Here is a 56,981-nt window from a genome sequence, read left to right on the forward strand (position 1 = left end):
CAAAGCGCACTGGACTACCGCAGAGACCTCATAGACCTGATGGACACACCGGCCTTCCTAGCCGCCATGGATGACTACCATACCCTGGAGAACGCCCACTGGTTTCTACTGCCCGAACTCATGGGGCAACTGATCGCTCGCTTCAATCAACCAGTGGCCAACGCCTACAAAGATCTCTTTTTCAACTTGGACGACTACGCTCTCTATCTGGATCGGGATCAGGGAGCGGACTTCCTGTTACGCCTTACCGGTGGTCACCAATACAAAGCCCAACACTCTCTGGCTGACATCCTGTTCCCAAAAAGCGGGCCAGACCCGGAAAACCCGCTCAGCATCAGCGAGACCGAGCCTAGCCTTGAGGCCCGACTTCTAAACCCGGTAAAAATAAGGCGCATCATTGAAGGATTGAACAGCAACGACAACGCCCACTGGCCACCTATTATAATAGATGGAACCTCTGTGGATATACATGAGTTCGTCGCTCAAGCCATCCACACCTTCACACTGGCTTTGACCATGTTGCCTGCCCCAATAGAGACAGAAGACAACGGGGATGCCTCTGCACTGATTCAATCCTGGCGATTCTCCGGGCATACTGCCCATGCCTTTGGCGCCAAGGTTACAGAAAATGCACATGAAGGGGTGCGCTCCACACAGCAAATGGAACAAAGTCAAGGCGAACATAGAAGTGAGTTGGCTACAGAAAGAGCAGAGTATGATGAACTCAGAGGCCGACGGGATGAACTGAGCACCCAACAGGCAGAGCAGACATCAACGCTGCAGCAAAAAGAACAATTCCTGGAAGAAGCCCGAGCCAGAAAACAGGAATTGACGCTCGAAAAACAGAACATACTGCAAAACCAAAGTGAACTCGGAAAACAGATGGAGAGCTTCGGTCTGGTATCTCGAATCGACCAGATTGATGTGGAACTGTCCGACCTTGAACAGTACATGGAGGAGGCTGTAGAAGAAAGAGCCCAATTGCAGCTACAACGCACCCAAGTAACAGACGCGTTGGCCAACATTGAAACCAACCTTAACGGAATGCGAGCCTCGGGCACAGTACTAAGCGGCGGCACGCTCAAACACAACACCAAAGTCGTGAACCTGTATTCGTTGTTGGCCGGGGAGCACTTACAAGCACTGAAAGTCACCCACGATGACCTGCTGAACGACCGCCTTCCCGAAGGCCATGTCGCTATGACAGCCGCAGGTCGAATGCAACGCATGAAAACCACTCTGGCGACAGCGAAACACATAAAAAACCATCAGGGGCCCTGGGTAAACTTCGAACTGGGGCCAGATAAAAAAGTACGAGTACCTGCCGACCTAGCGCTGGAGAATACTCAGCAGTTGCACCAGTACCTTTCAACCTACATGCACAGCGCGCTCGATACCGCTGAGGTTCGCAACGCGAACAAAATCGTCCAGATCGTATTTACTCAGGAAGCAACCAGCCTGGCCCGCTCAGCAGCTGAGGTGAAAGTTATTGACAACGCTAACCGCCTGCTGTTGGCAGACGTGATTCAACAAGCCGCTAACGATGCCGAACAATACATTCAGCGCACGAGTCAAGATGTCTACGAGTATGAACAAAAAACCTTCAAAACCAGTGCAGAAGCAGTAGAACTGGCTAAGATAATGAAGGACGCTGAAACCAAGATAACAAGCCTGGAGACCACAATCGAAGGCTACGAAAAATCTCTAACCAGCGGCCAACCTCAACTGCATTTTGCCCAGCGAATGGACCGATTGTTCTTGTTGAACGGGGCCATGGTAGCGTTTGAGGCGTTTAATTTGGCGAGTGTAGCGAATAGGTTGATGAGCGATTTTGGAAATACCAGAGCCAGGATTGACATGGCAAGCGCTCTAACTGACTTCGCTGCAACAATCGCAACATCGTACCAATATGTATTTGAGAGCAAGTATGGGACGACCAAACAGATTAGTAGCCGACTGAAAGATATAGCCAAAGAAGAGTTTGTGCGCTCCTGGCCAGTTAATGAAAATGTAAAGTATAAGAGCATTAGACTAAGCAGAATGGTCACAGTGCTCAATGTAGTATCGGGCGCCCTAAGCTCATTACTCTCATCTATCGACGCTTACAACCGATGGGTATTGGGAGACAAAGATGCTGCCTTGGCATATGGAATGACAGCCGTTGGTTTTGCATTTACCGCAGTGGCCGCAATATCGAGCTTATCTACAGCTGCACTGTTTACAATGAACATTGCCGGATTCGCACTAATCGCAATTGGTTTTGTCCTGGTTTATTTCTGGACAGATACTCCAACGGAAACACTCCTCAAAAATAGCCCTTTTGGTAGAGAGGTTAAATCACGTTTTGGAGGTGGTGGATTCTTGCAAGATGAAAGCTACCAACATTGGAATAGCCGTCGCGACCTTGCCTACCATGAGTGCGCCAGTTTCTTTCTGCAACCCAGAGTCCAGTTTTCGGAAACCTGGGTAGAACATGATGAATTTTGCGAGTTAATAACACAAACTCCAGGCTTGATGGCTAACGGAACCTATCATATTGAAGTTCAAGCATGGCATTCAGAGAATAAACACTGGGTAACCATCACACTTTTAAGTAACGACCCAAAAGCGAAGGCTAATGCACATCCCGGAAATATACAGATAATGGCAGATGGTTTCACTCACAAAATCCGAATTCATCGCGACCTAATTAAAAGCTTTGGAGTAAACCCTAGCTTTGGCATTGGTTATACCTCCACTGAGACAAAGATTCGGGTGAGAGTAAAAACTTACCCTAAAGGCGAAGCAAGTCGATTATTCCCGGGTGCAATTACTCCTTTCGTACTACCCGCACCAGTGCGGAATAATCTTGGGCAACCTGTTGTTAAAGAGAACATAGTGGATGAAAAAACAGCCGAAGAAAATTCTTGGCTGGTGGCCGAAGGATCAGTTGTCCACAGTTTTCGCGTAGTCATTACCCCAACATAAGGTTAGAAAACAATGATATTTAGGGTTGAAGAACTATTAATGGGAAAAATAAAGTACCGCTACCCTGACTGGAGTTGTACTAAAGAATTGACAAAGAACACCCGCCCGGTTCGTCGGGCCAAGTGGCTGAGGCCAGATCTGGTGAAACCTCAATCAGTCTATAGTTTTCATACGCCTTTCTATACGAAAACAGATGGAAAGCAATGGGTTATACAATCGGACTCTTCTGTTGGCTGGATAAGAACAATAGGGTTTATATCTACTTTTTTCTTACTGATATTCCTGTTTTTCGGATTAGTTCCGCTCCCAAACGACGGAACTACATTTTTTTTAAGCATGGCGGGGCTAACCTTTTTACTTGTCTCGTTTTCAATGTATAAATCTAGAACTAGTGGGGAAGATATCTGGGTGGTTTTTGATAGAACCACCGGAAATGTTTGCTTTTGGAAAAAAAACAAAAAGCACTCCCTTACTGTGCCTTTCGAAAAAGTAAAGTGTTACTGGAACTCAAAATACATGCGCGGCGGCCCTGTCAGTTCATTCTTCCTGATGCCTGAAGTCAATCTACTCAACGAACGAAATCGACTCTGGAAGGTACACTTTGGGTTCGCACCTCAATACGAACAAGCCCAGTTCTTTTGGCGCGTACTGACAGACTTTATGGACCAAAGTCGACCTATACCCGAAGTACCAGGGCTGATCCATCAGGTTCGTTTTGTCGAGAAAAACGGCTATACCATAGAAGATCTGACAGAAGATGGAATCGAAATGACCGAGGCAGATTTCAACGAAGTAGCCGAGGAAATCCAGAATGATATGGCGGCATTGGATACAAGGCTAAGACGAATGATAAAACCCGATCAGTTCAGTGCCGATAGACTGATTGAGTTCTATGAAGCCTGCCCTATCTATGCCAGAGAAGACGTTTTACGGACTATCATAGTAAAGTTACGGCGATGGGTTAAGTTTCTAAAAGGCGAAGATCGTATGATGGACCCGGCCTATAGAGAGTTCTTCACCATGAAAGAGTACGAGGCGGAAATGGACAAGCTTGCAGATTTCTTTTTCAAAATTGACAAAGAACGTCGGGAGGCAATCCGGTGATCTGCTTACTTGAGTCAACTACCAATCAAACGTTTAGGCATATTTCATTGAAAAAATAGACAGGATATCACCGACTTAGCTTAAGCCATCGAAATGTACCACTAGAAATAAGCTGACGCTTAGTAGCCACAAGCAACGACACAACTCCGCTCACTGCGTCAGCTGAAAGCTAACCTAACTGATAAATTCACTGCACTTTGATATTGAAACTTTAAGGTAAAGATAGACTCCCATGATCGATAAAAGAATTTTGTATCCATTAATGACCGCAGTATACACATCACTTCTATTCCTATTCCTATTTGCTTTAATACAAACTATAAACAGGTATAGCCTGAGTGATGTAGATGCCTCAGTCGGCTGGAGCCTGGTGTCTTTAGGGGCTGTATTCATCGGCGCCAGCGCATTGAAACGAATGTCAATGAACTATAAGTCCGTGACTTCATGGCTCTCCCTTACTTCTGCACTTTATGCTATTGCTTGTTTTTATAGAGTCACGTACCTGATAGCATTCTGCGGCATTGGCATCGTCTTGCTTGCCTATTTCTTGGAAAAGCGGAATAAATGCCTCCAAAGACCATCACTATCAAGAATTGTATGGCCTGCAATCGCTCCTGTTGTTGCGGGGCTTGTCGTTGCGACACTCTATTACCTGGTAGTTCAAATACCAAATAGGCCGGACCAGCTTTCTATCGAGGAGTGGTTAGAAAGCGGTACTAAAGAGGCACCTGCCTATCTTAGTTACGTTGAATTGCGTGATTTTGCCAGAAAACAGGATGTGCTCTATGAAAGCACGGGGGATGCCGAATCCAGAGCACGAGCGTTTAAAGCCTATGAAGCAGCTTATGAAGCAAGGGTTGGCGCTCTCGAGCCAGGGGAAGATGAGTACTCAGATGACATTGCCACGGAACTGATGGTCATCGTTTCTAACCGTTATTTCAGTGGTGACGGCGTGGAGCAAAATTACCCGGATGCTCACTATTTCTATTCCAAACTGGCTTGGAACAACGACACTGATATCGCTGGCGAGTACTCGAAAAAGCTGGCAGATATGTGGGCGAATGGTATTGGAGTAGAGAAAGACATAGAAATGGCACTTCAATACTATCGTTGTTGCGATGAACCGCACTACTTTGAAATAGCTGAAATGTACCGAAAGAGCGAAGATTACAGAAATGCGTCTATTCACTACTCCCGCATCCCTGATGATCCGCGAGCCAGTTACTGGCGTGCTGAAATCTCATTTCGCGGGCTGGGGCGAAGGGATGTCGATGGACGACTTGATTTCGACTATAACAATGCCTTTAGATTTATGGATTTCGCAGCAAGAAATGGCCACAAGCTTGCCCAGGCAAAGTTGGCCGAGTACTACCTGCTGGGAATCGGCGTTGAAAAAGACACAGCTCAGGCTTCCTATTGGATAAACCAAGCCTCCTCCAGTAGCGATGCAACTGAATACGTTAATTATGTCCGTGGGTTAGCTTATCTGGCAGGCTCTCAGAATAGCGATGGGTACGATAGAAGCAAAGCAATCCCATTGCTCGAGTCCGCTTCAGATGACGGGGTAATAGAAGCTACCGTAAAGCTTGGGGAAGTCTATGCATTTGAACCAGACAGTGATGAACAGTTGGCAGCTGGCCGCACTACCCTTTTGGAGCAGGCAAATGCAGGTAACCCAAGGGCAAGCTATCTGGTTGGTTTATTGTATAAAAGCGGGCAAGGCTTCGAGCAGAGCTATCAGGAGGCATTCGAACGTATTCAATACGCCGCCAGCAATGGAATTCCCGAAGCGGCTAGGGAGATGAGCGACTTTTACAAACATGGCTATTATGTCGAACAGTCCCAATTAAGGTCTGATCGCTGGAGTGCCTATTGGCGAGCCAATCGATAGTCTATGGCACCGTAAACCAGGCACGAAGAAGCCAGTGCAGGCAGTATACAGCCTCGCTAACCTTGCCTCACTGGCTCTACTTCGCCGCAATCCCGCCCATACACACTCATAACCAGCACCAGACTGATGGCCGCTGCGCCAAAAAAGGCCAGCGCCAAAGGGTACACCGTCTGGTTATAGAGCGGGCCAACGGCAAAGGATACCCCCACGGCTACCAGACTGGAGAATGAGGCGATAATCGAGGAGCCAAGACCGGCGACCTGCCCCAGTGACTGCATGGCGAGTGCGTTGATGTTGCCAAACAAAAGGCCCACGCCAAAAAACAACCAGAACCCCAGCAATAAAAACACCGGCAATGAGGGTTTGCCCTCTCCCAGCCATGCCAGGATAGCCAGCGATGCGCTGATCCCCATCATGCCGATCAGCGCCGTCAGGGTTTGACGATACATCCCCAGGCGCATGACCAGTGCGCCGTTGGTCAGCGATGCCAGGCCAATGCCGGCGGCCAGTATTGCAAAGTAGAGCGGAAAGCGGGCACCTGCCTGGTACAGGTCTTCAAACAGCGAATGGGCGATGCTGTAATAGACCACCTGGCACCCAAACACCAGGCCAGCGACAATGGTATAGGCCATTACTTGTGGGTGTTTCAGAATGCGCAGGGTGGTTTTTGCAAGAGGAAGCGGCCGAATCGGAAGGCGCCGCTCGGTGGTCAGTGTTTCGGGTTGTCGCACAACCAGCCAGGCGCCGGCAATCAGGGCCAGCGCCAGCAACATTAGAAAAATTGCACGCCAGCCAGCTATCCACAGCACCAGTTGCCCCAGTGCCGGGGCCAGCATAGGCACCAGTATCAGAATCATCATCACGAAGGACATAATGCGCGCCATCGCTTCACCCTGGAACCGGTCGCGAATGAGCGCCCGAGTGCCAATTTTGGAGCCGGCTACACCCAAGCCCTGAACCAGTCTGCCCAGTAACAGCATCGTCATTGACTGGGCAAAGAGGGCGATCAGTGTCCCTGTGCCAAATACCAGCAAGCCTGTCACTATGGCCCATTTGCGGCCGTAGGCGTCGGCCAGCGGGCCAAACGCCAGCTCGCCAAACACCATGCCCAGCACCATCAGGCTAATGGTCATTTGAAGGTCGGTTGCATCGGCTACCGAGAAGCTGGCAGCCATGGCCGGAAAGGCCGGGAGTATGGCGTCGATGGTGAGCGCCGTAAGCGAGGTCAGCAGCGCAAACAGGGTGATGAATTCGATAAGCCGAAACGATGGTGGCGATGGGTCTGGCGCGGTAACCGGAGGCGTGGCAGAAGCGGCCGGGTTCGACATTTGGTTAGGGTTCCCTGTCGTTTGTGTACCCGGCCATTAAACCATAAAAACGCGCCAGAAACTGATGATCAGGGGGTTTCCAGGCCTGCCTGATCCAGCACCCGCATGGTGAACTGGTTTGGATACAGCAGCACTTCGATTCGCCGGTTTGCTCGGCGACTCTGCGCATCGGTTTCTTCAACCAGTGGCCGTGTGTCAGCGTACCCCACGGCCTGCATACGGTCAGACTCAATACCCGACTGGCTCAGCACCTGCACAGCCGAAGCGGCGCGCGCCGTAGAAAGCTCCCAGTTGGAGGGGTACTTTTCCTGCAACGATGGCGAAATCGGCCGGCCATCACTGTGGCCCTGAATGCTGATCAGATGATCAGGAAAGCTCACCAGGGCGTCTGCCAGCAGTTGCAGGGTTTCCCGCCCCGCTTCGCCGATGCTGGCAGAACCCGAGGCGAAGACGATGTTTTCCGGCAGCTTAATCACCGTAGTGCCGTCTTCCAGTCGCGACACCAGGGTTTGGCGTTCATTACTCAACGACTGCAGCTGGCTCTGCAGCTCATCCATGGCTTGTGTTTCACGGTTTAGGCGGGCTTCGAGCTCGGCAATGGTTTCGCTGTAGTTTTCACTGCGCGCCTGCTGCAAGGCCAACTCTTCCCGTGCCTGCCGATACTCATCGACCACGGTTTCCCGCTCAGCCACGGCTTGATCGAGATTGGCTTCGCGCCGCATCAGCTCGACTTCGGCAATGTTTAATTCGGCCAGGGTTTCATCCAGCTGTTGTTGCAAGCGGTCGCTGGCAGCCTGTTGCTGTCGGTCTTCCTGCTCCATGCGCTGGGTACTGGCCAGCAATGCCGTGCGCTCGTTCAGCAACCGCTGTACATGCGCCTGGCTGGCGTCTAACTGACGGTTGAGATCAGCTGCACTTGCTCTTTCTGCTTCAAGTTCTGCTGTGGTTGCGGCCAGTTCGTCTGTGGTGTCGGCCAGTTGTGCCTCAGCCGCAACCAGCTCTGCTTCAACGGCAGCCAGTGTTTCAATGGTTTGCTTAAGTTCAGCCTCCAGGTTCGCTTGCTGCTCGGCCTGCCTGGCAATCAGGCCATCGGCTTCGGCCAGGGTTTGCTGGAGTGCGTCGCGGTCCTGGCGTGCCTGCTCCAGTTCGGACTGCAGGTCACCCACGCTCGATTGCGAATCCTGCCGCAGGTTATCGTACTGGGCCTGCAACGCCGCCAGACGCTCGCTGGTCGTTTCAGCGTCACTCAGCAGCCGGCTGCGCTCGGCTTCCAGTTCCCGAACCCGGCTGTTGGCGTCGCTCAGTCGGCTCTGTACGGTACTCAATTCCGATTGTGCGCGCTCCTGGGCTTGTTCGAGTGCACTCATACTTTCCTGAGCCTGGGCCAATTGCGACCGGTATTGCTGATAAAAGTAGGCCACAACGGCAAGAACGATGACAAGAATCACAGCCAGCGTCACAGCGACCCAGCCTTGTTGATTGCTCTTAGTGGTACTCACCCGGACTTCTCCCCTAATGCGTTTTTATTGTATGAGTTGTAAAGCGGTGTAAAAAACAGTCAATCGTCTGAGTCTAGTGCAAGCGTGTGGAGATTTCATGTCAGCCTGCAAGCAGCGCTGCGTCGACTATACTGAAAGGTATCCGCTGCATGGTTGTTTAAAGGCATTGTTTCGCAGCGTGAGGAGTACACCGTGCGACAATACATTCGCCACCCGGCCGCTGTGCCGTTGAAGTATCAGTGCCAGCAACCCACCGACCCCAACCCGACAGAATTGCTGGACATCAGCCAGGGTGGGCTCAGTTTCATAACAGAAGAGGCGCTCGAACCCGGGCAGATTGTGCAAGTCAGTATCGGGGTTGGTGATCCGCCGTTTGAAACCAAAGGCCAGGTGGTCTGGTGCCACCCGCAGGACGACCACTTCGTGATCGGGCTGCGTTTCGACAACCTGGAAAATGCCTTTGCTGTGCGCATGGTTGAGCAAATCTGCCACATCGAACAGTACCGGCAACAATGGGAGCGCCAGGGTCGGGATCTGACCCCGGAAGAAGCCGCCCGGGAGTGGATTGACCTGCACGCCCGGGATTTTCCGGCCTGGCTTGGAGAATCCAACCCCAAATAAGCCCGGTTCAGGGCACCAGGGACACGGCAACCAGCACCATGACGCTGCCAACGGTCGCGTCGAACCAACGCCAGGCCGTTGGAGACCTTAGCTTTGGCCCGAGGTAACGCCCAAACCCGGTTAAGCCGAAAAACCAGGTAGTCGATGCGGCAGCCGCCCCGACTACAAAATAACCCGGGTAGCTCTGCTGAGCGCCCACACTGCCCACCAGCACAACGGTATCGAGGTACACATGCGGGTTCAGCAGTGAGATCGCCATGGCCTGGCCGGCCACTTGCCATTTGGTCACAGCCGCCCCTGCCACGGCCACTCTCAACCCTCCAGACCCCTGCCACACCCGCCAGAACGCCTGGGCGGCCAACCAACACAACAAGCTGATGCCAAGCCAGGTCAGCACCGGAACCAGCGCCGGGATGCGTTGCTGTACCCAATCGACACTGTAAACCCCCAGCGTGATCAGCAGAGCATCGATGCTGCAGCACACCAGCGCCACAACAGCTGGGTGTTCGCCGCGCATGCTCTTGTTCAGTACCCAGGCATTCTGCGCTCCGATGGCCACGATCAAACCGATGGAAATGCCAAAACCCGTAATAAAAGACCCGACCATATCTGCTCCCGTTGTTGGTGATTGTCGTGAAGGCTAAGGAGCAAGCCGCTATTAATCCAACGAATGTTTTTTATCCTTCATAAGTATTTCTAATTAACGTAGATTAACGTTTTCCACGTTCACCGGGGGTTAACATGCTCGACTACCGACTGCTCGATGCACTGGCGGCCGTCATCGAAACCGGCGGGTTTGAGCGGGCAGCGCAGAAACTGCATCTGACGCAATCGGCCATCAGCCAGCGCATTCGACAGCTGGAGCAGCGGCTCGGGCAGCCCGTGTTACTGCGAACCACCCCGCCCCGGGCGACGGCAATGGGCTGGCGGCTGAACAATCACTTACAGCAGGTAAGACAACTGGAAATGGATCTGGTCGACACTCGCGATGCCTTGCCACTTAAACTCAGGCTCACCGTTAATGCCGATTCCATGGCCACCTGGCTTGCCCCCGCGCTGGCGCGGTGCGAACTGAGCCCGGAAATGGATTTTGACTTGGTGGTCGAAGACCAGGAAGTGGGGCTGAAGCGCATGCGTCAGGGTGAAGTGATGGCGTGCATCTGTGCTGAGTCGCGCCCGGTCAATGGCGGGGCGGTGATGGCGTTGGGGAGGTTGCGCTATCGGGCTCTGGCGAGCCCCGCCTTTGTCGAGCGATACCAGACACTTAAATACCCGGAGAACCTCAACCAGATTCCCTGCCTTGTTTTCAACCACGACGACCAGCTGCAACATCAATTCCTGGAAAGCCTCAGGTTGCCTCCGCCGCAGCGCATCCATCGCTGCCCCTCCTCAGAGGGGTTTGTGCAAATGGCTTTGTCCGGGCTGGGCTTTGGAATGCTGCCGGAACTGCAGGTACAGCCGTATCTGAACCGTGGCGAACTGATCGATGTCAGCCCGCCCTACTATCTGGACGTGCCCCTGTACTGGCACTACTGGCAAACAGAAAGCAGCGCGATGACACAGCTTCGGGAAGCCGTTGGCGCCCATGCAAAAGCGGTATTACTGCCCAGCGCAGGCACTGAGTAGCTCCGAAAAAGCCCGGTTAAACCGGGCTCTCTGCTGAGGCGTTTCACCTGGAACTGCCTTCGGCTCTAGCGCTTAAAGACACTCTTCAGCCACTGCGCCCTGGCGTTGCGGGCATCCAGATCAACCCGATCACTGCGAATACGATCTCCGGCATCGCGATACCGCTCGGGAATGCTTGAAGGCTCCGAAAGGCGGGCTGAGGCCGTCCCGAGTAAAAAAGCGCTGCGATAGGCCTGAAAAAGCGTGCCTTTGTCAAAATTAAGCTGGCTCATGAGGGGAACCTCCTATTGCCGGTGAATTAACGGCCCAACTGAATGAACAGAGTGGCCTTCTCTGACGATGTGAATATGGTACGCTGAGACTATTCGCAAAGTAATTCCCAAAAAAGCCAAATGGAGTTTGCAAAATCGCACATCATAAAACGCAAATAAAACGCCAGGGCGGGCCCTACCAGATTCACTGGGACGACTTTGAAACGGTTCTGGCCATTGCCGAAAGCGGCTCGCTGTCGGGAGCGGCGCGCCGGATGCAGGTGAACCACGCGACCGTCTTCCGACGCTTGGGAGAGATCGAAAAGCGGCTGGGTGTCATGTTGTTTGAACGGTCGCGCTCTGGTTACTTCCCAACTCCGTCGGGCGAGGAGCTGGCTGAAACGGCCCGGCAAATGGAAAGTTTTGTGTTGCAGGCGGAACGCCGCATCGTCGGTCGGGACTTGCAACCGACCGGCGCCGTTTGGGTAACCACCACCGACTCCATGATGGCAGGGCTTCTCGCCCCGCTGTTTGGTGAGTTCCGGCAACACTACCCGGGTGTCACGCTGGACATCGCCGTGTCCAACCAGCTATTCAATCTCACCAAACGCGAAGCCGATGTTGCCATTCGCCCCTCCAACGCACCGCCGGAGCACCTGATCGGCCGCAAACTGGCCGATATTGGTATGGCGGTCTATGGCCAGAACCGCCAAATCGACACCGACGCCTTCGATTTACACCAACTGCCCTGGGTCGGCCCCGGGTCGCGCCTGTTTGACGAGCCCATGCGACTATGGATGGCCGAACAGGGCTACGATAAACAATGCGCCTTCCGGGTCGATACGTTAATCGGGATGCTCAGCAGCGTAAAAGCGGGAGTTGGGGTGTCGGTGTTGCCCTGTTATCTGGCCGATGGTGAGCCCGAACTGGTTCAGTTATCAGACCCGATCCCACAGCTGAGCTACGGGCTCTGGTTTCTGATGCACCCGGACTTACGGGGCGTCTCGCGCATTCAATCGCTGATGGATTTCATGACCGGGGCGGTACGCGAGCAGACCGCCCGATTGGCGGGGTACCCGGCAATTAAGAAACAACGCTGACCAGACGACGAAGTTGCCGCCCGGTCAGCCCCGTTTTATTTCACAAACAGCTGGCGCGGGAAATCGCACAGCATCTCCACACCGGTTTCGGTGATCAGAATGCTTTCGGTGATCTCGATGCCCCAGTCGTCCTGCCAGATACCGGGCATGAAGTGAAAGGTCATGCCGGGCTGCAATACGGTTTCATCCGAAGCGCGCAAGCTGGAGGTGCGCTCACCCCAGTCCGGTGGGTAGCTGACGCCGACGGGGTAGCCACAGCGGGACCCCTGACGATCAATCCCGTACTTCAACATGGTGGCATTCACCGCATTAGCGATGTCGCACGTCCGATTACCGGGTTTGGCCTGCTCAAGCCCCGCATCAATAGCTTCCAGCAGGGCTTTTTCGGCGTTCAGAAAACGGGCGCTGGGCTTGCCCATATAGAGCGTGCGCGACATGGGCGCATGGTAGCGTTTGTAGCAGCCTGAGATTTCGAAGAAGGTCCCTTCATTGGCACGAAACGGCCGTTCATCCCAGGTGATATGAGACGCCGAAGCCTCTTTGCCAGAGGGCAGCAACGGCACAATAGAGGGGTAATCGCCGCTGTAACCGTCAACACCGGCAATCGCCGTCTCGTAAATTTGTGAGACAACGTGACTCTTCGGCACCCCTACCCGCGCCACATCCAGAATACGCTGATGAATTTTCGACGTGATCTTGCCAGCGATCTTCATGAACTCAATTTCTTTGGCCGACTTGATGGCCCGGCACCAGTTCACCAGATTATGGCTGTCGACAAAGCGGGCTTCCGGCAACGCAAGACGCAGAGAGCGATGGGCATCGGCGGTGTAGTAGTAATTATCCATCTCGGTGGCGATGGTGGCCCCACTCCAGCCGTTTTCGATAAACAGGTGCTCGGCCAGCCAGGTCATCGGGTGTTTTTCGAGGTTCTGAACGTACTCTTCCGGGTAACTGGTCAGGTTTTCTTTCTTCATGAAACAGCGCAACAGAGCCGCGCTCTCGTCCATGCGGCGCCCGAACCAGATGGGCTCTTCCTGGTCGACATGAATAACCACGCCCTGGTGCACGTAAAACGACCAGCCGTCATACCCGGTTAGCCAATTCATATTGCCGGGGTCAGTCGCAATCAGAATATCGACCTTACGTGTTCGCATTTCCCGCCGCACTTTCTTGACGCGTTGCAGGTATTCCTTTTTCGTAAATGCCAGCTTCACTCAGCCACCTCCGATTCAAACCATAAGTGCTATGCACACCTCGTTGTCACAACCATTCACTTGTGTACCCCTTGCAAGCAGTTACCAGCCTTTAGCAAGCGCAGAACAGGGTCTTTTGGATTGTGCCAGTCAATGCCTGCACAATGCCAGTAACATCATCAACGATTAATGTTCACATTCAGGGGAGATCAGGGCTGAGTTGCCCGGAAGGGCACCATAAAGCCCGGTGTTCGGGCAGGAGAGAGGCTTCGCTTCAAACGACCGCTGGCACCCGGTATCGATTTTCAACCACCGGCAGGCCACAATCGGAAGAGGATACCAGTACAATTCCGCCGGGCGACAGGGTGTACTGCAGCGCGTCCTTCACAGCATCCTCACCGATGACGGTACCTCTGGGAATAACGCATCGTTGATCAACAATGACTCTGCTTAAATGACAGTCGCTGCCTATATAAGCCCCTGGCAATATCAGCGAATCACTGACGCGGGCTCCGGCATTGATCGTTACATCATTGAAAATGATACTGTTTTCGACTGTCGCGCCGTCTATCAGGCACCCGTTACCAACCACAGAGTTGGTGGCTTGGCCGTGCGAGCCCCGTTCGGAGTTGAACACAAAACGGGAGGGCGGCAACTGCTCCTGCGCAGTCCAGATGGGCCAGTGCCGGTCAAACAAATCCATGGCCGGACAATCACCGAGCAACTCCATATTGGCTTGCCAGAACTGATCCAGGGTGCCTACGTCCCGCCAATAAGCGGGCTCGCCTTTTTTACTCACAAAGGGGTAAGCGTTGACTGGCCACTGATCAATGAGGCTGGGAATAATGTCTTTACCGAAGTCATGGCTCGACACTCGGTCATTGGCATCCTGGCGGAGCTGTTCGATCAAGAAGGCAGTATTGAACACATAGATTCCCATAGACGCCAGCGCACGTTCAGGTTTGCCAGGCAAGGTTCTGGGATCACGGGGTTTTTCATCGAAAGCAAACACCCGGTTGTTCCAATCGATGGCCATCACCCCAAACCCCTGAGCTGCCTGCACGTCTACTTCAATGCAGGCCACCGTCATCGGAGCACCTGATGACTGGTGATGCAACAGGAGGTCGCCGTAATCCATTTTATAAACGTGGTCACCGGCGAGAATCACCACATAAGTGGGAGCGTATTGTTCAATAATATCCAGGTTCTGATAAACCGCATCCGCCGTGCCCTGATACCAGCCATCCCCCATGCGTTGCTGGGCTGGCAGCAAATCTACGAAATCGCCCATGCCGTTGTTAAGAAAGTTCCAGCCACGCTGGATATGACAATTGAGCGAGTAAGACTTGTACTGGGTGAGAATACCAATGCGCTTCAGACCTGAATGCAAACAGTTGGACAATGCAAAATCAATAGTCCGGAACTGCCCTCCAAAGGGAACCGCCGGCTTGGCATGCCAGCGAGTCAGATTCTTTAGCCGGGTGCCATGCCCTCCGGCCAGAATCAGTGCCAGGCTTTCCTCTGCCAAGGCTCTTCCTTGCTGGTTGGATCGTCTTGCTTGCATACCACACTGCCCCCAACTCGTTCTTGATAAAGTGCGTAAGCGCCTACCACCGGTCACAGATGCAGCAGTTACCTACCCGACCCAGGCAATGTTCAGTCGTTAACTATAGCGGCTTTAATGAACCTCTTATTGATACTTATCAAGCTTTAAATTTGTTGCGTAACTAAAACATTGTTCAATATTACGTCTGGATTCGAATGGCGGCTGCCAGGGTAAACCTCACCCATAAAATTGACACAGATCATCGCCTGGCACTGTGTTAAGACTAGACTGAATAGGCTCTTTCCATTCGCCTTCCTGCCATCAGGTTGTAGACAGGATCCAACGGAGCGTCATCCATGACCTATCCGATCGTGTCCAAGCAAACAGCCAGCGATAGCATTCAGCCAAACCTGCGCAACTATGAAGCTGTTCGAGATTCATTCCAGTGGCAGCGGGCCAGCGACGCATTGAACATGTCCGCTGCGACCGGGCACCTCAACATTGCCAGCATCGCCCTGGACCGGCATCAGCTAACTGCCACGAAAGATCAGGTTGCGCTGCGTTTTCTCAGTAAAGAACCCGGCAACGAACCCGAAGAGATTACTTATTCAGCTCTGTGGGAACGGGCCAACCGCTTTGCCAGTGCCCTGACATCTCTGGGCCTGCAAACCGGCGACCGGGTATTCTGTCTCAGTGGTCGCACACCCGACCTCTACATGGCCGCTCTTGGCACGCTAAAGGCCGGGTGTGTCTTTTCCCCCCTGTTCTCCGCCTTCGGCCCGGAACCTATTCAGGCGAGAATGGACATTGGCAATGCCACCGCCATTGTGACTACGGCCCGGCTTTACCGGAAGAAGCTGGCAAGCTGGATATCCCAGTTGCCATCGTTACGCTATATCCTTCTGCTCGACGCCCCGGATACGTTGGACTCGCCAGATAATACCCAGCTGGAAATCGTCTTCCTGCAACCCATGCTGGCGCACTGCAGCCCGCAATTCGAAACCGTTGCGACCCGTCCGGAAGACATGGCATTACTGCACTTCACCAGTGGCACCACAGGCAAACCCAAAGGGGCTATCCATGTCCACCAGGCCGTGCTGGCACACTACATGACGGCCGCGTTCGCACTGGATCTTCACCCCCGGGACATTTACTGGTGTACGGCGGATCCGGGCTGGGTGACGGGTACGTCTTACGGCATTATCGCGCCCCTGTGCCATGGCGTAACGCTGATCATCGATGAAGCCGAATTCGAAGCCGAACGCTGGTACCGGATACTCCAGGATCAGCACGTGACCGTCTGGTATACAGCACCAACCGCCATTCGCATGCTGATGAAGTACGGCCCTGAACTGGCCCGGCAGCACGATTTATCCTCTCTGCGCTTTCTCGCCAGTGTCGGCGAACCCCTGAACCCCGAGGCCGTTGTCTGGGGCCTTGAAACCCTGGGCCTGCCGTTTCATGACAACTGGTGGCAAACCGAAACCGGCGGCATCATGATTGCCAACTACGCCAGCATGGACATCAAGCCCGGGTCCATGGGCCGACCGATGCCGGGCATTGAAGCCGCCATTGCGGAACGCTCGGAGGCCGGTGAGATGCGTCTGATCACCGACCCCAATGAAACCGGTGAGCTGGTTCTGAAAGCTGGCTGGCCTTCGATGTTTCGCGGCTACCTGCATGAAGACGCCCGCTACCAAAAAGCCTTTGTTGACGACTGGTATTTTACCGGTGATCTGGCCAGAAAAGACGAAGACGGTTACTTCTGGTTCATTGGCCGGGCCGACGATGTCATTAAGTCATCCGGGCACCTGATCGGGCCCTTTGAAGTCGAAAGTGTGCTAATGGAACACCCAGCCGTTGCCGAGGCCGGTGTTATTGGGATACCCGATGAGGTCGGTGGTGAGGTGGTCAAAGCCTTTGTTGGATTAAAACCGGGTTATGAAGCCGACGAGAAGCTGTCGCAGGACATTCTGGGCCTGGCACGCAAGCGACTCGGCCCGGCCGTCGCCCCCAAATCCATTGCGTTTCGCGACAACCTTCCCAAAACCCGCAGCGGAAAAATCATGCGTCGCCTGTTGAAAGCACGCGAGCTGGGGCTGCCCGAGGGCGATACGTCCACACTGGAGGAGTCGCGCTGATGAGTACTGCAAAACCATTGCCAGGCCAGTTGGATCCCAGTCGTAAACTGAGGCTGTCGCGCGATCATCTGCTTGACCTGTTGTTTCAGATGATCCGCGTACGCCGGTTCGAGGAAAAGTGTGCGGAACTCTATACCCGGGAGAAAATTCGCGGTTTCCTGCATCTCTACATCGGCGAAGAAGCCGTGGCCGTGGGTGTCGCCCGCGCCCTGAACGATGACGATGCCGTAGTAGCGACGTATCGCGAGCACGGCCATGCCCTGCTGCGCGGCGTGCCGATGGACAAGGTGATGGCTGAAATGTATGGCAAGGAAACCGGTTGCAGCAGAGGCCGTGGCGGGTCCATGCATCTGTTTGATGCGCAGCAACGGTTCTTTGGTGGTAACGCCATCGTCGGTGGCGGTTTGCCACTGGCGGTCGGCCTGGCGCTGGCCGATAAAATGGCAGGGCGCAACCGGGTAACCGTTTGTTTTTTTGGTGAAGGGGCTGCGGCTGAAGGCGCTTTTCACGAAAGCCTTAACCTGGCTGCCTTGTGGCAATTGCCTGTCCTGTTCGTGTGTGAAAACAACAACTATGCCATGGGTACAGCGCTGGCCCTGTCCCAGTCGCAACGGGATGTGTATGTCAAAGCCGAGGCTTATCAGATAAAAGCTGAGCGCGTCGATGGCATGAACGTGGTCGACGTTGAAGCTGCATCCCGGCGTGCGGTCGAAGCCATTCGTCAGGGAACCGGACCGCAGTTTCTAGAATGCCACACCTACCGTTTCCGCGCGCACTCCATGTTCGACCCGCAGCTGTATCGCGACAAGGCCGAAGTTGAAACCTGGAAAGACAAGGGCCCGATCGTATTGCTAACCCGCTGGATGGACAACAACCAGCTGCTGCACCCGGACGACCTGCAACGCATGGAAGAGGCCGTCGCCGCAGAGATTGAGGCGGCCGTTAGCTTTGCCGAGTCTTCACCCTGGGAGCCCGTTGCCACCTTGAAACAGCACGTTTCCCTGCCCGTGAACGATCCGTTAACCCCACCACCCAATGCCAACAGCGAGCCCCTGGAAACCACCTATCGCGAGGCCTGTCACCTGGGCCTGCAAGAAGCGCTGCAATACAACGACCGCGCCTTCCTGATGGGTGAAGACGTGGGCCACTATGGCGGTTGCTACGCGGTCAGCCATGACCTGCTGGCTGAATTCGGTGAACAGCGGGTGCGTGATACGCCGTTGTCTGAAAATGGGTTTACCGGCGCTGGCGTCGGGGCGGCACTCGGTGGCATGCACCCTATCGTTGAAATCATGACGGTCAATTTCAGCCTGCTTGCCATGGATCAGATTGTGAATACCGCAGCAGCCCTGCTGCATATGTCCGGCGGCCAGTTCAATGTTCCGCTGGTGATTCGCATGGCGACCGGAGCGGGCCGTCAGTTGGCCGCTCAACATTCACACAGCCTGGAACACTGGTACGCTCACGTACCGGGTTTGCGTGTACTCACGCCCGCAACACTGGAAGACGCACGCTACATGCTCTGGTCGGCACTGCAGGACCCTAACCCGGTGCTGATTTTCGAACATGCGGCTCACTATAACGACAAAGGCACACTGGCCCCTTGCCCACAAGGCGTCAACATCGATCAGGCGGCCATACGCCGACCCGGTAAAGACATTACCCTGATCACCTACGGGGGTTGTCTTAATAAAACGCTAGCCGCCGCTGACGCACTGAGCCAGGAAGGCATCGACGCTGAAGTGATCGATCTGCGCGTACTGCGCCCATTGGATACGGCTACCCTGGTCGAATCTCTGTCTCGAACGCACCGGGCTGTGGTCATCGAGGAGGCCTGGAAAACCGGCGGCATGGCTGCTGAGGTCAGTGCGGCTCTCATGGACAAGGCGTTCTGGGAGTTGGACGCGCCTGTCGGGCGAGTCGCCAGTGAAGAGGTGCCCATTCCCTACGCTGCTCACCTGGAAGTGGCGGCACTCCCCCAGGTCGACGCTATCGTACAAGCCGCCAAAGAAACGCTGCGAGGCGGCCATGAGTGACTTCCTGATGCCCTCCCTCGGGGCAGATATGGACGAGGCCGTTTTGGTGGAATGGCAGGTGAAAGCCGGCGACACGGTTCACCGGGGTGACGTTATTGCCGTGGTAGAAACCGCCAAAGGTGCCATTGAAGTGGAAGTATTTGAAGAAGGCGTTGTGGAAGAACTTTATGTACCGGTGGACACCACCGTGCCGGTTGGTAGCCCCATCGCACGTTTAGCCACCCAAGCCAGCGTGGCGCCAGCCAGCCAGACACCCGCCGAACCGGAAACTGCACCGAACGCATCCGTTGAAGCTGACCGGCAGCTGGAACCGAGTACCAAGCCTGCGGTGGAAGTGTCGGTTAAAACAGAAAAGAATGATCGAATCACGCAGACGCCGACGACAACACCGGAACGACTGAAAGCCAGCCCACTGGCTCGCCAGCGCGCTGCGCAGTCCGGCCAGTCGCTGGCAGGCGTAACGGGCAGTGGACCGCAGGGAGCCATTTTGGTCGGCGATCTCACCTCCACTGCTCAGCAAGCGCCAGCCGCAGCAGAACCAAAAGGCGAAAAATCTCACGCCGGGTTTAACCCAATCGAAATGCGCAAAGCCATTGCCGCCGCCATGGCACGCTCGAAACGGGAAATACCTCACTACTACCTGGCCACGGCTGTAGATATGCTGGCCGCAACTCGCTGGCTTGAGGCATATAACGCCAGCCAGACACCGGAGAAGCGGCTGCTGATGTCCGCATTGATTTTCAAAGCCGTCGCCAATGCCCTGCGCGATTTTCCGGAAATGAACGGTTATTTTCAGGAGGGAACTTACCAGCCCAGCCCTTCAGTCAATCTCGGTATCGCTATTAATTTACGCGGTGCTGGTCTGATGACACCTGCACTGATGGACGCCGACAAACTCGACCTGGCGGAGCTGATGACAAAACTGCAGGACCTGACCCGGCGCGCGCGTCAGGGTGGCTTGCGCAGTTCGGAAATGACCCGGGGCACCATTACCATCACCGCGCTGGGCGAGCGAGGCGCCGACACCGTCTATGGCGTTATTTATCCGCCGCAAGTCGCCATTCTGGGGTTTGGCAAAGTGAATTCACGCCCTTGGGCCATTGGGGACATGCTGGCAGTCCGACCGGTCATGCAGGCCACGCTGGCGGCCGATCACCGCGTCAGTGATGGTCACCGTGGCGGGTTGTTTCTCGACCGAATCAACCAGACCCTGCAAGACCCCGAACAGCTCAATCAACCTGCCCACCAGGAGCCTGAATCATGATGAACCGTGATGAACTGAGAACTGCTCTGATCGAAGAAATTACCCGCATCGCACCAGACTTGTCCGCCGCTGAGATAACCGACGATGCCAGCTTGCGAGATGACTACGACCTGGATTCCATGGATTCGTTCAATTTGGCTTCGGCCATTCACAAGCGACTGGGCGTTAACATCCCCGAGACCGATTTCGCCCGCTTACAAAGCCTGGCTCAGTTGGTGGCTTACCTGGAAAAACACCCGGCGTAAGTACTGGGAAGTTACAGAGCCTGGTAGCGTTCCTGAGCGACAAAACGGTCGCGAGCCTGTCGTACCTCGTCATGATGTTTATCCGCCCATTGCACCATGGGCTGTAAGTGTTCATAAAATGAATGACCCAGCCCAGTCATGCAGTATTCCACCTTGGGCGGAATGGTGGGGTATACCTCGCGACTGACCAGCCCGTCCTGCTCCAGCTGCCGCAGCGTCTGCGCCAGCATGCGTGGTGAAATATCAACAATCTGCCGGCGTAACTCACTGAACCGGAATGTTTGCTCACCCAGCGTCATCAGAATCAACACCGTCCATCGATCGCCCAGCCGATCCAGCACATCCCGAATCGGGCAGTTTCGATTCAGGGGTTCGTGTTCCAGTTTGCGTTTGCCCATCGGGTCTATTCACCGTTATTCAGTTCATTGGTATTCCATGGCGTGTCACCAGGTTACCTGGCAGTAACCAGGTGACCTTTAGCACCCTACTTCCGCCGCCCGGGAAAGGCAGTATCATAAAGTAACCTACTAGGTAAACGTAACCTTTATTTGGCGAGACACGAGGGCTTTTTCCATGACAGACACTTACCCCATTGCCGTCACCGGCGCATCAGGCCAACTGGGCCGACTGGTCATCAATGCCTTATTGACCGAGCAGGGCGTTCCAGCGAACCAGATTATCGCGCTGACCCGACGCCCGGAATCCCTGAAAGAGTTCGCCGATCAGAGCATTCAGGTACGCCAGGCGGATTTCGACGACCCGGCCACTCTCGGCGGAGCCTTCAACGGGGTGAATCGCCTGTTGCTCGTTAGCACCGACGAACTGGCGGAAGCCGGCAAACGCCTGGCTCAGCACAAGCTGGCCGTCAGCGCGGCGGAACAGGCCGGGGTACGGCATATAATGTACACCTCCATGCCCAAGCCCGGAGGCTCGGCCATTACCTTTGCCGGTGACCACCTGAAAACGGAACAGTTTATTGCCGCAAGCTCCATGAGCTGGACGATTTTGCGCAACAGCTGGTACTTCGAAAACCTGTTGATGGAAACCGGGCACATTCTGGAGTCGGGCCAGTGGTTCACCGCCGCTGGCGACGGCCGGGTGGCGAACATTGCCCGCGCCGACCTGGCAGCCGCCGCCGCCGCAGCGCTGGCGATGAATGACTTCAACAACCGCACCTACACCCTGACCGGCAAAGAGGCGCTCACCACCGCGCAAATGGCCACTCTGCTCAGCGACATCAGTGCACGTTCCATTGTGGTGGTGCCGATTACCGACGAACAAAAAACAGACGGGCTCGAACAGGCGGGTTTACCACCGGTATTGGCCAAAACGTTTGCAAGCTTCGATACCAACACCCGCCAAGGTGGCGTGGAAGAAGTCACCAGTGACTTTCACCAATTGACCGGGCGTGAACCGCAAACGCTGAAGGAATGGCTAAGCCAGAACCGGGCGCTCCTCACACCAGCGTCCTGATCTCGATAGCAGTGGCAACTGCTTCCGGCCATTTATAAACGACAGGGAGTGTCGTTCACCGCAAGGCAGGAGGCCTTGCTTGCAGCAAACTTCGCAATTCTCCGCACTATCCCCCAAGTTACTGACGTCGCCTAACAACCATTAAGCCTCCTGCTAATTCTTTTCACTTGATAATGAGTTGCATTTTTATTACTGTTTGCGTAAAGCAGCGTTCGACTGTAATAGCCGCCGCAGAATCCCTCTTGGACCGTCAGTTACCCAAATGACCACAACGACCGTCACTCCTGCATCCTTCTCCGACTGTATCAATGAGCTCGGCAACCGCTTCGACGGCCTTAAGGTGAGCTATGGCACGCAGCCGGAGCATAGCTGCCGCTTCGATGAACTGATCACTGAACACAGTGAATGGCGCACTGCCCTGATGCGCCATGAAGCCGGGCGATGCCCCGGCCTTGACCCCAAAGGTCAGGTCGCCTTCCTGGTTGGCGACACCGCTCACTATTTACTGACGGCCGTCGCGGCCCTGTACCTGGGCGAAGGCATAGTGCCCTCTCTGGCAAGCGATAATCTGGCGTTTATGAAATACGACGTTCACTGGGAAGAAAACGGAGCAAGCGGAACCTACCAATCACTGGAAGTCCGGTTGCTCGGCTCAGACTGCTGGGCCTACGCCCCCCGCACCTTAATTAATCATGCCATTCCGGCCAGTAGCCAGGCTGACCTGCAGGATCTGCTGCGCCGGCAAATAGAACGCCTCTTTCAGCCGCTTATCGAACGACTCTATCAACTGCACCGGCTGAGCAAGGCAGCACAATGGCGCCTGGTAGCCGATGCACTGGCGGTCGCGTTTCTCAATATCGGTCGACAGTCTGGTGTGGAAGAACAAGCCCGGGAAGAAGCCCTGGCACTGATAAAGCACCCCGGCTCCCCATTGTTCAACCGGCAAACCGGCTTTTTCGAAATCATCTTAAAAGACAAACGCTCGCCGGAAAACGTTCTGGCAAGACAACACTTTCGTGCCCGGGGTGGCTGCTGCCGCTATTACACCAGCGATGCCGCTAACTATTGTTCAACCTGTGTATTACTGCCCAGGGAAGAAAGGGATAAACGCCTGAATCACTACCTGGAGCAACAGTACAACGCCCAGTCAGCTTAATGAGCAAATTTTCACGCGGGGAATCAATCAAAACCAATGATGAAAACGATGAAAAAAATACCCCTGAAACGCAACCTCGTTGCTGAATAATTAACGTATACAGAGAAAAAATCATGAAAAAAACATGGCTCATCACCGCCGCGATCACCCTGAGCAGTGCCTTGCCTGCTTTCGCCACTGCGTGCCCGGAAAACACAACGGCCGTTAACCACGAACTGGGTACCACCTGCGTGCCGGGGCAAGTCAGCGCTGTGGTTGCTCTGGAATTCAGCTACATGGACGCCACACTCAATCTTGGCGTTAAACCTGTGGCGGTGTCTCGCGATGCCTTACCGCTACCCATTCTAGAAGTGCATATGGCAGGCATTCCCAGCGTGGGCACGCGCGCCCAACCGGATTTGGAAGCCATTGCTGCCGCCAACCCAGACTTGATATTGGCTGACCTAACACGGCATACCGATCTTTACCCCCATCTGAGCGCCATAGCGCCCACCCTGGTGTTCAACAGTTTGCGCGGCGGTTACGAAGACATACTGAACCAATACCAGCAAATTGCCGACCTGCTGGGCGAGCGTCCGCTGGCCGACACCCAACTGGCCGAGCACAGACAGCGCTACCAGAACGTGCGCGCATCAAACCAGAACCAAGGTCAAAGTATTGTGATTGCAGTATCCCACCCCAGCGGCTTTACAGCGCATGGCGGCACCAGCTTTATGGGCAGCATTTTGGATGATTTCGGTTTCGAAAATGCGGTTGTCCCTGCTACCAATGCCATTTCCGCCAATGTCGATTTTGAAGGCTTATTGGCTTTAGACCCGGATATTCTTATTGTCCTCGAAGCCACCGAAGAGGTGACTCAAAACCCCCTGTCAGCATGGGAACAAAGCCCTTTGTGGGGCTCGTTAGCGGCTGTAGAAAATAGCAAAGTGTATCGGTTTGACCGCAGCAACTGGTCCCGTGCCCGCGGACTGCTGGCCTTAAACACCATGCTGGATGATGTGGTTAATAGTGGGTTATTACAATGAAACGACTGGTCATCACCCTCGCCACCTTCACGATGCTCTCCACCTCTGTGGTTGCGCAGGACATGCGCAGCGTAACCGACGATCTGGGGCGCAATGTGATTTACCCTGCCGACCCCGAGCGCATCGCCACCTTGCATGATATCGAACTGACCGTCCCTCTGCTTGAACTGGGGGCTCCTGTTGTGGCTAGCCATGGCCGCCCCGGCGCAACTGGATCGGCAATGATCAGGGCAGGCATTCTCTTAACCGGGCAGGATTTTTCCACCAGCGACATTATTGATCTCGGCCACAACCCGGTTGATCTGGAAGTGCTGATGAGTGCTCGACCCGACCTGATTATTACCAGCACCTGGCAGCAAGCGGATGTCGACAAACTGTCCGCCATCGCCCCCACGATCGTGATTGACACCCGCTCGGGTGTGCGGGGCGACTTCGAACTCTTCGATCTGCTGGCTGACCTAACCGGAAAAACGGACAGGCTGGATAAACTCAAAGCCCGGTATGAGGCTCAGATCGCCCAACTTCGGCGCGTGGCTGGAGAGGAGCGCCGAATGGTCAGTGCCTTTCACGCACAGAACGGCAATCTTTCCGTTTGGAACCCCTATTCGTCGTTCGGCAAAGTATTGCGGGACGCTGGCTTTGCGTTTCCGGATTTGATCGAGAACATCCCGGAAGGCACGTCGGAACAGTTGAGTGTCGAGCGCTTGCCCGAACTCGATGCAGATGTGATTTTTGTCAGCTACCGAAGCGATCGGGGAGAAACCCCCGCCGATGCCCACGCTGAGCTTGAAGCTGCCTTTCCGGGATATTGTGACCAACTGACTGCGTGTCAGGGCCAACGTCTTGTCGTCATCCCACGTGAGGAAGGCTGGGCAACCTCGTACGTTGGTCTGACGATGATCGCTTATGCCGTGACAACCGCCATTGGAACGCTCGACTTCAGCGCAGGGTACTGAGCTGCAATGCCCTCGGGCAAGGATCACTCAATGCATGAACCGGAACGAAAACGAAAGGTCGCGCACTGTGGGATGAACGTCCAAGCCCATCGCTTCAATGGTTTTTACCGATGAATCGTTCTCTGTATACAACCCTAACTCGCCATTGTAGACCGTCCCCCGCTCGCTCGCCCCGCCTATCACTGTTCGCCCTGATTTAGGCTCTGTCATTACCTTGATGCAGATCATGGCCGGCCCTCACCTCAAGGCGTAGTGTGATCTGAAACAGCCTGCGGAGATCTGTCATGACGAAGCTCTACGACCAATTAAAAGAAGATCACCGGAACCTGGTGAAAGTGCTGGATGTACTGAAACGGCAAATAGCCCTGTACGATACGCGCGAGGAAGAGGGAGCCGAGAAACCCGATAGTGCGCTGATCCTGGATATCATGGACTACATCCAGCATTATCCGGATCGCTTTCATCACCCGCTGGAAGAAGCCTGTTTCGACTATCTCGACGAACAGAATCGGGGAGACGCTGCCGCCAGGGATGCTATTCGGGCTGAACACAAGGAACTGGAACACAGCTCAAGCAAAGTCAGAACACGGCTCAACGCCATCAATCTCGGCGAGGCCGTTCCGCTGGACAAGCTCCACCAGACTCTGGATCAGTTTCATACCCTGCAGCTTGACCATCTGAAACGTGAAGAAAAGACCGTGTTCAGGGACATTAAAGCGTTGGATGACGCTGCCAGCGCGATCATCCTGGACAGGGTTGAGCACCGTCACGATCCGCTCTTTGCGGAAGTGGCGAACCAGCAGTTCAACGAACTGATCCGACAACTAAAGTACGATTAAGGGAACCGGAACGTCACGCGTTTTATTCGATGCTCGGCGCTACCCTTCTGCGCTTTGGTAACGCCGAAATAAAGTGCCCCGTCACTATTGTGAGTTCAACATAAACGCCGCAAAAAACTCAGCCAGGCTCTGATGGTCATCCAGCGGCAACACCTGGGCCACGTACTGGTCCGGGCGGACAATCACCAGACAGCCGCGCTTGCGATCAATGGAGCGCCTATCGAAAATGTCCTGTCCGCTCTTCAGGTCCGCGCAGAATACTTTTTCATAGTCATTCAAGCCGTAGCGTCCCTTGCGGGGCATGAGCAGGGCGGGCATGGATTCAAGCGCCAGTTCCCGGTGCGACTGCTGAAACACTGCACGCAGATCAAAGACCGAATCAATGTCTTCACCTCCGGGGGTAAATCGCCTTACCGGTGAATCCGGTGCATCGGACAGAAACTCACACAGTTTCCTGATATCGGAGTGCTGTCCCGCCGAATCGTTCGCTCCGGCAAAGGCGTACAATCTCCAGCGTCCATCGGCGCGAGCCACGTGGCCCAGATGCATGCCGCGCGCATCCGCCAGGCGCACCACCGGTGCGGAATGAAAACGCTTGCCAACCGTAAACCCCCGGGCCAGATGCTGATGCGTTGCCTCACCGCAAATCTGCGACGGTTGATAATGCGTTTCCGTGCCAGCCGTAAACCGGCCCTGCTTGACAAAATAGCGTTCAAATTCTTTCGGATCGACACCGCCTTCACCGCCTCCCTCGGCCGGGCGATCACTGAACATCTTCGCCCATTTGCGGTCGAAATCGATCAGTTCCTGAGCCACCGTCTGGCGTTCCGCTGAATAGCTGTGCAGCAACTCCGGAGCACACTGGCCACGCAGTACCGAGGCCAGTTTCCAGCCCAGGTTAAAGGTATCCTGCATCGAGAAATTCATGCCCTGCCCGGCTTTGGGACTGTGCGTATGGCAAGCATCTCCGGCTATGAAAACGCGCGGTGGAATCGTGCTGTCAGCGCGACCGGCGACGTCGTCGTAATGCTCACTGATGCGCTGGCCGATTTCATAGACCGACCACCAGGCGACTTCTTTTACATCGAGCGTGTAGGGATGCAATACCCGTTGCGCCGCTGCGATCAGGTGATCAACGGTAATGTTTCGGCTGGCGATGCGTTCGTTCTCATGTAATTTGTCCAACTCCACATACAGCCTAACCAGGTACCCACCTTCACGCGGGATGATCAGCACGTTGCCTTCGGCAGCAGAATGAATCGCAGCCTTGAGCCGTATATCCGGAAAATCAGTCACCGCCAGAACATCCATAACCCCCCAGGCCTGGTTGGCGGAGTCGCCGTGCAACTCGCGGCCAATCGATTTGCGTACCGCACTGCGTGCGCCGTCACAACCGACGACATAGCGCGCCCGGACCTTCTCTTCCTGTCCCTGGTGTTCTGAATCGGTTCTGGCAATGTGCACAGTCACCGGATAATCATCCGCCATGCGGTCAACGTCGACGCCGACCACACTGCGTGAATAATCTGGCACCAGCCGATTGGCGCTGTTCCGCATGACCTCCAGATAAAAATCATGCACCCGCGCCTGGTTCAGAATGACATGCGGAAATTCTGACAACCCGTCTTCGGTATCCTGTACCCGGCCGTTGCGTACGATGTGTTCGGGGCGTTTTGTATCCGGCTTCCAGAAGGTCACTTCGTTCACCCAATAGGCCTCTTCCATGACCCGATGGCTGAAGCCAAAGGCCTCGAACATTTCCATCGTGCGGCAGGCGACGCCATCAGCCTGCCCCAGCTTCAGCGGGCCCTCTTTTTGTTCGATGATGCGCGTGCGAATATCCGGGAAGGCGGCCAATTGGGCGGCCAGCGTCAACCCAGCCGGTCCGCACCCGACGATGAGTACATCGACCTGCTCGGGCAGGGAATCGGTTTGAGGGTTGGTTTTCGCCGACTCTGACGGCGCCTGAACCCGCGGATCTCCGGCATTGAACCCATCCAGATGAAATTGCATACCCTCTCCCCAACGCCTATTCTCGGCTTCTCTGTGATTTTTTGGACCCGTGTTCAGCCTCACAACGAGGCTGACCGGACGGCGACACCCTATGCCATGATCTACAAAACAATATAGTCAGTATGCTGATCATCAGTATGCTTGTCAATTATCGCCTTAATGAGAGTTCCTGAATGAGAGTTCCTGAATGACCGACGTCAACACCATGCCCGGGCACCTGATACGCCGCTACCATCAGGCATCAGTGGCCATCTTTCACGCCCGGGTCGCAGAACTGGGCTACGACCTCACGCCTGTGCAGTATGCCGCCCTGGCAAAAATAGAAGCCCAGCCGGGTATAGACCAGGTAACCCTGGCGGGCCTGATCGCCTATGACCGAACCACCATCGGAGGCGTAGTAGACCGACTGGTGCAAAAGACATATCTGGTCAGGGAGGTCAGCGCGACAGACCGCCGAGCCCGGGTGTTAAAGCTGACCGAGTTGGGAGTAACCACCTTGCACCGCTTGGCGCCGGCGGTGGAGGAAGCGCAGCAAACCATGCTCAGTGGCCTCGAACCGGGTGAACAGGCGGAATTTGTCAGGCTGCTGCAGAAAGCGACAGCCGGGGTTAACCAGATGAGCCGGGCTCCTTTGAAAGAGACCGATTAGTATGGGCGGGTTTCTATCGGTACGTGCGCGTTAAGACGGATCACCGGTGCGAGCCGGTGCTCTGAACGGCTGCGTCAGAGTCTGGGCCATCACCACACCGGCCAGCACCAGTAGGCCGCCGACCAGATGAAACAAAGCGACCCGTTCCCCCAGAAACACCATGGCAATCAGCGCGCTGAACAGCGGCATCAGGTTGATGAAGATGCTGGCCTGGCTGGCGCCTATCTGGCGTATGGCGCGCATCCACAAGAAGGTGGTGACAATGGACGCCGGAATGCCCGCATAGAGAATCAGCCAGAGGTTGCTGCTATCTACCGGCGTCATCGGCCCCAGAACATAACCGGGCAACAGAAACAATACGGCGAAACAGACCTGGGCATAAAGCAACACCCAGGGGGGCAGATCAAAAGGCCAGCGTTTAAGCATCACGCCGTAGAGGGCATAGCAGGTCGCGGCAACGACCATCAGCGCATCGCCCGCCGCTACATTCAGATCGAACAGTACCAGCGGGTTACCCCGGCCCAGCAACACAGACACCCCGATCAGGGCGACCAGCCCACCCAGAATACCGCCCCGGGTAGGTGGTTCACGCAAAATCAGGGCACTGAGCAACACGGTCAGCAAAGGCACCATGGCCGCCAGAATGCCCATGTTGGTGGCCGAGGTGGTTTCGGCCGCCACATAAGCCAGCCCCTGCCAGAGCGCCATGCCCAGCAACCCCAAAAAGGCCAGTTTGGGCCATTCGCGACGGATCGTCGCCCGGTATTTCCAGGCTTGGGGCAAGAAAAGCGGGGTCAGAATCAGCCAGGCGAGCAACCAGCGCAAAAAAGCGATACTGCTGGGCGCAATCGCCCCAACCGTCAACTGGTTAATGGTCATGTTGCCAGACCAGATCAGTACAGTCCCCAGCGGGGCCAGGAAATACAACAGCGGCATGGTTTCCTCAACGCAATCAGTCAGATGGAACGATAACGGACGGCCACAATAACCGGGCGCTGCCAGGGAGTCCACTGAGCCCGACTACCCGCCCAATACCCAACCCCCCTCAAATTACGCCCCCCAAGTGGATTACAGCGCACGCCCAATGTGGATACTTCAGGCTGGGTTATCCGGCAGTAATGAACATTAATCCATTCACCGACAACAACAAAAAGAGGCAATCATCATGCACGCAACGCAGCGTTCCCGATCAATCTTAGGCTGTACCCTGGGCGCTACTCTCGCCCTGTGCGCAGTTTCCGCACCGGTACTGGCCGATATGGCGCAATCCGCCAACGTCATGGCGCCGCTGGAAGTCGATAACTACGGCGCCTTTGAAAACCAGATGGCCACAGCCAATGCCATGGGGGTTACAGCCGTTTCGGTCGATGTCTGGTGGGGCAAGGTCGAAGGCGCCGGTGACCAGCAATTCGACTGGGGCTACTACGACGATTTATTCGGTCGCATCACCAACGCGGGCCTGGATATCGTGCCGATCATGTCGTTTCACCAGTGCGGCGGTAATGTGGGCGATACCTGCAATATACCGATCCCGGGGTGGATCTGGAATCACTACCCGGTATCAGCCTCCGATTTGCGCTACAAGAGCGAGCAGGGCAACGAATCCGTTGAAACTGTCTCGCTATGGGCCGACAGCTACGTGCTCAGCGAATACCAGGAATTTATGGAAGCCTTCGAGGCGCGCTACAGTTACCTGGCCAGTGATATCGACGAAATCAACATCTCCATGGGGCCTGCGGGCGAATTGCGTTATCCCTCCTACAACAGCCATGACACCGGTACCGGCTACCCCACGCGCGGTGGCTTTCAGTCTTACAGCGAGCCTGCCAAGTCGGACTTTCGCAACTGGGCGATCAATAAATACGGCAGTCTTTCGGGGGTTAACAATGCCTGGGGCTTTTCACTTGGCCAGGTCAGTGACATCAACCCGCCCGCCAACGCCGGCAATTTTGTCACCAATGGCGAACACTTCAACACGCAGTACGGCCGTGATTTTGTGCGCTGGTACCACGATAGCCTGATGGGCCATGGCTATAACATGATGGATACGGCCCTCACCAGCTTCGACGGTGCCTTTGCCGACATCGAACTTGGCATGAAAATCCCGGGCATTCACTGGAAAATGTCAGCCACCGACAACACCCGGCGCAGCGCAGAAATTGCCGCCGGTCTGATTCCATCAGACGTCGACCTCAACAGCCCGGCAACCGGCCATGGCTATGCCGACATCGTCGGTGTCGTCGCCAGCTATCAGAACGAACCGCGCGGTGTCGTGCTGCATTTTACTGCCCTTGAAATGAACGATGACCCCAACGGCAACGGCCAGTCACTGGCGCAAACGCTGGTGTTCTGGGTGGCCGAGGAGGCCGAAGCCCAAGGCGTACCGATCAAAGGTGAAAATGCACTGGCCGGCGGTGCAACCACAGACAATGGCTGGGACAACATCGAAAACGCGTTCGACTACGCCAGCTACAGCGGCATGACCGTATTGCGCATCAATCAGGTGGCTACCGGAGGCACCGGTCAGTATCGCTATGAGCAATTCATCAATAACTACTTGCAGGTGGAGGAATCCGGCGACTTCCAGCGCACTGTGATCTTCATGTACGGTCCTACGGATGCCGGACAAGACATGTTCATTCGCGGTGGCATCGATCACAACTATGCAAACACCAACCTCGGCCGTAATTGCCAGACCTGGAACACCGAGTGCGCGATACGCATTCAGCACAACAATTTGCTGAACAACACCACAGCATCCTGGAAAAGCGGCGACCTGTACCTCGACTGGTATGGCCTTGAAGCCAACCAGGGTGCCGGTGCCGAAGGCACCGCCATGGACTGGACCACCAACAACTGGCCGTCCAGCTGGGGGCAGCTGCGGACCGTACCGGTCGATGGCTACGGCGAATCCGCACTGAACAGCTACGGGGATCATTACTGGATGCTGGACGTACAAATGGATTGCGCAAACACCGTCAATGGCTGGTTTGAACTGAAAAGTTACATTTCAAACGGGCCCGGCTGGGAAGGCAACATCAACCAGAGTGGCACCCCATACAGCTCGGGCAACCACATGGCGCAGTGCGGTAAAATCAATGTATTCGAACGGAACAGCAACAGCGCTCAGTTCGTCAACTTCTGATTTTCATTAACCAGCCTATCCATTAAAAAGGGGCGCCTTGCGCCCCTTTACGTTTACCAGTGCTTACCGGCTATTGGTGCTTGCCAACTTTCCAGTCACTGCCACCCAGATAGGTTTCGCCAGCTTCGACCGCACCGGGTTCGAGCGTGGTGCCCATGCTATCATTCCAGCGGTTAAGAAACCCGAACAGGGAAACGACACCCAGAATTTCGACAATATCATCCTCGGTCCAGTGTTCCTTCAAATCGCTGCTGATTTTTTCATTTACGGCATTTGGTACGGAAGACGCCGCCAGCGCGAATTCAAAGGCCGCTTTTTCAGCTGCGCTGAACAATTCGCTGTCCCGAAACATCCAGATATTTTCCATCCGCTCTTGCGAGGCGCCATACCGTTCTGCCGCCAGAATAGTGTGCGCCTGGCAATAATTGCAGCCAGTGTTGGCACTGGTCAGGTAGGCGATCAGGCGTTTCTGTTCAGACGTCACGGCGCCCTGGTTATCCATCACTGCCTTGTTCAGTTCGATAAAGGCTTTGGCAATGGCCGGGCGGCGCTGCATGGTCAGCACGCTGTTCGGGCAAAAGCCGAGGGTTTCGTTAAAGAATCGGGCCAGCTCTGCCACATCATCATCGTGATGGGCATCGAGCGGAGAAATCAGTGGCATGGTAGGTCCTTTATTGTTGTTCGAAGGTCATCAGAGAACGCGTACTATGCCAAAGCTTACTGCGCAAGACGAGACGGCAGGCTAAAATGATAACCTCCGCTTCAGGCCACGGCTCGCCGTGACCGAATAAAAGTCATGACTTTCTTGGCCACCAGCGGAAACAGGCCCAGCAATGTGAAGGAAATCAGCAGGCTGGGAGACAAAATGCCCGAGAGACTTTCCAACTGGCCCAGTTGAGTGCCTGCATTAACATACACCAGTGTGCCTGCCAGCATGCCCACCTGGCTCACCCAATAGAAAGTCCAGGCCTTGATCGGTGTCAGGCCCATCAGCAAGTTGATCAGAAAGAACGGAAAGGCGGGCACCAAGCGCAGTGTAAACAGGTAAAAACCGCCCTCTTCTTCAACACCCCGGTTGATCGCTGAGAGGCGCTCACCAAACCTGGCCTGCACAGCGTCCTTCAGCAGATAGCGTGCCACCAGGAACGCCAGTGTCGCTCCCAGAGTGCTCGCAAACGACACCAGCAACAAACCCCAGGCGAGCCCGAACAGGGCACCGCCAGCCAGCGTCATGATGGTGGCACCCGGCAACGACAAGGCCGTCACTATCACATAGAGCCCGAAGTAAGCGGCACTGACCAAAACCGGATGCTCATTCAGCCAGGTTTCAAATTGAGCCTGGCCTGCGTTCAGGCCTTCCAACGTTAGCCATTGCTGCAAGTCGAATGCAAAAAACGCGATAATGGCCAGGGCAATGACGGCAACAATTGACAGCTTCTTCTTCACAAGTCTCGTCTCTCTAATAAAGGTTATTTGTTGACTGGGCTGAACTCAGTTCAAGTCGTTCAGCGACCAGTCATAATCGAGAAATTCAATATCGATATCACCGTCGGTCAGTTGGGAAACCTCATCGTCACTCAACCCCAGGTCGTCGGCATAAAGCGTCAGGAAACCAGCCAGGGTGCTTTCGCCACGCCAGCCAGCCTCGAAGTCTTCGCGGTACCAGTCAAAAATAGACGATACCTCAAGGTCAGATCCGTCAAGCCGGTTGCGACTGCGGTCTGCCAGGAACCATCGGGTTTGCTCTTCAAGTTGTGTATCCAACTGATCAGCGGTATAGGCTTCGGCGCGTAACGCCGGGCAACCGATGCTGGCACAGTTCACGGCAAAATGAATTCTCGGTTCATTATAGCGGCCCGAACCGCGAATCAGATCATGTTCAATATTGTCCAGTGAACGCTCTTCACCCAACAAGTCGACGAAATCCCGCTTCCAGGGTGACTGAAACAACCAGCCCAGGTCACGAATCGAATCGAGATCCGGGTACTCGGTTAAAATCAGTTCCAGCGTCCAGGCATTATAGGCGTTAATCAGAAACGCCAGTTGCTCGTCTTCCGGCCAGCGATCGAAATTCTCACGGGATACCCCGGCCAATTCATCGAGATAAGTCTGAAGCTCGGGCCTGGCTTCAAGCAGGGCGCGGTAATCCACTTCTGTGGACACGCCCCCGTTAATCGGCACGACGTGTTCGGACAATAACCGGTTGAACCGATCATGTTCGAAGGCGCTGGCCATTGCCGGGGCCAGCGCCAACATCGATAAGATGGCATAGCTTAAAAGATAGTGTTTAATCAGCATTGTGTCCTCTTTACAGCATTGGAGTGTTACGAAACCAGGCGGGTATCTACAGTTTTGCCCGCAGGTTAACCAGGTTCCCGAAGTGCAAACGCCAGAATTTGAGAGACAGGGATATGATCCCCCGCATCACGGCCATAGTAGGCGGTGACCACCCGTCCAAATTCATCGACCAGAATATCCACTGGCATGGCATTGCCACTTTTCATCCCCACCAGCCCCACCATCGACAAACCACGCATCATGCCCGGCACGCGGAGCATCATTGCCTTCATTTTACCCATCAGGGAGTTCTGGCCTCCCAATTGCCGGTGCATCTTCCCACCGGGGTCGGCGACACTCCGAAACGGCCGGGGCTGACGGGCAATAAAGCGTTTTACATCCGCCTCACTGGACTGAAACACCGCAACAATGTCGAGATTCAACGACTTGAGTTTGCGATGATGCTGGGTGAGCTCAAATACCCGAATGTTACAGAACGGACAACTGGCTTCACGGAACAGCGAGACCAGTAGTTTCCGGCCAGTCGGGGCGTGAAGGGGTTTGCCGTGAATGTCTGTTAGCGACAACGCCGGTAACGGCTGGTTCGGCTGTAGCGCGGTCGTGGTTCGGGTCATAACCTTCAACTGTTTTGTGGGAGTGCTGAACTGTCGACCGGTGAGCCAAAACCTTACAGCCAGCTTTAAATTGATGTGTAAGAACGACCGGGCTGAAACGACAAAGGGAATACAACAATCACTGAAAGCAGCTCGCCTTGCCGGAGCAGTAACCATGGCCACAGACACACTTCGCAAAACCTCATCCGCCTCGGGCGACAAACCAACCTCCCTGTTTGAATTCTGGCCAACCTGGGTCATGTATAGCCCGGTCGCGCTGCAATGGGTGTGGTTGTCGCTCAGGCACCGGTCACTGACCCTGCCGCTGCTGGCCAACCCCAATTTGCCGCTAGCCGGTATGGTAGGTGAATCCAAACACACGCTGATGAGCCAGGCCAGGGGCGATTGCCGCCAGGCCATCTTGCCTTGGGTATACCATCAGCGCGACGACCGCGACCCGATGGAACAGGCACGGCAATGCATCGCCAACGCTAACGAGGCCGGGTTTTCGCTGCCTTTTGTTTGTAAACCCGATATCGGCTGCCGGGGTGCCGGTATTCGCCTGGTGGATTCTGAACAGGCGCTGGCCGATGCCATTGCTGCTTATCCTGCGGGCGCCGGTTTGCTCTGCCAGCAACTGGCCAGCTGGGAGCCCGAAGTGGGCATCTTCTATGTCAAAGACCCGCATACCGGCCAGGGCGACGTTGTTTCCCTGACCTACAAACATTCGCCAACGGTCACCGGAGACGGCGTTCACACCCTGCAACAACTGGTCGCCCGGGATGCTCGTGCCGGCGCGCTTGCGCATCTTTATGAGGCCCGCAACCGGGTCGACTGGAACCGGGTGCTGGAACCGGGTGAGCGCAAACGCCTGGTCTTTTCCGCAAGCCATTGCCGGGGTGCGGTGTTCGAGAATGCCAGAACCGACATCACCCCGCAGCTGACGGCCCGCATCCATCAGATCATGTCCGATCTGCCAGAGTTTTACTACGGTCGGCTCGATGTAAAGTTTTCAGACATCGATGCCCTGCGTGCTGGCCAATCCCTGGAAATCATAGAGATCAATGGCGCCAGTGCCGAATCGATCCACATTTGGGACAAAGATGCGCGGCTGGTTGATGCGATCAGGACGCTGATGTGGCAATACCGGACCCTGTTCACCATCGGCGCCTACCACCGGCAACAGGGGCTCACCCCACCGGGGCTTCGCCAGCTGATTCGTCACTGGCGGCTCGAACGACGCCTGACCCGCCACTACCCCGACACTCACTGAGGATGCCCAGGATGGATCAACCTCTGCACCAAGCCCCTTGCAGCACCTCTGACGCCGATTTGAAAGGCAATCCATTGGCTCTGACCGGAGTTGGTGCATTTCCACGAGCCTTGCTGAACGCGGTTACTCAATTGCCTGTGCTGCGTCGCTGGTACGATGAGTGGCTTGCCATCGAGTCTCAGGTGAGCCAGCGAACCGACGATGTAACCGCCACCCGTTTTCTTGACTTCAGCCTGGCCAAACTGGACGTCAGCCTGGCGGTGAACAACCCGGAGCGCGCTCAACAAGTTCCGGACCAGGGGCCTTGCCTGGTGGTCGCCAATCACCCACTCGGCGCCATTGAGGGCATGCTGCTGAGTCAATGGCTTCTTACATTACGCCCCGACCTGAAAGTGCTGGTCAACCAGGTGCTGTTGTCGTTGCCCGAATTCCGGTCACTCTTTATTGGCGTTGATGTCTTGAACCCGAACCAGCAACGCCGCAACGCCCGCGGGCTACGCGAGGCAGATCGCCACCTTGCCCGGGGCGGCGCCCTGCTGATGTTTCCCGCCGGAACGGTCGCGCGGCTGAACCCGCGCACCGGCGAGATTGATGACGCGCCCTGGAACACCCTGGCGGGCACACTGGCTGTGCGTCACCAGGCCCGGGTTCTGCCCGTGCACATTCAGGGTCGCAACCCGGCGTGGTTTTACTGGGCTGGCGTCATCAACAAACGCTTGCGCACCGCCTTGTTGCCCAGAGCGATGCTGGCCCGGCGCGGCCACCGCATCACCGCCACCCTCGGTAATGTCGTGGATGCCGCGAAACTGGACCGCACGGTACCCGCTGTGGCGGTCACCCAGTACCTGCGAGTCTGCTGTGAATTGCTTGACCCCGAAGCGACCACACAACCGGACACCCGCCAAACCAGCCTGCAAGCACTCACCACGGCCCCCGGTCAAAACAGCATCGCCAGACTGGCCGATTACAAAGTCGCCGAACAAGGTGACTTCAGCGTCTACCTCGCCCCCTACGACCAACTCGGTGAGGTTGCCGACCTGCTGGCCGTTGAACGTGAGCGGTGTTTTCGCGCCGCCGGTGAAGGCACCGGTCAGGCACTCGACCGGGACCAGTTTGACCGCAACTACTGGCACATCTGGGGCTGGGACAACGCTAACCAACGGATCATTGGCGGCTACCGCTTGGTGCGGGTCTCCGATGTACTCGCAACGGTCGGATTAGACGGCCTGTATAGTCATTCACTGTTTGACTATGAACGCGATTTTCTCACGACGCTTGGCGCTTCGATTGAGGTGGGTCGCTCCTTTGTCGCCGAAGACTATCAGCGCCACCCCCGGGCACTGGATTTGCTATGGCGGGGCATCGGTGCCTTTGTTAACCAGCAACCCCAGGCGCACACCCTGTTCGGCTGCGTCAGCATCTCCGGACGCTTTGTGCCAGTCGCCCGAGCCCTGTTGGCAGACTCCCTGCTGGCCAACCACCGGGCAGACGCCCGACTGCACTCCCTGATCAGTCCCAGAGCTCCCATGCAATTTAAACGGCGCCTATGGACAGACGACCTGCTTGCAACCCTGACCCAGGCTTCAGCCGTCAATGCCCTGCTCGATCACTGCCCAACTGAGCGGAAAATTCCAACATTGATCCGGCATTACCTCAACCTAAACGGCAAATTCCTCAGTTTCACTGTCAACCACGGATTCAACCAGTCACTGGACGGCCTGATCATGGTTGATCTGCGCCACACCCCCGAGCGCTATCTGAACCGCTACCTGGGTCGCTCCGGCGCAGACCGGTTCAGGACCTTGCACCCGGCGGCCTTGAATCACACCAAACAAGAAGAGACTCAGCATGTTGCTTGATGCGCTCAATGGCCTTCACGATCAGACCGACCTAGTTTTTGCTTGCTTGAGTTCACTGGATAACCTAAGGCTAACCGCCGCATTCTTCGACACGGGCGTCAGCCGGCACCTGCGCCACATGCACGATCATGAACGCGCAGTCTTTCACAGTCTGAGTAGTGGTGTTGTCGACTATAATCGGCGTCGCCGGAATGACGCTGGCGAACGGGATATGCAGACGACGATTGATACCAGTCAGCGTCTGCGGCAAGGCTGGCTTAATGCAGACTTGTCTGACCGACCCGTTGTCATCCACTCGGAAATCAGTGTTACTCAAAACCAGACCTTGGCACTGCAATCGACGTTGTGGCGGGAACTGATGTACATGATCCACCACAACATTCATCATCTGGCTTACATCAAATTATTGCTCGACCAGCAGGGCATCGACTTGCCAGCCAGCCTGGGTCGGGCGCCGGCTACGGCAACGCACTGCCGTCAACTGGAAGCGACTGTATCCAGCGAAGGGGTTAGCGCCAACAACTCTTTTGAATAGGGGTGTTGTGGTGCGTTAAAAAAGGCTTCACTGCTTCCGGTCTCCACAACTTCTCCGTTTTTCAGCACCATGATGCGGTCTGACATCTGCCGAACCACGGCGAGATTGTGGCTGATAAACAGGATGGTCAGGCTAAAGCGCTCCTGCAGGTCTTTGAGCAGGTTCAGAATTTGCGCCTGAATCGATACATCCAACGCCGAGGTAGGCTCATCGCAAATCAGCAAATCCGGCCGGGCAATCAGTGCACGGGCAACGGCAATGCGCTGACGCTGACCACCGGAGAACTGATGCGGGTACCGGTGAATTGACGCGGCCGGCAGACCGACCAGTTCGAGAAATGACGCCGCCAGACGCCGGCGCTCGGTAGCATTCTTTTCAATGCCATAAACAATCAATGGTTCCGCCAGGATATCGCCAATTTTGCGCCGGTTGTTCAATGATGAATACGGATCCTGAAATACCATCTGGATCAGCCGTCGCGACGGGTCCCTACGTTTACGTCTGACACCGGGCGCCAGTACTTCGCCCTGAAAACGGATCTCGCCGCGGCTGGGGTTAACCAGCCCGACAATGGCTTTGGCCAGGGTCGATTTGCCACTGCCGCTTTCACCCACCAATCCCATGACGGTGCCTTCCGGCACCTCAATCGATACTTGCTTCAGGGCATACAGGGTATCCGGGCGCTGGAACAGGCGCTGTCGCGGCTCGGTGAAACACACATCCAGACCGGAAAGGTCCAGACTCATCGCCGTCTGGTTCTTCACCTGGTTGGGGCGTTGCTGCAACCAGTCGGCAGCGTAGTCGGCGCTGACACCCGCTGGTAATGACCCGGACTGGGTGTCAATAGACCGGTCCGACTCGGCCGCCACCATCATTGGGAAGCGATGCATCCGTTCCTGCAGCCGGGGGACGGAAGCCATCAACCCCTGGGTATAGGGTTGCTGGGGGTCGCCGAGCACCTGGACGGTAAGCCCGCTTTCCACGACCTTACCATGCCGCAACACCGTCACCTGGTCGCTGACCTGGGCGATCACGCCGATGTCGTGGGTAATCAGAATAATGCCTACCTGACGTTTAACCGCCAAAGTTCGAAGCAGATCCAGCACCTGTGACTGAACCGCCACATCCAATGCCGTTGTCGGTTCATCGGCTACAATTAATTCTGGATTGGTACACAGTGCCAGCGCTATCACCACCCGCTGTCGCATACCACCGGAAAACTGGTGCGGGTAAGCTTTGATGCGTTGCTCGGCCCGCTCGATGCCCAGCTCGGACAGCAAGTCGATGGCTTTGACACGGGCCTTTTTAATAGGCATGTCGTCGTGGGTGAGCATGGTTTCCAGCAGCTGCTCTTCCACCGTCATCAGCGGGTTCAGGCTGGTCTGCGGATCCTGAAAGATCATCGAAATGCGTTTGCCTCGCACCCGGTGACGCTGGGCGGGAGACAACGTCAGCAGGTCGGTGTCGCCGAGGTGAACGCTGCCCGCCGTAACCTTACTGGCCCCGGGCAACAATCCCATAATGGCAGCACCAATGGTTGATTTACCGGCACCGGATTCACCGACGAGCCCATGAATCTCTCCCGGTTTGACCGTCAGGTCGACATCTTCAACTGCGGTTTCAGCACCAAAGCGGGTGGTGAACTGCACACTGAGTCCTTTAACCCTGAGCATCAGCGTAACCTCGGGTTAAACACCTGGCGCAGAAAATCGCCCAGCATGTTGACAGAAATGACCAGGGCTATCAGAAACAGCGTCGGCACCCACAGAATCCACCATTCGCCCGACATCAAATACTGCATGCCGATTCGGATCAATGTGCCTAGTGAAGGTGAATTCGCTGGTAAACCAATGCCGAGGAACGAGAGTGTTGCTTCCAGCAAAATCGCCGAGGCCAGATCAACGGTCATGATCACCAGCAAGGGCCCGGTAATGTTGGGCAGAATCTGAATCAGCATGATGCGCAGTGGGTGCTGGCCCATGATGATGGCGGACTGCACGTATTCCTTGTTCCTTTCTACGAAGGTGGATGCGCGGGCGGTTCGGGCAAAGTTCACCCACAGCGACAAGCCAATGGCCAGAACCAGCACATAGACCCGAATATCTTCCTGCAGCTCGCGCGGCAGCAGGCCACGGGCTATACCGTCGATCAGCAAGGCGGTCAGAATGGCTGGCAGTGCCAGTTGCACATCGGCGATGCGCATCACAATGGCGTCAAAGCGCCCACCATAATAGCCGGCCAGCAAACCCGCCCCCACGCCTAGAATGGTAGCGAACGCCATGGCCAGAAAGGCGATGGTCAGCGACAACCGGGCGCCATACAAAATGGATGACAGCATGTCACGACCCTGGTCATCGGTGCCCAGCAAAAACTGGCTTTGCCCGCCGGCTTCCCAGGCCGGTGGCAATAAGCCGTCCATCAGACTGAAGCTGGCCAGGTCATAGGGGTTGGTCGGTGCCAGCCAGGGCGCCAGTATCGCGCCCAGTACGATCAGCATCGTCATGATCGCAGACACAATGGCCATTGGACTGCGCAAAAACAGATAGACCCCTTCATTGTTGCGCAATGTATTGCGATTCAGCAGCCGCCGCATCAGGCTGCCTCCCGCACGCGAATTCGGGGGTCAATCATAAAATACAGCAGGTCGACCACCAGATTGATAATCACAAAAATCAGCCCGATCATCACCAGATACACACCCATCACTGGTATATCTACGAACCGGATCGACTCCAGGAACAACAGCCCCATACCCGGCCATTGAAACACGCTTTCGGTGACAATGGAGAAGGCGATCACCCCACCGAATTGCAAGCCGACAATGGTAATCACCGGTACCAGCGTATTGCCAAAGGCATGGCGAAAATACAGGCTGCGGTAGGGAATACCCCGGGCGGTGGCAAAGCGAATAAAATCGGTACGCATCACATCCATCATTTCGGAACGAACCAGGCGCATGGTCAGTGTCAGCTGATAAACTCCCAGTGTTAGTGCCGGAAGAATCAGTGAGCGCCAACCATCGAGCGTGAGCAGGTTGGTCCGCCACCAGCCGAGTTCAACCGTCTGGCCACGGCCAAAGGTGGGCAACCAGCCAAGATAAACCCCAAACAGAAAAATAAGCAGAATCCCGATCACAAAGGTAGGAATGGACACTCCGACCAGGGTCGCGATCAGCACGCTTTGAGAGAGCGTGCCTTTTGGCCGCAAGGCGGTGTAAATACCGGTGGGAATACCTACCAGCAGAGAGATAAGCAAAGCGACTGTGCCCAGCTCCACCGTCGCCGGAATGCGTGACAGCAGCATCTGCCCGACCGGCTGGCGCGTGCGATAGGAGTAACCAAAAGTACCGGAAATCAGGTTGCGGGTAAAATCCCAGAATTGCACCACAAAAGGGTCGTTCAAACCCAACTCTTCACGCAGACGTGCCTGGTCGGCCAGGGTGGTTTCAACGCCCACCATCTGACTAACTGGGTCGCCCACAAAGCGAAACAGTGCGAACGCCAGAAAAGCGACCGCGACCATTACAAAAAGTGATTGCAGCAGCCGCTGGCCAATGAACAGTAGCATCGCGAGGCTGGCCTAGTTGACAGTCACCCAGCGCAGCATGAAGAAATCATCGGGCCGCTGGACCAGATCGATATTCTCCTTCACTGCCCAGATCAGTGGCTGGGTATAGAGCGGCACGTAGGCCACTTCGTCCTGCAGAATGCCGGCAATTTCATCCAGCCAGGCCTGACGTTGCTGCGGATCCAGCTCTTGTTGAACCAGTGGCAGTAACTCGTCGATCCGCTCATTGGAATAACCGCCGAAGTTCCAGGACCCTACCCGGCCATCGGGCGTGGCACCCAGAAAACGGATGGGGTGTTCGGCATCGAAGGTGCCCGGCGACCAGCCCAGCAGAAACATATCAAACTCACCGCCGCGCAGCTCATCCCAATAGTTTCTAACCGGCATGGCGGTAAGGTCAGCATCCAGACCGACCGCTGCGAACATGGATGAAATGGCACGACAGACCGACTCGTCATTCAGATAACGGTCGTTGGTGCATTTGAATCCAAAACTGAAACCATCCGGATAACCCGCGTCAGCCAATAACTCCCGGGCGGCTTCCGGGTCATAAGGCAGGCGCTCATCGTTCACCTCGGAATAGCCACTCAGGCCGGGCGGCATCAGCTGACTGGCCGGTTCGGCCTGACCTCGCATAACTACCCGGTTAATCGCGTCGATGTTTATTGCCTGCCACGCAGCCTGACGTACGCGAACGTCCTGAAAAGGGTTCTCGCCTTCTACATCGTCGGAGTCATTCAACTGTTCATGGTTATGACCGAAACCCAGCATGATCACCCGGGTTTCAATGCCACTGAGAACCTTGAAGCCATCACGACTTTCCACCTGATCGATGTCTTGCAGGGGAATCGGGGAAATAAAGTCTATTTCACCGGAGAGCAAAGCCGCCAAACCGGTAGAGGAATTGCTGATGGGCGTGAAAATCGCTTCGGTGATGTTGTGCTCGACTTCACCCCACCAGCCATCGAACGGTTCGAGGCGGGTTTCCACACCCGGGTCCCGCTGCGTTAGCCGGAAAGGCCCCGTCCCATTGGTATTGCGCGAAGCGTGCGTTTCCTGTTCACGGGCTGGCAACTCAGCGTTATTTTCTTCAGTCCAGTCGCGATCCATGATCAGGAAGTTGGCGATGGAATCCGGAAACAGCGGGTTCGGATCGTGGGTTATAAAATCGACGGTGTAATCATCCACAACAACCACTTCACTGACCGGCGCAAACCAGGAACTGACGTCCGAGGTTTCCGACACACCGCGCTCATAGGAGAACAACACATCGTCGGCGGTGAAGTCATTGCCATTGTGGTATTTCACCCCTTCACGCAAATGGAAACGCCAGCCAGTGGTCTCTTCCAGCGGCTCCCAGCTCACGGCAAGGGATGGTTCAATGGCCATATCCTTGTCGCGCCGAACCAGGCCTTCGTACACATTATTCAGAAAGGAGGTAACCGGCGCCGCATTGACCGCATGAGGATCCATGGTTTGCGGATCGGTACTGTTTGCCCAACGAAAGGTATCAGCCAGCACAGGACCCGTCACCAGCATACCGCCGAGTGCGAGGGTTGAAGCGACCTGCATCCATTTACTCATGGCACATTCTCCAAGGGGGTGTCATTCGCAGTCCGCGACAGGCGCGTCGTTGTAACTGCATGTTAAGAACGGGTATCCCCTCTAACTTTAGCTCATTATAGACCGCCCGACGTTACTGATCGTCTAGATTCCTTGCTCTGGCGTCTAAGCCGCGGAACAGGTCTGTACTTTGCCCGGCCCATGAAGACGGACCATCGGCCAGCTGGTACACTTTTGGTCAAGTTGTCTATTGGCTGGAAGGCTTCCGTCATGTGTGAACTCCTGGGTATGAGCGCCAATACCCCTACCGATCTCTGTTTCAGTTTTACCGAACTAACCCGTCGCGGTGGCGACACTGGGCCGCACAAGGATGGCTGGGGCGTGGCCTTCTATGAAGGCAAGGGTGTACAGGCGTTTCATGAGAGCCGGGCCAGTGCCCAGTCGGACATTGCACGTATGGTGCAAACCCACCCGATCAAAAGCGAGATTGCCATTTGCCACATACGCCAGGCGAATGTCGGAGAGGTCTGCCTGGCCAACACCCATCCGTTTCAGCGCGAACTCTGGGGCCGCTACTGGACCTTCGCGCACAATGGCCAGGTCAACCAGTTCGATCCGCGCCCGGGTTTTTACGAACCGGTGGGAACCACCGACAGCGAGGCTCTGTTCTGCGATCTGATGAACGCCATCCGCTCTTCGCTGGACCGAGATGTGGACCTGAAAACCCTTACCCGGTTTCTGGTAAAGCACAGCGATGCCTATGCCAAGCAAGGTATATTTAACCTGCTGCTCAGTAATGGCGATTGGCTGTTCACCTACTGCACCACGAAAATGGCAGCCATTACCCGGCGCTCCCCCTTTGGCCCCGCCCGCCTGCAGGACGCCGACTTAACGGTCGATTTCGGCACCGTCACCACACCCTCCGACGTGGTCAGCGTGATCGTCACCGAACCCTTGACAGTAGATGAACGCTGGGAGCGGTATGAGCCTCATGAGTGGCGGATGTGGCGCAAGGGCGAAGTGGTTGAACGCGGCAAGCAGATCACGCCCGCCGATTCTCCAGCTTGAATACCCGGTCGAGCGATAACGCACCGGGCCCAACGGCAAACACACCAAACAAGACCACAAACCACCAGGCAGCCGGGTTCCACCAGTGACCCCAGGTTGGGAATACGGCCAGTTGGATAAACAGCGTCATCACAATCAACCCAAGCGCAGCCGGTCGAGTCAGCAGACCCACGATCAGTAATACGGGTAATACCACCTCTGCAATACCAGCAAGTAAAGCCAGCGATTCGATCAGCGTGACGGTCAGTGACCCGCTCTGGTAATCGAGTGTTACCGGATCACACAGCAGCAAGGCACCGGGTCGAACCGGATCGGGGCAGAAGAACTCATAGAGAAACAAATCGTATTTGGTCTCGTTAAAGTCAAACCAGCCATGCCATTTCGACAGGCCTGACTGCAAAAAGACACGCGCCACCAGCAGCCGCATCAATAACAAACCCAGGGGCTCCAGGTAGGTCGACAGCAGCCGGGTGCCACGTTGATACCCTTGCTGAACCTGCACTGCAATGCTCATCGTTTTAGTCTCCCGCTATCAGTAACCCGGATTCAATAAGCCGGGCGAAATAGTGTTCCAGGGTTATCGGCAGATCATGATCGTTTGTCGCTGCCGGCAGGAAATATTCAGCCGCTTCTTCCAGGCTATCGGTAGCCTGAAAATACAGGTAAAAACGCGCTTCCCAGGCGTCGAGCGGGCGGCTGAGCACAGTCATATCCGGGCGCCAGAGCAAGACATGCCCGGACTCCGGCCGGGTCGGTACGACTGCATTGTGCTCACCCTGTCGAATGGCCAGCCAGACATCAAACACCGGCCAACTCAGCGCTACCACACGCGCATTGCGCGGCAGGCGCAATGTCACCGGAAGCCCGCCGCCAGACTGAATACGCCGGTTCAATTGCAGCGCTGTCAGGGGGCTTTCATCCAGTCCAAACAGGCAATCGAGCCAGGCACCGTCGAGCCGCGCCAGATCAACCAAGCCCGGGTTTGTTCGTGAGATGTCTTCAGTAGAAAGCCAGTCCGGAAAGTCGGCGCCATAACCGGTCAGGGTTCGCTGCCTGGGCGGCGACGCTTGCACATAAGCACTACAGGCTGTGCGAAACTCGACCTCTCCCATCGCCGACGCGACGGCCGGAAAGCGAGCCTCCAGCGCTTCCCGGCAGGCACGCAAATAGCCATTGCGATACAGGATGGCGATCTGTTCGGGCTGCGGTCCGGAAAATACCTGATGCAATCCATTCGCCTGGCCATTCAGCACAAAATCACTCAACCCGCGATAAGGATCATGCATAATCAGGCTCCCTGAGGCGGTCGAGCATCCGTTGTGCTCTGAGCACTTCCTGCTCAAGTACCGAAAACTCCGGAAGGTTGGCATCACGCTCAATCAGTACGGGTTTGGCCCCGAGATGCGCCAGCGCATAGTCGAGTAACGACCAGACCGGATCAGCCACGGCAGAAGCATGGCTGTCGATCAACAAGCGGCTGCCAAACTGCGGATCGGCATCAAACCCCGCAATATGAAGCTCCCCGACTTTTTCCGGTGGCAGTGCATTGATATAAGCCTTGGGGTCAATGCCAATGTTGTGCGCTGAAAGATACAGATTATTGATGTCCAGCAAGAGCCCACAACCGGTTCGGTTTGACACGTCCAACAGAAAATCCGCTTCGTCCATATCGCTGTGAACCGTCAGATAATTGGTTGGATTCTCAATCAGAATGGTTCGACCCATGGCAGATTGATAGGCATCTACACCGGCGACCAGGTTAGACAATACCGACTGAGTTCGGGGCAGTGGCAACAGTTCTGCGAGATAGGTTTGATCGATCGAAGACCAAACGGCATGCTCCGACAGCCGAACGGGTTGGATGTCATCAACCAGTTGGCGAATGGCTTTCAGGTGATCGGCGTCTGGTAAATCCGGACCACCGAGTGAAGCACCGACACCGTGGAAACTGATATCGCGATCAGCAGCAATTTGCCGCAAGCCGCGGCGTCGGGGTCCGCCCTGCATCAGGTAATTTTCCGGATGCACCTCAAACCAGATTCCGTGCGAGCGACTGGCCATCGCCTGCTCGAAATGCTGGGGTTTGAGGCTGACACCAGCAGCCGTGGCGTGGAAAGCAGGTATTGGTTCAGGAGCAGACATAGTAATGACCTGTAATATAGTAACCACCTGTAATGTTGAAACGCTGCAACGGACTAACCGGTCTGTTCCGGTCAGCCCGCTTAAAGACGCTCAGGGTATATTACGATCCAGAGCAGACAATGCGGCTTCACCATCGGGCGTTACAATGTATTCACAGGTACCGCGTGGTACATAAGTCCAGGAATTACCCTGATAATCCAGAGTAGCTGTCCCCTCGCAGCTGGTGCCCGGACCGGCGGCACAATCATTTTCTCCCGCCAGTGCGATGCCAAAACATTTGTCATTCCGGCCAGCAACCCGCTCGCCGGCCATCCATTTTTGAAAGTTCTCCTGAACGTTCGCCGGTGCGTTTGATTCAATCGACAACCCATCATTCGGCTTCGCCATTGAATGGCCAGACATAGCCATAACTGAACCGGCAAGCAGTGCGGTGGTAATAGAAGTTGAATATTTCATTGGTCTTTCCCCCTGGCTGTTTTATCAATACCCGTCGTTCGGGTTAGTCGGACGGCAACCGAGCCAAAAGTGACATCGGGTTCTCGTACTGTTCAGTCGTGCACAGGAGGAATTCATTACAATGGTCCGAAAAAATTACTCGGATTATTTGAAGCATAATGTCACTGGCCGCCTATTTGCTGCGGCGACGAATCTCTCCGGCGCTGATCGAAAACTGGTGTTTGAACGCTCTGGAAAAAGCCGCTTCCGACTGATACCCCACGGTCAAAGCCGTCGACATGACCGAGTCGCCTTTCATCAGCAACAGCCACGCCAGTTGCATGCGCCACCAGCGCTGATACTCGTTCCAGGTCTTCCCGCTGACGCGTTTGAACAAGCGCGCATAACTTGCCCTGCTGACATGAGCCTGGGTAGCAATCTCTGCAAGTGTCCAGGCCTGGTCGGGCGACTGATGAAAGGCATACAGGGCCGGTCCGAGCACCGGGTGCAAGTAGGCTGCAAACACATCGGTCTGTGTCTGTTCCAGCGCCTGGCGGACCATCAGCATGAACACCACTTCACCCAAACGGTCGACAATCACGGCACCACCGGGGCCACTGACCAGGCTGTGGCGCAGCAACTCAGTCAGTACGGGCCTAACATCGCCAGCCTCGGTCGAATCGGCCCGTATGATCAGATAATCCGGCATGGTATCGAGCAAGGTGGTCGACGCTGCATGTTCAAACTGAATTTCAGCACAGAGCAGGCCAGTGCTTTCAGGCAAACGCGCGGCGGTAACCGGCTGCTGTTGCATATGGGCTGCAGAGGGTCGAACCGGTCGAAGCCGGTGCGGTAATTCCCGTGGAAACAAAACAATATCACCGGCTTCCAGCAACTCCTGTTGGCCATTAACCTCAAGGTTGCACTGACCAAAGGTAACCAGATGGAAGCAGGTTTGACCAATACGGTGTTCAGTCAGCACCCAGTCACCACAGACTTGCTGATTGTGGTAAACGGTGCAACTGAGCTGAAGCAGTCGGAAATAATCGTCAAACGGAGACATTTGATACGCCTAAGCATCTTATTTATACAAAATGCACTGTATCAGATCAAATGACGACTTAGTATAGGCAGTACATTCACAACAGGAGACACCACTGTGTTTACTGAACATACTGAACAAACCGCACCGGAGGCCAGTGCCCGGTTATTGAAAGGCGTGAAAGAGAAAATGGGCTTTGTGCCGGCATTGTACAGCTACATCGCCGAATCGCCGACGGCCATCCAGGCTTATAATGAGCTCAACTCGCTACTGGGAGATTCGAGCCTGGCGCCGCAACAGGTGCAGATCGCCCTGCTCGCGACCAGTGTCGAAAACAAGTGCCGCTTCTGTGTGGCCGCACACAGTGCCGGCAGCACTAAAGCCAAGGTCGACCCGGCGATAATAGAAGCGGTCAGGGCCGGCAAAAAACCAGCAGACGATACCTTTGCCGCCCTGGTTACCTTCACCCAAACACTGGTTCGTGAACGCGGCTGGGCAAGCGATGCCGATGTTCAGGCCTTTATCGACGCCGGATTCAGCAAGGCTGCCGTATTCGATGTACTTACCGCCGTCGCTCTGAAAACCCTGTCGAACTACAGCAACCATTTGACACAACCAGCCCTTAATCCGGAGCTGGAATCCTTTGCCTGGGCACCACCGTCTGCGTCATAAGATGACGGCCATCATGCCAAGGGTGGTCCTATCTGGTGCGAGTTGATCGCTTGCATCAATTCGCGCTTTCTAATACCTGACTATTGCTCGACGGCTTTTTTACGCAACACGAGAAAACAGTCTATGCTTCGAACTGTGGGGGCACATCAGTCGGATGGACGTATGGATATTAATCGGGAGCGGCTATTCAACTCGCTAAAAATCGCCCTGTTCGTAGGGACATTGTTGAATCTGATTAACCAAGGTGATGTCCTGTGGGGAGATGGCACAGTCAGCATTCCTCATCTGATGATGAACTACGCCGTGCCATTTTGCCTGGCCTGGTACAGCGCCTGGAAAAACCACCGCTCCCGCTTGAAAGAACCACATCAATCCATATGATCAGTCCGGTGTTCCATCACCTTTCGGGCCAGTGTTCGCCTGGTCTTCCTGCCCGTCCCTTTCCTTAGCGTATCGGCGCGCAATCTGGCTAATATCATGTATCTGGGCATTGAAATTACTGCATCCATCACACATAAGAGTATGTATTTTTATGGATGCCCGCTCGCGCAACGACAGATCTCGTTCGCAACCATCCGACATTAACCGGGTAGCTTGTTCACAATTCATCATGGCGATACTTCCTCACAAAACCAGTGCTCTTCAAGACAGCGGCGCAGGCGTAACCGAGCCCTGTGTAACAATACATGCAGGTTGCTAACGCTGATATCAACCGACTGACAAATCTCATCACTGTCGAGTTCAATAAACTCACGCATCATAAACACCCTGCCCTGTGCCGGTGGCAGGTTTTCCAGGCAAGCCTCAAAAACGCGCCAGAAATGAGCGTCGTCTATCGCCTCAACCGGTTGCGCCCAGCGATTGGGGCGATCTTCCTGGTGCCAGAAGCCCCGGGTGTCGAACACCGATGGGAGGGCTTCGTCATCGGCTAAATCCGACTGCTTTTCCACATCCACCCAGCGCTGCCGGTAGCGCAACAGATCTGTAATCTTGTGTTTAAGAATGGCGAACACCCAAGTCTTCAATGCGGCCTTTCGCTCAAACGACGCCACGTTCTTCAGAGCACCTACCAGTGCCTCCTGTACCGCATCTTCGGCCTGGGCCTCATTATCGAGTTGCAGAACAGCAAATTTGAGCATTTGCCGGCGCAAGTCTTCGAGAAAGACGGGGTCGGTTAAGTGGTTCGCGGCTGACTGATCAACCGGCGTCTCCCCGGGCAGCACAGACTCTCCCATTGGTCGGTTCCCTGATGTTTTTGGTGTTTTTGCCTGTAACCGGCCGGGCGACGAACGGTTCAGGGTTCAGACAGCAAAGACTACAAGGATGATGTGACTTTGTCGTACGACCGACACTTTCCTTACAGTTTGCTGCTAAAAAATAGACGCTTTTGTCAGCCAGTGGCTAATGGTGCAGGTCCAGCCGTCGGACGATGGCCTTCCACAGCTCACTGAGATCTCTGGCAACCGGGTGCTCAGGATGACTGTCGGTTACAGCACGTTTGTTCACGGCCATCTGCTCCATCAGCGTCGTCGACCGCACCCAGCCCAGCGGCGGTGAATCCTGCCCGGCGGCGAATGTCTTCAGGCACTGGCGATGCAACGCCAGGCGCTGATTAACGCGATTAAAGAAGGGGGCAATTCTATTCGGGTCTGTCTTAATGTCGCGGGTAAAGTCGGCCAGATCGGCATAACTTTGCAAACACAGCGGCGTCGGGGTCAGTGGCACCAGCACCAGGTTGGCGGCGCGGTAAGCCTGTTCGGTGACGGTATTGATGCCCGGCGGGCAATCGAGCAACACCAAATCAAACTGCGATTTGAGCGATCTAAGCAGCTGTTTTAAGTGTTTGTCGGAGACGGCGTCGCTCATCAGGCGGTCGAGTTTTCGCAACCCCTTGCGCGCCGGAAGAATGAAAACACCGTCATAGGGGGTGGCTTCGATGAACTGATTCCAGTCGATTTGATCATTGAGCCAGTCTTTGGCGCGCAATTTGGGCGCATTGCCCTGGCCGAGCAGAAAGGTAGCTGACCCCTGTGCATCGAGATCAATGACCAGGGTCTCAAAACCATAGGTCATGGCTTCATGAGCCAGATTCAGCGTGATCGAAGTCTTTCCCACCCCGCCCTTTTGGCTGTGAACCGCAACAACCTTCATAGCTCTGGCTCCTGAACACCGAACCCTGATTACACCACGATAACCCCAAAGGCTCCAGAGTAAGCCGAAGTCGACAGATATCCGTAGATAAGGCGAAGGCTTTAATGGAACCCGGAATGTCACTAACACTGAAGCAGGCCCGACAGCACAGCACCCGCTTTCACTTGGCAGAAGTGGAAGCATTAATGGGCACTTTTTACCAGATTCACCTGTTCGACAATAAACGCGGGCACCTGCTGACTGACGACACAGGTCGGCCGGTTCAGCTGAAGTCACTGCCCGGCGTGCGCAGCCTGCTGCAACAATTACCGCTGGATCAGGCAGAACTGGTTCACCGGTCGGCGTTTGGCGAAATGATCGGCCTGGACGACACCGACAACACCCTGCGTGTGCCGCTGCGCCTGCACCAAACCGACAACCCGGAGGCCGATGTATGACACCCACCCAAACCCTGCTGTTCTGGTCTCTCGGTGGCCTGCTGTTTTTCTGGGCAGGAGCCCTGTTGCTGTTTATCAACCCAAGCTGGGTTGAGGTGTACATCAGTTTCAGTGCCCTGATTCTAAGCTTTCTGTCCGGCAGCCTATGGGTGCAGAGTGCCAGTCAGGATACCCGGCGGAATCGGCGCACACTCAATCTCACCATGGGCTACTTTCTGCTGGCCTGGCTGGCTCTGTTTCTACCAGCGGCCATCGCTCTGGTGTTACTGGGCATTGCCTACCCGGTACTCTGGTGGCAGGAAAAAGACCGTTTTTTCTCTCTCTACACCCCCGACTACCGGCGGCTACGTACCCTGTTAAGCTGGGGTGTTGCAGCCAGTCATGTGCCCGCGGCGGCGGCCCTGGTTGGAGTGGCATCATGAAACTGATCATCGGTGCCAGCGGCGGGGTCGGCCAGGGCCTGTTAACGGCCTGGGAGCAGAGCCAGCGGGTAGCAACCTACCATCAACACCACCCTGCAGAACCAGCAGGCCAGAGCCACCTGCGCTGGCTGCCCTGCAATGTGCTGCAGCCGGGCTGGGCTGATGACCTGCTTGATGCCGTGGGGCCCGACCTGCCCGAGACCATTGTGCTCTGTACCGGCCTACTGCACGATGCGGATCATCAGCCGGAGAAAAGCATCACCCGCTTCGACCGCGACTGGTTTGCCCGCTCTGTCGCCACCAACACCCAACCCTTTGGCGAACTGGCCGCTACCGTCACAACCCGCGCCCGGCGAGATCAGGCTGTCACCCTGGCGGTGATATCAGCCAAGGTAGGGTCCATCAGCGACAACAAGCTCGGCGGCTGGTACAGCTACCGGGCCAGTAAAGCAGCCCTCAACATGCTGGTTCGCACCACTGCCATCGAATGGCGCCACCGCTTGCCGCAAAGCACCCTCCTGAGCCTCCACCCCGGCACCACCGATTCAAGGCTGTCGGCTCCGTTTCAAAAACGCCTGCCCGAAGGCCAACTGCACAGCCCGGATTACACCGGGCAGCGGCTTGCTCAGCTGATCGACAACGCCCAGCCTAAGGACAGTGGAGATTTTTTAAGCTGGGATGGAAGTTTACTACCTTGGTAATGGTGCAACGTCGTGCTGACCGGTCTTTACGGTATAACCAAGCAACCAGCCAAGTGACAGCGACTGGGTAGGCCTCTCCAGGGTAGTGTGCACCATGGATGCTGCAGTCTAGGCCCCATGGATGGGTTGAGTGGGCGGCATCCCGCCCGACCCTGGAGAGGCATACCCAGTTGCTGTCACGGATTACTGGCACCAGACCACTTCGGGAAAAACTCGCCACCGAACCTGTAATTTTGTTACATTCTGCTGAGTGAACTCTCTTCTATTGCCCGGCTCACTGGCTTAATTCATGTTACGAACCCGGTGAGCTGGAGCCTGTATAGGTTGTGCAGCCATGATTAAAAAAATCGGAGTGTTAACCAGCGGTGGCGACGCGCCTGGCATGAACGCGGCCATCAGGGCCGTGGTCCGCAATGCCATCGTTAAGGATCTGGAGGTTTATGGCATTCGGGATGGGTATCTGGGCCTGCATCTCGACCGGATCAAACCGCTGAAACGCCAGGACGTGTCAGACATGATCAATCGAGGCGGCACCTTTCTGGGGTCAGCCCGCTTTCCGGAATTCAAGGAAGAATCGGTTCGGCGTGAGTGCATCGACAACCTGCGCAAGCATGACATCGACGCTCTGGTTGTGATCGGCGGCGATGGTTCCTACATGGGCGCCAAGCGACTGACTGAAATGGGTTTCCCCTGCGTTGGTCTGCCCGGAACAATCGACAACGACGTCGCTGGAACCGACTACACCATTGGTTTTCACACGGCGCTGAACACCGTGCTCGACGCCATCGACCGGTTGCGCGATACCTGCTCGTCGCACAATCGCATATCCATTGTCGAAATCATGGGCCGGTACTGCGGTGACCTGACTATTATGGCGTCTATCGGGGGTGGGGCTGAATACACCATTGTGCCCGAAAAAGGCTTTGACGAGGCATCGCTGATCAAGACCGTTGCCAACAACGTCATCACCGGCAAGAAGCACTCCATCATCGCCATCACCGAGCATGTGACCGACGTCAGTGCTCTGGCCAAGCGCATCGAAGCGCGAACCGGTCTCGAAACCCGGGCTACCATATTGGGGCATATTCAGCGCGGCGGCGTCCCCTGCGCGTTCGACCGGGTTATGGCCAGCCAAATGGGCGCCTACGCAGTAGAGTTACTGATGGAGGGTCACGGCGGCCGTTGCGTGGGGCTGCAAAGCAACCGGCTGGTGCATCATGACATCATCGATGCCATTGAAAACATGCCCCGCCCGTTCAAACAGGACCTGTACGACCTGACCAAATTGCTGGCCTGATAGGCTCTCCCGGGGGAAGGTATCCACCCGGGGTTGACTCATGCGGGGTTGGTTAATCGAGCGTGGTGATAATGCGGGAATAGCGGGCTATGTAGCGTCGCGCTTCGTCCACCAGCAGACGACCATCGATACCTTGCGTCGAGACGTCTTCGATCCAGCGTTGCACGACCTGCTCGCTGAGGTCTTCGAAGGCGTAGATCTCATCGACCGGCAACTTGGTTAGATTCTCATATTGAACCATCCGGCCAGGCACCTCCAGATCATCCCAGGCGAGACCCATCTCCTTCACGAAATCAATGCCGATGTTGTCGTCGATGACCTGCTGCAAGTCGGCAGGCAGGGCATCGAACTGGCTTTGATTCATCAGAAACAGGAACACCGAGGTGCCGAAGCGGCTGCCGTCTGACCCTATTGTCGAATGGCCCACCAGCCCTTCAAGACCGATTGAGGAAAACACCTCGAACGGAATCAGAGCGCCATCGATACTGCCATCGGCCAGGGCATCCCGAATGCGGGGCGCGGGCATGGCAGCCTGCTCGGCCTGCCAGGCATCGATCAACCAGCCACCGGTGCGGGAAGGGGTACGAATGGTCAAACCGCGCAAATCAGAGGGTTCGGTCACATTCTGATTGGCCATCTGAATCGCATTGCCGGCGTGCACGTGCACCAGCAGTGGCTTCAGCCCCTGATAGTCGGCCTCAATCAGATCAAAATTGGCAAAAATGGCCCGGTTGGTGGCATAGGCGCTGCGAAAATGCACCGCAGGCAGCTCAAAGACTTCGGTACGGGGAAAGCGGCCCGGTGTATAACCGGCCAGCGTCCACACCATGTCCACTTCACCGGATTCAACCTGATTCACCAGCGTTGGGGGTGCGCCGCCCAGCGACATTGCCGGGTGAATGCTGATATCGATGCGGCCGTTGCTTTGCTCGCGAATTCGCTCGGCCCAGGGCTCCAGCAGGACTTTCTGAGCCGGTGAATCCGGGCCTAAAAAGTGATGCAACCGAAACTGGAACTCCTCCGCCTGAGCCGTGCTGACCAGGCTGACCAGACCGGTTACGACCAGGCAGATCAGAGGCAGGCGTTTAACCGGCTTCACAGCTAACCGGTGGTTGCTATCCTTCATAGTATGAACGCTCCTTACAGCAGACGGGCCATCAACAGCCCGGGCTGAAGCATGACTCTGTCGTATTCGTTATTGTTTGAGCTGACCAGTGCCAGCCAGGCGCAGCCCGGATGACGACAGATTCAGATAAAAGGGTGGGCATGAGACATCGGCCAACTGATCCGAGTCTCCACCTCTCTGGAGGTTACCGTGACGTTTAACAGGGTACGACGAGCCCACTCATGGACGCAGCGTTCCATAGCAGAATCGAGAGGTAGATCACACTATCTACCCATGTTCATCAATAGAAACCGCGTCTCCTGACAAATCGGCATCTATTTGACGCGTTGAACCGCGAAAAACACCTGTGAAAAGTCAAATCACTGGCATTCGCACTCGCCTGACTGGATATTAAACCGGAGCGGTCGGGTTAGAAGATATCGGCCGGGTCCAGACCGAATAGTGATGGATCGCCGGGGTCGACACTCTCACCCTGCTCGTCTTCCGGGGTGACTTCGCCTTCAAAATCCGGATTGTCCTGGCGCACAATAATCTCTACCCGGCGGTTGGTAGCACGACCTTCCGGTGTATCGTTACTGGCAATGGGCTTGGTTGAACCGTGCCCGACGATGGTAAAGCGGTCTTCACTCATCTCCGGAGCGGCCCATAGGTATTCGGCAACCGATAAGGCCCGGGCGGAACTGAGTAACCAGTTACTGCGAAAGCGCGCAGTCGCTATGGGTATATCGTCGGTATGGCCTTCAATTGACAGGGTGCCGGGCACCGTCACCAGCAAATCCCGAACGCGGTCAAGAATGGGTAAGTATTCATCGGCAACGAAGTCGGTTCCCGCGCCGAACGACTGTTCGCGCACCCGAATTATGATCGTCTGATTAACCGTTTCGATATCGAGCATGCCGTCGGCAATGACATCAGCCAGGGCCTCGGCTATCCGCTCCGCCTGCTCTTCCACCTGGCGTTGTGCCTCGGCGTCCGACACCCTCACCTGGCGTGACTGCAAGCCGGATTCCCCTTCAGCCTCTTCCTGCATCAGGGTCGTATCCTGGCAAAGTACCTCCAGTGAGTCGCGCAAGTCATCAACGGTGTCCTGACGAATTACATTCAGGGGCGTCGGATCCGGGCGGCCCGGGCTGAATTCCTGGGCAATGATGCTGGTGCCCTTGGGCACTTCATTGAACTGCAGTTCGGCCTGAACACCAAACGCATTGCGCAAAGACCCGGCCAGGCGCTTGAATTTGAGCGCATCCATCTCCGAAAAGGACAGTAACAGCACGAAAAAGCACATCAACAGTGCCATCAGGTCAGAAAAAGTGGCCATCCAGGCTGGCAGCCCTTTCTTGCATTCGGGACAGTCGTCTTCGAATTCGTCGCTCATCAGATGACCACCGCCATGTCATTCAGCTCCGCGTTTGGATGTCGGCAGGTAACTCTTGAGCATGGACTCGATAATTCGCGGGTTTTGTCCTGCCTGAATGGACAGCAGCCCGTCAATGACCATCTTTTGAATGCGCTCCTCTTCCATCGCCCGGAATCGGAGTTTATCGGCGATGGGAATCGCGACCACCGTTGCCAGCAAGGATCCGTAAAGCGTTGTCAGCAAAGCCACCGCCATGGCAGGGCCAATGGCCTTCGGGTCATCCATATTAGCCAACATGGCCACCAGGCCGATTAGGGTCCCGATCATACCCATGGCGGGAGCGACATCACCCAGCGCGGTAAAAAAGCTTGTCCC

General features: G+C 55.5%; 55 protein-coding genes (2 of these 55 cut by a window edge). 27 read left to right on the forward strand and 28 right to left on the reverse strand.

Annotated features, from left to right (window positions below):
• The 3 genes from ABJT94_RS03160 to ABJT94_RS03170 form a co-directional block, all read left to right on the forward strand.
• Positions 1-2,967, forward strand: the 3' portion of a protein-coding gene (locus tag ABJT94_RS03160; RefSeq protein ID WP_348477625.1) for a hypothetical protein. The gene continues 1,101 nt to the left of window position 1, outside the view; the window shows 2,967 of its 4,068 coding nt (coding positions 1,102-4,068); its start codon lies beyond the left edge, outside the window; the stop codon is at positions 2,965-2,967.
• A gap of 39 nt (positions 2,968-3,006) precedes the next feature.
• Positions 3,007-4,071, forward strand: coding sequence for a hypothetical protein (locus ABJT94_RS03165; protein WP_348483218.1), 1,065 nt, complete (start codon positions 3,007-3,009; stop codon positions 4,069-4,071).
• A 232-nt stretch (positions 4,072-4,303) separates the two neighbouring features.
• Entirely contained in the window at positions 4,304-5,962 is a 1,659-nt protein-coding gene (locus ABJT94_RS03170; protein ID WP_348474086.1) for a tetratricopeptide repeat protein, read from the forward strand.
• A gap of 56 nt (positions 5,963-6,018) precedes the next feature.
• Here the strand turns inward: ABJT94_RS03170 and ABJT94_RS03175 are convergent, their stop codons facing one another.
• Positions 6,019-7,290 (reverse strand): MFS transporter, encoded by a 1,272-nt coding sequence (locus ABJT94_RS03175; RefSeq protein WP_348474085.1) that lies wholly within the window; start codon positions 7,288-7,290, stop codon positions 6,019-6,021.
• A 68-nt stretch (positions 7,291-7,358) separates the two neighbouring features.
• The gene (locus ABJT94_RS03180) at positions 7,359-8,789 is read right to left on the reverse strand and encodes an OmpA family protein (RefSeq protein ID WP_348474084.1); all 1,431 of its coding nucleotides are present in this window, start codon (positions 8,787-8,789) and stop codon (positions 7,359-7,361) included.
• Between the two features lie 192 nt (positions 8,790-8,981).
• On the opposite strand from ABJT94_RS03180, the gene ABJT94_RS03185 reads away from it, so the two are divergent.
• A complete protein-coding gene (locus ABJT94_RS03185; protein WP_348474083.1) occupies positions 8,982-9,410 on the forward strand; it encodes a PilZ domain-containing protein in 429 nt (142 codons plus the stop codon).
• Positions 9,411-9,417: 7 nt separating this feature from the next.
• Here the strand turns inward: ABJT94_RS03185 and ABJT94_RS03190 are convergent, their stop codons facing one another.
• Positions 9,418-10,017, reverse strand: a complete 600-nt coding sequence (locus tag ABJT94_RS03190; protein ID WP_348474082.1) for a LysE family transporter — start codon at positions 10,015-10,017, stop codon at positions 9,418-9,420.
• 134 nt (positions 10,018-10,151) lie between these two features.
• On the opposite strand from ABJT94_RS03190, the gene ABJT94_RS03195 reads away from it, so the two are divergent.
• Positions 10,152-11,036, forward strand: coding sequence for a LysR family transcriptional regulator ArgP (locus ABJT94_RS03195; protein WP_348474081.1), 885 nt, complete (start codon positions 10,152-10,154; stop codon positions 11,034-11,036).
• 65 nt (positions 11,037-11,101) lie between these two features.
• Here ABJT94_RS03195 and ABJT94_RS03200 read toward each other — a convergent pair whose 3' ends face one another.
• The gene (locus ABJT94_RS03200; RefSeq protein ID WP_348474080.1) at positions 11,102-11,308 is read right to left on the reverse strand and encodes a hypothetical protein; all 207 of its coding nucleotides are present in this window, start codon (positions 11,306-11,308) and stop codon (positions 11,102-11,104) included.
• Between the two features lie 182 nt (positions 11,309-11,490).
• Here ABJT94_RS03200 and ABJT94_RS03205 point away from each other — a divergent pair, with 182 nt between their 5' ends.
• Positions 11,491-12,387, forward strand: coding sequence for a LysR family transcriptional regulator (locus tag ABJT94_RS03205; RefSeq protein ID WP_348485115.1), 897 nt, complete (start codon positions 11,491-11,493; stop codon positions 12,385-12,387).
• Between the two features lie 35 nt (positions 12,388-12,422).
• Here ABJT94_RS03205 and ABJT94_RS03210 read toward each other — a convergent pair whose 3' ends face one another.
• Positions 12,423-13,601 (reverse strand): M24 family metallopeptidase, encoded by a 1,179-nt coding sequence (locus ABJT94_RS03210; RefSeq protein WP_348474079.1) that lies wholly within the window; start codon positions 13,599-13,601, stop codon positions 12,423-12,425.
• Between the two features lie 253 nt (positions 13,602-13,854).
• Complete coding sequence (gene glgC / locus ABJT94_RS03215) at positions 13,855-15,144, reverse strand: glucose-1-phosphate adenylyltransferase (RefSeq protein WP_348474078.1); 1,290 nt, start codon at positions 15,142-15,144, stop codon at positions 13,855-13,857.
• A gap of 338 nt (positions 15,145-15,482) precedes the next feature.
• Here glgC and acsA point away from each other — a divergent pair, with 338 nt between their 5' ends.
• Genes acsA through ABJT94_RS03235 form a run of 4 tightly spaced genes read left to right on the forward strand, consistent with a single transcriptional unit; the run spans position 15,483 to position 20,812 of the window.
• Positions 15,483-17,267: an acetate--CoA ligase gene (gene acsA / locus ABJT94_RS03220; protein WP_348474077.1), complete on the forward strand. Its 1,785-nt coding sequence runs from the start codon at positions 15,483-15,485 to the stop codon at positions 17,265-17,267.
• The gene (gene pdhA / locus ABJT94_RS03225) at positions 17,267-19,303 is read left to right on the forward strand and encodes a pyruvate dehydrogenase (acetyl-transferring) E1 component subunit alpha (RefSeq protein ID WP_348474076.1); all 2,037 of its coding nucleotides are present in this window, start codon (positions 17,267-17,269) and stop codon (positions 19,301-19,303) included. Before acsA ends, pdhA begins: the two co-directional genes overlap by 1 nt.
• Entirely contained in the window at positions 19,296-20,567 is a 1,272-nt protein-coding gene (locus ABJT94_RS03230; protein WP_348474075.1) for a dihydrolipoamide acetyltransferase family protein, read from the forward strand. The genes pdhA and ABJT94_RS03230 overlap by 8 nt, the downstream gene beginning before the upstream one ends.
• Entirely contained in the window at positions 20,564-20,812 is a 249-nt protein-coding gene (locus tag ABJT94_RS03235) for an acyl carrier protein (RefSeq protein ID WP_348474074.1), read from the forward strand. Before ABJT94_RS03230 ends, ABJT94_RS03235 begins: the two co-directional genes overlap by 4 nt.
• An 11-nt stretch (positions 20,813-20,823) precedes the next feature.
• Here the strand turns inward: ABJT94_RS03235 and ABJT94_RS03240 are convergent, their stop codons facing one another.
• Complete coding sequence (locus ABJT94_RS03240; RefSeq protein WP_348474073.1) at positions 20,824-21,210, reverse strand: helix-turn-helix domain-containing protein; 387 nt, start codon at positions 21,208-21,210, stop codon at positions 20,824-20,826.
• 175 nt (positions 21,211-21,385) lie between these two features.
• Between ABJT94_RS03240 and ABJT94_RS03245 the strand changes: the two genes are divergently transcribed.
• The 5 genes from ABJT94_RS03245 (at position 21,386) to ABJT94_RS03265 (ending at position 26,261) form a co-directional block, all read left to right on the forward strand.
• Positions 21,386-22,285, forward strand: coding sequence for an SDR family oxidoreductase (locus ABJT94_RS03245; RefSeq protein ID WP_348474072.1), 900 nt, complete (start codon positions 21,386-21,388; stop codon positions 22,283-22,285).
• A gap of 262 nt (positions 22,286-22,547) precedes the next feature.
• On the forward strand, positions 22,548-23,441 hold the full coding sequence (locus ABJT94_RS03250) for a (2Fe-2S)-binding protein (protein ID WP_348474071.1): 894 nt from the start codon (positions 22,548-22,550) through the stop codon (positions 23,439-23,441).
• 113 nt (positions 23,442-23,554) lie between these two features.
• A complete protein-coding gene (locus tag ABJT94_RS03255) occupies positions 23,555-24,466 on the forward strand; it encodes an ABC transporter substrate-binding protein (RefSeq protein WP_348474070.1) in 912 nt (303 codons plus the stop codon).
• Entirely contained in the window at positions 24,463-25,422 is a 960-nt protein-coding gene (locus ABJT94_RS03260; protein ID WP_348474069.1) for an ABC transporter substrate-binding protein, read from the forward strand. Before ABJT94_RS03255 ends, ABJT94_RS03260 begins: the two co-directional genes overlap by 4 nt.
• 284 nt (positions 25,423-25,706) lie before the next feature.
• Positions 25,707-26,261, forward strand: a complete 555-nt coding sequence (locus tag ABJT94_RS03265; protein WP_348474068.1) for a hemerythrin domain-containing protein — start codon at positions 25,707-25,709, stop codon at positions 26,259-26,261.
• A gap of 84 nt (positions 26,262-26,345) precedes the next feature.
• On the opposite strand, the gene ABJT94_RS03270 is transcribed toward ABJT94_RS03265, so the two are convergent.
• Complete coding sequence (locus tag ABJT94_RS03270) at positions 26,346-28,274, reverse strand: FAD-binding monooxygenase (protein WP_348474067.1); 1,929 nt, start codon at positions 28,272-28,274, stop codon at positions 26,346-26,348.
• Between the two features lie 187 nt (positions 28,275-28,461).
• Between ABJT94_RS03270 and ABJT94_RS03275 the strand changes: the two genes are divergently transcribed.
• A complete protein-coding gene (locus ABJT94_RS03275; RefSeq protein ID WP_348474066.1) occupies positions 28,462-28,923 on the forward strand; it encodes a MarR family winged helix-turn-helix transcriptional regulator in 462 nt (153 codons plus the stop codon).
• A gap of 30 nt (positions 28,924-28,953) precedes the next feature.
• Here the strand turns inward: ABJT94_RS03275 and ABJT94_RS03280 are convergent, their stop codons facing one another.
• Positions 28,954-29,859 (reverse strand): DMT family transporter, encoded by a 906-nt coding sequence (locus tag ABJT94_RS03280; protein WP_348474065.1) that lies wholly within the window; start codon positions 29,857-29,859, stop codon positions 28,954-28,956.
• A 229-nt stretch (positions 29,860-30,088) separates the two neighbouring features.
• Between ABJT94_RS03280 and ABJT94_RS03285 the strand changes: the two genes are divergently transcribed.
• Positions 30,089-32,068, forward strand: a complete 1,980-nt coding sequence (locus tag ABJT94_RS03285; RefSeq protein WP_348474064.1) for a family 14 glycosylhydrolase — start codon at positions 30,089-30,091, stop codon at positions 32,066-32,068.
• Positions 32,069-32,138: 70 nt separating this feature from the next.
• On the opposite strand, the gene ABJT94_RS03290 is transcribed toward ABJT94_RS03285, so the two are convergent.
• From ABJT94_RS03290 to ABJT94_RS03305, 4 genes are all read right to left on the reverse strand, one after another.
• Complete coding sequence (locus ABJT94_RS03290) at positions 32,139-32,729, reverse strand: carboxymuconolactone decarboxylase family protein (protein ID WP_348474063.1); 591 nt, start codon at positions 32,727-32,729, stop codon at positions 32,139-32,141.
• 101 nt (positions 32,730-32,830) lie between these two features.
• Positions 32,831-33,514, reverse strand: a complete 684-nt coding sequence (locus ABJT94_RS03295) for a TVP38/TMEM64 family protein (RefSeq protein ID WP_348474062.1) — start codon at positions 33,512-33,514, stop codon at positions 32,831-32,833.
• Between the two features lie 45 nt (positions 33,515-33,559).
• Positions 33,560-34,366 carry a DUF547 domain-containing protein gene (locus ABJT94_RS03300; protein ID WP_348474061.1) on the reverse strand — a complete coding sequence of 269 codons (807 nt, stop codon included), beginning with the start codon at positions 34,364-34,366 and terminating at the stop codon, positions 33,560-33,562.
• Between the two features lie 65 nt (positions 34,367-34,431).
• Positions 34,432-34,980, reverse strand: a complete 549-nt coding sequence (locus tag ABJT94_RS03305) for a redoxin family protein (protein ID WP_348474060.1) — start codon at positions 34,978-34,980, stop codon at positions 34,432-34,434.
• Positions 34,981-35,134: 154 nt separating this feature from the next.
• Here ABJT94_RS03305 and ABJT94_RS03310 point away from each other — a divergent pair, with 154 nt between their 5' ends.
• Genes ABJT94_RS03310 through ABJT94_RS03320 form a run of 3 tightly spaced genes read left to right on the forward strand, consistent with a single transcriptional unit; the run spans position 35,135 to position 38,626 of the window.
• Positions 35,135-36,232 carry a D-alanine--D-alanine ligase gene (locus ABJT94_RS03310; RefSeq protein WP_348474059.1) on the forward strand — a complete coding sequence of 366 codons (1,098 nt, stop codon included), beginning with the start codon at positions 35,135-35,137 and terminating at the stop codon, positions 36,230-36,232.
• Between the two features lie 11 nt (positions 36,233-36,243).
• Positions 36,244-38,091, forward strand: a complete 1,848-nt coding sequence (locus ABJT94_RS03315; protein WP_348474058.1) for a lysophospholipid acyltransferase family protein — start codon at positions 36,244-36,246, stop codon at positions 38,089-38,091.
• Positions 38,081-38,626, forward strand: coding sequence for a hypothetical protein (locus ABJT94_RS03320; protein WP_348474057.1), 546 nt, complete (start codon positions 38,081-38,083; stop codon positions 38,624-38,626). The genes ABJT94_RS03315 and ABJT94_RS03320 overlap by 11 nt, the downstream gene beginning before the upstream one ends.
• Here ABJT94_RS03320 and ABJT94_RS03325 read toward each other — a convergent pair.
• Genes ABJT94_RS03325 through ABJT94_RS03340 form a run of 4 tightly spaced genes read right to left on the reverse strand, consistent with a single transcriptional unit; the run spans position 38,569 to position 43,777 of the window.
• On the reverse strand, positions 38,569-40,299 hold the full coding sequence (locus tag ABJT94_RS03325) for an ABC transporter ATP-binding protein (RefSeq protein WP_348474056.1): 1,731 nt from the start codon (positions 40,297-40,299) through the stop codon (positions 38,569-38,571). The genes ABJT94_RS03320 and ABJT94_RS03325 overlap by 58 nt on opposite strands.
• Positions 40,299-41,219, reverse strand: a complete 921-nt coding sequence (locus tag ABJT94_RS03330) for an ABC transporter permease (RefSeq protein WP_348474055.1) — start codon at positions 41,217-41,219, stop codon at positions 40,299-40,301. Before ABJT94_RS03330 ends, ABJT94_RS03325 begins: the two co-directional genes overlap by 1 nt.
• The gene (locus ABJT94_RS03335) at positions 41,219-42,193 is read right to left on the reverse strand and encodes an ABC transporter permease (RefSeq protein ID WP_348474054.1); all 975 of its coding nucleotides are present in this window, start codon (positions 42,191-42,193) and stop codon (positions 41,219-41,221) included. Before ABJT94_RS03335 ends, ABJT94_RS03330 begins: the two co-directional genes overlap by 1 nt.
• A 12-nt stretch (positions 42,194-42,205) precedes the next feature.
• Positions 42,206-43,777, reverse strand: coding sequence for an ABC transporter substrate-binding protein (locus tag ABJT94_RS03340; protein ID WP_348474053.1), 1,572 nt, complete (start codon positions 43,775-43,777; stop codon positions 42,206-42,208).
• A 249-nt stretch (positions 43,778-44,026) separates the two neighbouring features.
• Here ABJT94_RS03340 and ABJT94_RS03345 point away from each other — a divergent pair, with 249 nt between their 5' ends.
• The gene (locus ABJT94_RS03345; RefSeq protein ID WP_348474052.1) at positions 44,027-44,824 is read left to right on the forward strand and encodes a class II glutamine amidotransferase; all 798 of its coding nucleotides are present in this window, start codon (positions 44,027-44,029) and stop codon (positions 44,822-44,824) included.
• Here ABJT94_RS03345 and ABJT94_RS03350 read toward each other — a convergent pair.
• The 5 genes from ABJT94_RS03350 to ABJT94_RS03370 all read right to left on the reverse strand — a co-directional run bounded on the left by ABJT94_RS03350 (position 44,799) and on the right by ABJT94_RS03370 (position 48,464).
• A complete protein-coding gene (locus ABJT94_RS03350; protein ID WP_348474051.1) occupies positions 44,799-45,338 on the reverse strand; it encodes a DoxX family protein in 540 nt (179 codons plus the stop codon). The genes ABJT94_RS03345 and ABJT94_RS03350 overlap by 26 nt on opposite strands.
• 4 nt (positions 45,339-45,342) lie before the next feature.
• Complete coding sequence (locus ABJT94_RS03355; RefSeq protein ID WP_348474050.1) at positions 45,343-46,110, reverse strand: DNA-binding domain-containing protein; 768 nt, start codon at positions 46,108-46,110, stop codon at positions 45,343-45,345.
• Positions 46,103-46,966 carry a DUF692 domain-containing protein gene (locus ABJT94_RS03360; RefSeq protein ID WP_348474049.1) on the reverse strand — a complete coding sequence of 288 codons (864 nt, stop codon included), beginning with the start codon at positions 46,964-46,966 and terminating at the stop codon, positions 46,103-46,105. The genes ABJT94_RS03355 and ABJT94_RS03360 overlap by 8 nt, the downstream gene beginning before the upstream one ends.
• A 90-nt stretch (positions 46,967-47,056) precedes the next feature.
• Entirely contained in the window at positions 47,057-47,422 is a 366-nt protein-coding gene (locus ABJT94_RS03365) for a DUF2282 domain-containing protein (protein WP_348474048.1), read from the reverse strand.
• Positions 47,423-47,594: 172 nt separating this feature from the next.
• Positions 47,595-48,464, reverse strand: coding sequence for an AraC family transcriptional regulator (locus ABJT94_RS03370; protein ID WP_348474047.1), 870 nt, complete (start codon positions 48,462-48,464; stop codon positions 47,595-47,597).
• A 96-nt stretch (positions 48,465-48,560) separates the two neighbouring features.
• On the opposite strand from ABJT94_RS03370, the gene ABJT94_RS03375 reads away from it, so the two are divergent.
• Positions 48,561-49,115: a carboxymuconolactone decarboxylase family protein gene (locus ABJT94_RS03375; protein ID WP_348474046.1), complete on the forward strand. Its 555-nt coding sequence runs from the start codon at positions 48,561-48,563 to the stop codon at positions 49,113-49,115.
• A gap of 162 nt (positions 49,116-49,277) precedes the next feature.
• On the forward strand, positions 49,278-49,496 hold the full coding sequence (locus ABJT94_RS03380) for a hypothetical protein (RefSeq protein ID WP_348474045.1): 219 nt from the start codon (positions 49,278-49,280) through the stop codon (positions 49,494-49,496).
• On the opposite strand, the gene ABJT94_RS03385 is transcribed toward ABJT94_RS03380, so the two are convergent.
• From ABJT94_RS03385 to ABJT94_RS03395, 3 genes are all read right to left on the reverse strand, one after another.
• On the reverse strand, positions 49,497-49,727 hold the full coding sequence (locus tag ABJT94_RS03385) for a zf-HC2 domain-containing protein (protein WP_348485108.1): 231 nt from the start codon (positions 49,725-49,727) through the stop codon (positions 49,497-49,499).
• Positions 49,724-50,350 carry an RNA polymerase factor sigma-70 gene (locus ABJT94_RS03390; protein WP_348474044.1) on the reverse strand — a complete coding sequence of 209 codons (627 nt, stop codon included), beginning with the start codon at positions 50,348-50,350 and terminating at the stop codon, positions 49,724-49,726. The genes ABJT94_RS03385 and ABJT94_RS03390 overlap by 4 nt, the downstream gene beginning before the upstream one ends.
• Before the next feature lie 166 nt (positions 50,351-50,516).
• The gene (locus tag ABJT94_RS03395) at positions 50,517-51,266 is read right to left on the reverse strand and encodes a ParA family protein (RefSeq protein ID WP_348474043.1); all 750 of its coding nucleotides are present in this window, start codon (positions 51,264-51,266) and stop codon (positions 50,517-50,519) included.
• Between the two features lie 116 nt (positions 51,267-51,382).
• On the opposite strand from ABJT94_RS03395, the gene ABJT94_RS03400 reads away from it, so the two are divergent.
• The 4 genes from ABJT94_RS03400 to pfkA all read left to right on the forward strand — a co-directional run bounded on the left by ABJT94_RS03400 (position 51,383) and on the right by pfkA (position 54,123).
• Complete coding sequence (locus ABJT94_RS03400) at positions 51,383-51,703, forward strand: DUF6482 family protein (protein ID WP_348474042.1); 321 nt, start codon at positions 51,383-51,385, stop codon at positions 51,701-51,703.
• Positions 51,700-52,125, forward strand: coding sequence for a DUF3429 family protein (locus ABJT94_RS03405; protein WP_348474041.1), 426 nt, complete (start codon positions 51,700-51,702; stop codon positions 52,123-52,125). Before ABJT94_RS03400 ends, ABJT94_RS03405 begins: the two co-directional genes overlap by 4 nt.
• On the forward strand, positions 52,122-52,826 hold the full coding sequence (locus tag ABJT94_RS03410) for an SDR family NAD(P)-dependent oxidoreductase (RefSeq protein WP_348474040.1): 705 nt from the start codon (positions 52,122-52,124) through the stop codon (positions 52,824-52,826). The genes ABJT94_RS03405 and ABJT94_RS03410 overlap by 4 nt, the downstream gene beginning before the upstream one ends.
• 334 nt (positions 52,827-53,160) lie before the next feature.
• The gene (gene pfkA / locus ABJT94_RS03415) at positions 53,161-54,123 is read left to right on the forward strand and encodes a 6-phosphofructokinase (protein ID WP_213677035.1); all 963 of its coding nucleotides are present in this window, start codon (positions 53,161-53,163) and stop codon (positions 54,121-54,123) included.
• 52 nt (positions 54,124-54,175) lie between these two features.
• On the opposite strand, the gene ABJT94_RS03420 is transcribed toward pfkA, so the two are convergent.
• From ABJT94_RS03420 to pomA, 3 genes are all read right to left on the reverse strand, one after another.
• Positions 54,176-55,249, reverse strand: coding sequence for a TRAP transporter substrate-binding protein (locus ABJT94_RS03420; protein WP_348474039.1), 1,074 nt, complete (start codon positions 55,247-55,249; stop codon positions 54,176-54,178).
• Between the two features lie 409 nt (positions 55,250-55,658).
• A complete protein-coding gene (locus ABJT94_RS03425; RefSeq protein ID WP_348474038.1) occupies positions 55,659-56,624 on the reverse strand; it encodes a flagellar motor protein MotB in 966 nt (321 codons plus the stop codon).
• 18 nt (positions 56,625-56,642) lie between these two features.
• Positions 56,643-56,981 carry the final stretch of a flagellar motor protein PomA gene (gene pomA / locus ABJT94_RS03430; protein ID WP_127560640.1) on the reverse strand. 414 nt of this gene lie beyond the right edge of the window, so only the last 339 of its 753 coding nucleotides appear in the window; its start codon lies off the right edge, out of view; the stop codon is at positions 56,643-56,645.

The sequence above is a fragment of the Saccharospirillum sp. genome, assembly GCF_039982735.1.
GTDB lineage: Bacteria > Pseudomonadota > Gammaproteobacteria > Pseudomonadales > Natronospirillaceae > Saccharospirillum.

What these genes read in the sequence shown, in the direction of transcription:
- ABJT94_RS03350 (WP_348474051.1), bottom strand. Translation starts at nt 45,338, where the DNA reads ATGAGCATTGCAGTGCAGGTTCAGCAAGGGTATCAACGTGGCACCCGG.
- ABJT94_RS03195 (WP_348474081.1), top strand. Translation starts at nt 10,152, where the DNA reads ATGCTCGACTACCGACTGCTCGATGCACTGGCGGCCGTCATCGAAACC.
- ABJT94_RS03290 (WP_348474063.1), bottom strand. Translation starts at nt 32,729, where the DNA reads ATGCCACTGATTTCTCCGCTCGATGCCCATCACGATGATGATGTGGCA.
- ABJT94_RS03420 (WP_348474039.1), bottom strand. Translation starts at nt 55,249, where the DNA reads ATGAAGGATAGCAACCACCGGTTAGCTGTGAAGCCGGTTAAACGCCTG.
- ABJT94_RS03230 (WP_348474075.1), top strand. Translation starts at nt 19,296, where the DNA reads ATGAGTGACTTCCTGATGCCCTCCCTCGGGGCAGATATGGACGAGGCC.
- ABJT94_RS03165 (WP_348483218.1), top strand. Translation starts at nt 3,007, where the DNA reads ATGGGAAAAATAAAGTACCGCTACCCTGACTGGAGTTGTACTAAAGAA.
- ABJT94_RS03240 (WP_348474073.1), bottom strand. Translation starts at nt 21,210, where the DNA reads ATGGGCAAACGCAAACTGGAACACGAACCCCTGAATCGAAACTGCCCG.
- ABJT94_RS03425 (WP_348474038.1), bottom strand. Translation starts at nt 56,624, where the DNA reads ATGAGCGACGAATTCGAAGACGACTGTCCCGAATGCAAGAAAGGGCTG.
- ABJT94_RS03380 (WP_348474045.1), top strand. Translation starts at nt 49,278, where the DNA reads ATGGATATTAATCGGGAGCGGCTATTCAACTCGCTAAAAATCGCCCTG.
- ABJT94_RS03330 (WP_348474055.1), bottom strand. Translation starts at nt 41,219, where the DNA reads ATGCGGCGGCTGCTGAATCGCAATACATTGCGCAACAATGAAGGGGTC.
- ABJT94_RS03365 (WP_348474048.1), bottom strand. Translation starts at nt 47,422, where the DNA reads ATGAAATATTCAACTTCTATTACCACCGCACTGCTTGCCGGTTCAGTT.
- ABJT94_RS03260 (WP_348474069.1), top strand. Translation starts at nt 24,463, where the DNA reads ATGAAACGACTGGTCATCACCCTCGCCACCTTCACGATGCTCTCCACC.
- pdhA (WP_348474076.1), top strand. Translation starts at nt 17,267, where the DNA reads ATGAGTACTGCAAAACCATTGCCAGGCCAGTTGGATCCCAGTCGTAAA.
- ABJT94_RS03385 (WP_348485108.1), bottom strand. Translation starts at nt 49,727, where the DNA reads ATGATGAATTGTGAACAAGCTACCCGGTTAATGTCGGATGGTTGCGAA.
- ABJT94_RS03275 (WP_348474066.1), top strand. Translation starts at nt 28,462, where the DNA reads ATGACCGACGTCAACACCATGCCCGGGCACCTGATACGCCGCTACCAT.
- ABJT94_RS03190 (WP_348474082.1), bottom strand. Translation starts at nt 10,017, where the DNA reads ATGGTCGGGTCTTTTATTACGGGTTTTGGCATTTCCATCGGTTTGATC.
- ABJT94_RS03370 (WP_348474047.1), bottom strand. Translation starts at nt 48,464, where the DNA reads ATGTCTCCGTTTGACGATTATTTCCGACTGCTTCAGCTCAGTTGCACC.
- ABJT94_RS03255 (WP_348474070.1), top strand. Translation starts at nt 23,555, where the DNA reads ATGAAAAAAACATGGCTCATCACCGCCGCGATCACCCTGAGCAGTGCC.
- ABJT94_RS03175 (WP_348474085.1), bottom strand. Translation starts at nt 7,290, where the DNA reads ATGTCGAACCCGGCCGCTTCTGCCACGCCTCCGGTTACCGCGCCAGAC.
- ABJT94_RS03320 (WP_348474057.1), top strand. Translation starts at nt 38,081, where the DNA reads ATGTTGCTTGATGCGCTCAATGGCCTTCACGATCAGACCGACCTAGTT.
- ABJT94_RS03280 (WP_348474065.1), bottom strand. Translation starts at nt 29,859, where the DNA reads ATGCCGCTGTTGTATTTCCTGGCCCCGCTGGGGACTGTACTGATCTGG.
- ABJT94_RS03360 (WP_348474049.1), bottom strand. Translation starts at nt 46,966, where the DNA reads ATGTCTGCTCCTGAACCAATACCTGCTTTCCACGCCACGGCTGCTGGT.
- ABJT94_RS03245 (WP_348474072.1), top strand. Translation starts at nt 21,386, where the DNA reads ATGACAGACACTTACCCCATTGCCGTCACCGGCGCATCAGGCCAACTG.
- ABJT94_RS03345 (WP_348474052.1), top strand. Translation starts at nt 44,027, where the DNA reads ATGTGTGAACTCCTGGGTATGAGCGCCAATACCCCTACCGATCTCTGT.
- ABJT94_RS03250 (WP_348474071.1), top strand. Translation starts at nt 22,548, where the DNA reads ATGACCACAACGACCGTCACTCCTGCATCCTTCTCCGACTGTATCAAT.
- ABJT94_RS03305 (WP_348474060.1), bottom strand. Translation starts at nt 34,980, where the DNA reads ATGACCCGAACCACGACCGCGCTACAGCCGAACCAGCCGTTACCGGCG.
- ABJT94_RS03390 (WP_348474044.1), bottom strand. Translation starts at nt 50,350, where the DNA reads ATGGGAGAGTCTGTGCTGCCCGGGGAGACGCCGGTTGATCAGTCAGCC.
- ABJT94_RS03315 (WP_348474058.1), top strand. Translation starts at nt 36,244, where the DNA reads ATGGATCAACCTCTGCACCAAGCCCCTTGCAGCACCTCTGACGCCGAT.
- ABJT94_RS03170 (WP_348474086.1), top strand. Translation starts at nt 4,304, where the DNA reads ATGATCGATAAAAGAATTTTGTATCCATTAATGACCGCAGTATACACA.
- ABJT94_RS03270 (WP_348474067.1), bottom strand. Translation starts at nt 28,274, where the DNA reads ATGCAATTTCATCTGGATGGGTTCAATGCCGGAGATCCGCGGGTTCAG.
- ABJT94_RS03310 (WP_348474059.1), top strand. Translation starts at nt 35,135, where the DNA reads ATGGCCACAGACACACTTCGCAAAACCTCATCCGCCTCGGGCGACAAA.
- ABJT94_RS03410 (WP_348474040.1), top strand. Translation starts at nt 52,122, where the DNA reads ATGAAACTGATCATCGGTGCCAGCGGCGGGGTCGGCCAGGGCCTGTTA.
- ABJT94_RS03300 (WP_348474061.1), bottom strand. Translation starts at nt 34,366, where the DNA reads ATGCTGATTAAACACTATCTTTTAAGCTATGCCATCTTATCGATGTTG.
- acsA (WP_348474077.1), top strand. Translation starts at nt 15,483, where the DNA reads ATGACCTATCCGATCGTGTCCAAGCAAACAGCCAGCGATAGCATTCAG.
- ABJT94_RS03325 (WP_348474056.1), bottom strand. Translation starts at nt 40,299, where the DNA reads ATGCTCAGGGTTAAAGGACTCAGTGTGCAGTTCACCACCCGCTTTGGT.
- ABJT94_RS03340 (WP_348474053.1), bottom strand. Translation starts at nt 43,777, where the DNA reads ATGAGTAAATGGATGCAGGTCGCTTCAACCCTCGCACTCGGCGGTATG.
- ABJT94_RS03265 (WP_348474068.1), top strand. Translation starts at nt 25,707, where the DNA reads ATGACGAAGCTCTACGACCAATTAAAAGAAGATCACCGGAACCTGGTG.
- pfkA (WP_213677035.1), top strand. Translation starts at nt 53,161, where the DNA reads ATGATTAAAAAAATCGGAGTGTTAACCAGCGGTGGCGACGCGCCTGGC.
- glgC (WP_348474078.1), bottom strand. Translation starts at nt 15,144, where the DNA reads ATGCAAGCAAGACGATCCAACCAGCAAGGAAGAGCCTTGGCAGAGGAA.
- ABJT94_RS03200 (WP_348474080.1), bottom strand. Translation starts at nt 11,308, where the DNA reads ATGAGCCAGCTTAATTTTGACAAAGGCACGCTTTTTCAGGCCTATCGC.
- ABJT94_RS03335 (WP_348474054.1), bottom strand. Translation starts at nt 42,193, where the DNA reads ATGCTACTGTTCATTGGCCAGCGGCTGCTGCAATCACTTTTTGTAATG.
- ABJT94_RS03235 (WP_348474074.1), top strand. Translation starts at nt 20,564, where the DNA reads ATGATGAACCGTGATGAACTGAGAACTGCTCTGATCGAAGAAATTACC.
- ABJT94_RS03405 (WP_348474041.1), top strand. Translation starts at nt 51,700, where the DNA reads ATGACACCCACCCAAACCCTGCTGTTCTGGTCTCTCGGTGGCCTGCTG.
- ABJT94_RS03395 (WP_348474043.1), bottom strand. Translation starts at nt 51,266, where the DNA reads ATGAAGGTTGTTGCGGTTCACAGCCAAAAGGGCGGGGTGGGAAAGACT.
- ABJT94_RS03355 (WP_348474050.1), bottom strand. Translation starts at nt 46,110, where the DNA reads ATGCATGATCCTTATCGCGGGTTGAGTGATTTTGTGCTGAATGGCCAG.
- ABJT94_RS03400 (WP_348474042.1), top strand. Translation starts at nt 51,383, where the DNA reads ATGTCACTAACACTGAAGCAGGCCCGACAGCACAGCACCCGCTTTCAC.
- ABJT94_RS03285 (WP_348474064.1), top strand. Translation starts at nt 30,089, where the DNA reads ATGCACGCAACGCAGCGTTCCCGATCAATCTTAGGCTGTACCCTGGGC.